The 53650-nt window shown below is 64.1% G+C and carries 59 protein-coding genes (2 of these 59 only partly in view); 23 read left to right on the forward strand and 36 right to left on the reverse strand.

The genetic code is table 11. The features are described from left to right. The 9 genes from ACN9MY_RS28150 to ACN9MY_RS28190 all read right to left on the reverse strand — a co-directional run. On the reverse strand, positions 1–111 hold the start of the coding sequence (locus tag ACN9MY_RS28150; RefSeq protein ID WP_426319333.1) for a MarR family winged helix-turn-helix transcriptional regulator. Its footprint begins 309 nt before the window's first position; 111 of the gene's 420 nt are visible here — the first part of the coding sequence; the start codon lies at positions 109–111; its stop codon lies off the left edge, out of view. A gap of 44 nt (positions 112–155) precedes the next feature. Beyond that, positions 156–911 (reverse strand): alpha/beta fold hydrolase, encoded by a 756-nt coding sequence (locus ACN9MY_RS28155; RefSeq protein ID WP_426336455.1) that lies wholly within the window; start codon positions 909–911, stop codon positions 156–158. A gap of 140 nt (positions 912–1051) precedes the next feature. Next, complete coding sequence (locus ACN9MY_RS28160; protein ID WP_426319335.1) at positions 1052–1318, reverse strand: DUF5985 family protein; 267 nt, start codon at positions 1316–1318, stop codon at positions 1052–1054. Next, on the reverse strand, positions 1318–1575 hold the full coding sequence (locus ACN9MY_RS28165) for a DUF5985 family protein (protein WP_426165118.1): 258 nt from the start codon (positions 1573–1575) through the stop codon (positions 1318–1320). Before ACN9MY_RS28165 ends, ACN9MY_RS28160 begins: the two co-directional genes overlap by 1 nt. After that, positions 1576–2019, reverse strand: coding sequence for a hypothetical protein (locus ACN9MY_RS28170; RefSeq protein ID WP_426319336.1), 444 nt, complete (start codon positions 2017–2019; stop codon positions 1576–1578). It lies immediately after the preceding gene. Between the two features lie 85 nt (positions 2020–2104). Further along, positions 2105–4315, reverse strand: coding sequence for a xanthine dehydrogenase family protein molybdopterin-binding subunit (locus ACN9MY_RS28175; RefSeq protein ID WP_426319337.1), 2211 nt, complete (start codon positions 4313–4315; stop codon positions 2105–2107). Then, the gene (locus ACN9MY_RS28180) at positions 4312–5298 is read right to left on the reverse strand and encodes an FAD binding domain-containing protein (protein WP_426319338.1); all 987 of its coding nucleotides are present in this window, start codon (positions 5296–5298) and stop codon (positions 4312–4314) included. The genes ACN9MY_RS28175 and ACN9MY_RS28180 overlap by 4 nt, the downstream gene beginning before the upstream one ends. Before the next feature lie 11 nt (positions 5299–5309). Continuing rightward, positions 5310–5900: a (2Fe-2S)-binding protein gene (locus tag ACN9MY_RS28185; RefSeq protein ID WP_426165126.1), complete on the reverse strand. Its 591-nt coding sequence runs from the start codon at positions 5898–5900 to the stop codon at positions 5310–5312. Between the two features lie 80 nt (positions 5901–5980). Further along, complete coding sequence (locus tag ACN9MY_RS28190) at positions 5981–6535, reverse strand: carboxymuconolactone decarboxylase family protein (RefSeq protein WP_426319339.1); 555 nt, start codon at positions 6533–6535, stop codon at positions 5981–5983. Between the two features lie 96 nt (positions 6536–6631). On the opposite strand from ACN9MY_RS28190, the gene ACN9MY_RS28195 reads away from it, so the two are divergent. Further along, positions 6632–7969 (forward strand): aspartate aminotransferase family protein, encoded by a 1338-nt coding sequence (locus ACN9MY_RS28195; protein ID WP_426165130.1) that lies wholly within the window; start codon positions 6632–6634, stop codon positions 7967–7969. Positions 7970–8035: 66 nt separating this feature from the next. Here the strand turns inward: ACN9MY_RS28195 and ACN9MY_RS28200 are convergent, their stop codons facing one another. The 3 genes from ACN9MY_RS28200 to ACN9MY_RS28210 are packed head-to-tail and all read right to left on the reverse strand — an operon-like array spanning position 8036 to position 11622. Continuing rightward, positions 8036–8881 (reverse strand): fumarylacetoacetate hydrolase family protein, encoded by an 846-nt coding sequence (locus ACN9MY_RS28200; protein ID WP_426319341.1) that lies wholly within the window; start codon positions 8879–8881, stop codon positions 8036–8038. Between the two features lie 29 nt (positions 8882–8910). Continuing rightward, positions 8911–10236, reverse strand: a complete 1326-nt coding sequence (locus ACN9MY_RS28205; protein ID WP_426319342.1) for an MFS transporter — start codon at positions 10234–10236, stop codon at positions 8911–8913. A 9-nt stretch (positions 10237–10245) separates the two neighbouring features. After that, positions 10246–11622, reverse strand: coding sequence for a KamA family radical SAM protein (locus tag ACN9MY_RS28210; RefSeq protein WP_426336456.1), 1377 nt, complete (start codon positions 11620–11622; stop codon positions 10246–10248). 171 nt (positions 11623–11793) lie between these two features. Here ACN9MY_RS28210 and ACN9MY_RS28215 point away from each other — a divergent pair, with 171 nt between their 5' ends. Beyond that, positions 11794–12243 carry a cache domain-containing protein gene (locus tag ACN9MY_RS28215; RefSeq protein WP_426319344.1) on the forward strand — a complete coding sequence of 150 codons (450 nt, stop codon included), beginning with the start codon at positions 11794–11796 and terminating at the stop codon, positions 12241–12243. 9 nt (positions 12244–12252) lie between these two features. Further along, entirely contained in the window at positions 12253–14025 is a 1773-nt protein-coding gene (locus tag ACN9MY_RS28220; RefSeq protein ID WP_426336457.1) for a methyl-accepting chemotaxis protein, read from the forward strand. On the opposite strand, the gene ACN9MY_RS28225 is transcribed toward ACN9MY_RS28220, so the two are convergent. Continuing rightward, entirely contained in the window at positions 13954–14523 is a 570-nt protein-coding gene (locus tag ACN9MY_RS28225) for a DNA-3-methyladenine glycosylase (RefSeq protein WP_426336458.1), read from the reverse strand. The two genes, ACN9MY_RS28220 and ACN9MY_RS28225, sit on opposite strands and share 72 nt — an antisense overlap. Positions 14524–14644: 121 nt before the next feature. On the opposite strand from ACN9MY_RS28225, the gene ACN9MY_RS28230 reads away from it, so the two are divergent. From ACN9MY_RS28230 to ACN9MY_RS28245, 4 genes are all read left to right on the forward strand, one after another. Then, a complete protein-coding gene (locus ACN9MY_RS28230) occupies positions 14645–15511 on the forward strand; it encodes an HDOD domain-containing protein (protein WP_426165144.1) in 867 nt (288 codons plus the stop codon). Between the two features lie 5 nt (positions 15512–15516). Beyond that, complete coding sequence (locus tag ACN9MY_RS28235; RefSeq protein ID WP_426165146.1) at positions 15517–16632, forward strand: hypothetical protein; 1116 nt, start codon at positions 15517–15519, stop codon at positions 16630–16632. A 42-nt stretch (positions 16633–16674) separates the two neighbouring features. Then, positions 16675–17853 (forward strand): tetratricopeptide repeat protein, encoded by a 1179-nt coding sequence (locus ACN9MY_RS28240; protein ID WP_426319346.1) that lies wholly within the window; start codon positions 16675–16677, stop codon positions 17851–17853. A 68-nt stretch (positions 17854–17921) separates the two neighbouring features. Continuing rightward, on the forward strand, positions 17922–19838 hold the full coding sequence (locus tag ACN9MY_RS28245) for a CocE/NonD family hydrolase (protein WP_426319347.1): 1917 nt from the start codon (positions 17922–17924) through the stop codon (positions 19836–19838). Positions 19839–19845: 7 nt separating this feature from the next. Here the strand turns inward: ACN9MY_RS28245 and ACN9MY_RS28250 are convergent, their stop codons facing one another. After that, positions 19846–20445, reverse strand: coding sequence for a YdeI/OmpD-associated family protein (locus tag ACN9MY_RS28250; protein WP_426319348.1), 600 nt, complete (start codon positions 20443–20445; stop codon positions 19846–19848). A gap of 87 nt (positions 20446–20532) precedes the next feature. On the opposite strand from ACN9MY_RS28250, the gene ACN9MY_RS28255 reads away from it, so the two are divergent. After that, positions 20533–21369 (forward strand): alpha/beta hydrolase, encoded by an 837-nt coding sequence (locus tag ACN9MY_RS28255; RefSeq protein WP_426336459.1) that lies wholly within the window; start codon positions 20533–20535, stop codon positions 21367–21369. Here ACN9MY_RS28255 and ACN9MY_RS28260 read toward each other — a convergent pair. After that, positions 21353–22204 (reverse strand): alpha/beta hydrolase, encoded by an 852-nt coding sequence (locus tag ACN9MY_RS28260; protein ID WP_426336460.1) that lies wholly within the window; start codon positions 22202–22204, stop codon positions 21353–21355. The genes ACN9MY_RS28255 and ACN9MY_RS28260 overlap by 17 nt on opposite strands. Before the next feature lie 11 nt (positions 22205–22215). After that, entirely contained in the window at positions 22216–22872 is a 657-nt protein-coding gene (locus ACN9MY_RS28265; protein WP_426336461.1) for a TetR/AcrR family transcriptional regulator, read from the reverse strand. Between the two features lie 74 nt (positions 22873–22946). On the opposite strand from ACN9MY_RS28265, the gene ACN9MY_RS28270 reads away from it, so the two are divergent. Continuing rightward, the gene (locus ACN9MY_RS28270) at positions 22947–24551 is read left to right on the forward strand and encodes an acyl-CoA dehydrogenase family protein (RefSeq protein WP_426319350.1); all 1605 of its coding nucleotides are present in this window, start codon (positions 22947–22949) and stop codon (positions 24549–24551) included. Positions 24552–24589: 38 nt separating this feature from the next. Continuing rightward, positions 24590–24835, forward strand: coding sequence for a DUF3297 family protein (locus tag ACN9MY_RS28275; protein WP_130310317.1), 246 nt, complete (start codon positions 24590–24592; stop codon positions 24833–24835). Here ACN9MY_RS28275 and ACN9MY_RS28280 read toward each other — a convergent pair. Together ACN9MY_RS28280 and ACN9MY_RS28285 are read right to left on the reverse strand one after the other, a co-directional pair. Continuing rightward, on the reverse strand, positions 24826–26166 hold the full coding sequence (locus ACN9MY_RS28280; RefSeq protein WP_426336462.1) for a glycosyltransferase: 1341 nt from the start codon (positions 26164–26166) through the stop codon (positions 24826–24828). The two genes, ACN9MY_RS28275 and ACN9MY_RS28280, sit on opposite strands and share 10 nt — an antisense overlap. After that, positions 26163–27101, reverse strand: a complete 939-nt coding sequence (locus tag ACN9MY_RS28285) for an NUDIX domain-containing protein (RefSeq protein WP_426336463.1) — start codon at positions 27099–27101, stop codon at positions 26163–26165. The genes ACN9MY_RS28280 and ACN9MY_RS28285 overlap by 4 nt, the downstream gene beginning before the upstream one ends. Positions 27102–27165: 64 nt before the next feature. Between ACN9MY_RS28285 and ACN9MY_RS28290 the strand changes: the two genes are divergently transcribed. Together ACN9MY_RS28290 and ACN9MY_RS28295 are read left to right on the forward strand one after the other, a co-directional pair. Continuing rightward, positions 27166–27975 (forward strand): DeoR/GlpR family DNA-binding transcription regulator, encoded by an 810-nt coding sequence (locus ACN9MY_RS28290; RefSeq protein WP_426336464.1) that lies wholly within the window; start codon positions 27166–27168, stop codon positions 27973–27975. Between the two features lie 68 nt (positions 27976–28043). Next, on the forward strand, positions 28044–28178 hold the full coding sequence (locus ACN9MY_RS28295; protein ID WP_426336465.1) for a hypothetical protein: 135 nt from the start codon (positions 28044–28046) through the stop codon (positions 28176–28178). A gap of 490 nt (positions 28179–28668) precedes the next feature. Here the strand turns inward: ACN9MY_RS28295 and ACN9MY_RS28300 are convergent, their stop codons facing one another. Continuing rightward, positions 28669–28857 carry a hypothetical protein gene (locus ACN9MY_RS28300; RefSeq protein WP_426336466.1) on the reverse strand — a complete coding sequence of 63 codons (189 nt, stop codon included), beginning with the start codon at positions 28855–28857 and terminating at the stop codon, positions 28669–28671. Positions 28858–28956: 99 nt separating this feature from the next. Between ACN9MY_RS28300 and ACN9MY_RS28305 the strand changes: the two genes are divergently transcribed. Further along, positions 28957–29298, forward strand: coding sequence for a type II toxin-antitoxin system RelE/ParE family toxin (locus tag ACN9MY_RS28305; RefSeq protein ID WP_426336467.1), 342 nt, complete (start codon positions 28957–28959; stop codon positions 29296–29298). Next, positions 29273–29584: a DNA-binding protein gene (locus tag ACN9MY_RS28310; protein WP_426336468.1), complete on the forward strand. Its 312-nt coding sequence runs from the start codon at positions 29273–29275 to the stop codon at positions 29582–29584. The genes ACN9MY_RS28305 and ACN9MY_RS28310 overlap by 26 nt, the downstream gene beginning before the upstream one ends. A gap of 65 nt (positions 29585–29649) precedes the next feature. On the opposite strand, the gene ACN9MY_RS28315 is transcribed toward ACN9MY_RS28310, so the two are convergent. Continuing rightward, positions 29650–29910 (reverse strand): TfoX/Sxy family protein, encoded by a 261-nt coding sequence (locus tag ACN9MY_RS28315; RefSeq protein ID WP_426336469.1) that lies wholly within the window; start codon positions 29908–29910, stop codon positions 29650–29652. A 152-nt stretch (positions 29911–30062) separates the two neighbouring features. Between ACN9MY_RS28315 and ACN9MY_RS28320 the strand changes: the two genes are divergently transcribed. Beyond that, the gene (locus ACN9MY_RS28320; protein ID WP_426336470.1) at positions 30063–30233 is read left to right on the forward strand and encodes a hypothetical protein; all 171 of its coding nucleotides are present in this window, start codon (positions 30063–30065) and stop codon (positions 30231–30233) included. Between the two features lie 30 nt (positions 30234–30263). Here ACN9MY_RS28320 and ACN9MY_RS28325 read toward each other — a convergent pair. From ACN9MY_RS28325 to ACN9MY_RS28345, 5 genes are all read right to left on the reverse strand, one after another. Next, a protein-coding gene (locus tag ACN9MY_RS28325; protein ID WP_426317910.1) for an IS3 family transposase occupies positions 30264–31432 on the reverse strand; the annotation gives its coding sequence in 2 pieces (ribosomal slippage) (positions 30264–31165 and positions 31165–31432; 1170 coding nt in all). Between the two features lie 165 nt (positions 31433–31597). Further along, positions 31598–32095, reverse strand: a complete 498-nt coding sequence (locus tag ACN9MY_RS28330; protein ID WP_426336471.1) for a hypothetical protein — start codon at positions 32093–32095, stop codon at positions 31598–31600. Between the two features lie 55 nt (positions 32096–32150). Next, positions 32151–32678: a hypothetical protein gene (locus ACN9MY_RS28335; RefSeq protein WP_426336472.1), complete on the reverse strand. Its 528-nt coding sequence runs from the start codon at positions 32676–32678 to the stop codon at positions 32151–32153. Between the two features lie 101 nt (positions 32679–32779). Then, positions 32780–33295, reverse strand: coding sequence for a DNA-deoxyinosine glycosylase (locus ACN9MY_RS28340; protein ID WP_426336473.1), 516 nt, complete (start codon positions 33293–33295; stop codon positions 32780–32782). A 41-nt stretch (positions 33296–33336) separates the two neighbouring features. Next, positions 33337–33891 carry a PEP-CTERM sorting domain-containing protein gene (locus tag ACN9MY_RS28345; RefSeq protein ID WP_426336474.1) on the reverse strand — a complete coding sequence of 185 codons (555 nt, stop codon included), beginning with the start codon at positions 33889–33891 and terminating at the stop codon, positions 33337–33339. A gap of 203 nt (positions 33892–34094) precedes the next feature. On the opposite strand from ACN9MY_RS28345, the gene ACN9MY_RS28350 reads away from it, so the two are divergent. The 4 genes from ACN9MY_RS28350 (at position 34095) to ACN9MY_RS28365 (ending at position 36418) form a co-directional block, all read left to right on the forward strand. Continuing rightward, positions 34095–34532, forward strand: coding sequence for a DUF962 domain-containing protein (locus ACN9MY_RS28350; RefSeq protein WP_426165188.1), 438 nt, complete (start codon positions 34095–34097; stop codon positions 34530–34532). A gap of 85 nt (positions 34533–34617) precedes the next feature. Then, complete coding sequence (locus ACN9MY_RS28355) at positions 34618–35559, forward strand: DMT family transporter (protein WP_426165190.1); 942 nt, start codon at positions 34618–34620, stop codon at positions 35557–35559. Next, positions 35556–36038: a GNAT family N-acetyltransferase gene (locus ACN9MY_RS28360; protein WP_426165192.1), complete on the forward strand. Its 483-nt coding sequence runs from the start codon at positions 35556–35558 to the stop codon at positions 36036–36038. Before ACN9MY_RS28355 ends, ACN9MY_RS28360 begins: the two co-directional genes overlap by 4 nt. Before the next feature lie 221 nt (positions 36039–36259). Further along, complete coding sequence (locus ACN9MY_RS28365; protein WP_426165194.1) at positions 36260–36418, forward strand: hypothetical protein; 159 nt, start codon at positions 36260–36262, stop codon at positions 36416–36418. Here ACN9MY_RS28365 and ACN9MY_RS28370 read toward each other — a convergent pair. The 7 genes from ACN9MY_RS28370 to hutU all read right to left on the reverse strand — a co-directional run bounded on the left by ACN9MY_RS28370 (position 36372) and on the right by hutU (position 45335). Then, entirely contained in the window at positions 36372–37964 is a 1593-nt protein-coding gene (locus ACN9MY_RS28370; protein WP_426319356.1) for a glycine betaine ABC transporter substrate-binding protein, read from the reverse strand. The two genes, ACN9MY_RS28365 and ACN9MY_RS28370, sit on opposite strands and share 47 nt — an antisense overlap. Positions 37965–37966: 2 nt before the next feature. After that, the gene (gene hutI, locus ACN9MY_RS28375; RefSeq protein ID WP_426336475.1) at positions 37967–39223 is read right to left on the reverse strand and encodes an imidazolonepropionase; all 1257 of its coding nucleotides are present in this window, start codon (positions 39221–39223) and stop codon (positions 37967–37969) included. A gap of 6 nt (positions 39224–39229) precedes the next feature. Continuing rightward, entirely contained in the window at positions 39230–39814 is a 585-nt protein-coding gene (locus ACN9MY_RS28380) for a HutD/Ves family protein (RefSeq protein WP_426336476.1), read from the reverse strand. Continuing rightward, entirely contained in the window at positions 39811–41178 is a 1368-nt protein-coding gene (locus tag ACN9MY_RS28385) for a formimidoylglutamate deiminase (protein WP_426336477.1), read from the reverse strand. The genes ACN9MY_RS28380 and ACN9MY_RS28385 overlap by 4 nt, the downstream gene beginning before the upstream one ends. Continuing rightward, positions 41175–41972, reverse strand: a complete 798-nt coding sequence (gene hutG, locus ACN9MY_RS28390; RefSeq protein WP_426165204.1) for an N-formylglutamate deformylase — start codon at positions 41970–41972, stop codon at positions 41175–41177. Before hutG ends, ACN9MY_RS28385 begins: the two co-directional genes overlap by 4 nt. 9 nt (positions 41973–41981) lie before the next feature. Continuing rightward, positions 41982–43523, reverse strand: a complete 1542-nt coding sequence (gene hutH, locus ACN9MY_RS28395) for a histidine ammonia-lyase (RefSeq protein ID WP_426319359.1) — start codon at positions 43521–43523, stop codon at positions 41982–41984. Between the two features lie 108 nt (positions 43524–43631). Continuing rightward, positions 43632–45335 carry a urocanate hydratase gene (gene hutU / locus ACN9MY_RS28400; protein WP_426165208.1) on the reverse strand — a complete coding sequence of 568 codons (1704 nt, stop codon included), beginning with the start codon at positions 45333–45335 and terminating at the stop codon, positions 43632–43634. 137 nt (positions 45336–45472) lie between these two features. Here hutU and ACN9MY_RS28405 point away from each other — a divergent pair, with 137 nt between their 5' ends. Then, positions 45473–47122, forward strand: a complete 1650-nt coding sequence (locus ACN9MY_RS28405; protein WP_426336478.1) for a hypothetical protein — start codon at positions 45473–45475, stop codon at positions 47120–47122. 12 nt (positions 47123–47134) lie between these two features. Next, a complete protein-coding gene (locus ACN9MY_RS28410; RefSeq protein WP_426336479.1) occupies positions 47135–48310 on the forward strand; it encodes a hypothetical protein in 1176 nt (391 codons plus the stop codon). Between the two features lie 15 nt (positions 48311–48325). Here ACN9MY_RS28410 and ACN9MY_RS28415 read toward each other — a convergent pair whose 3' ends face one another. Next, positions 48326–49987, reverse strand: a complete 1662-nt coding sequence (locus tag ACN9MY_RS28415) for an amidohydrolase (protein WP_426336480.1) — start codon at positions 49985–49987, stop codon at positions 48326–48328. Between the two features lie 137 nt (positions 49988–50124). Between ACN9MY_RS28415 and ACN9MY_RS28420 the strand changes: the two genes are divergently transcribed. Continuing rightward, entirely contained in the window at positions 50125–50763 is a 639-nt protein-coding gene (locus ACN9MY_RS28420; RefSeq protein ID WP_426336481.1) for a glutathione S-transferase family protein, read from the forward strand. Positions 50764–50860: 97 nt separating this feature from the next. On the opposite strand, the gene ACN9MY_RS28425 is transcribed toward ACN9MY_RS28420, so the two are convergent. The 3 genes from ACN9MY_RS28425 to ada form a co-directional block, all read right to left on the reverse strand. Further along, positions 50861–51445, reverse strand: a complete 585-nt coding sequence (locus ACN9MY_RS28425) for a hypothetical protein (RefSeq protein WP_426336482.1) — start codon at positions 51443–51445, stop codon at positions 50861–50863. A 145-nt stretch (positions 51446–51590) separates the two neighbouring features. Beyond that, entirely contained in the window at positions 51591–52328 is a 738-nt protein-coding gene (locus ACN9MY_RS28430) for a 2OG-Fe(II) oxygenase (RefSeq protein WP_426336483.1), read from the reverse strand. Beyond that, complete coding sequence (ada, locus tag ACN9MY_RS28435) at positions 52325–53413, reverse strand: bifunctional DNA-binding transcriptional regulator/O6-methylguanine-DNA methyltransferase Ada (protein ID WP_426319367.1); 1089 nt, start codon at positions 53411–53413, stop codon at positions 52325–52327. Before ada ends, ACN9MY_RS28430 begins: the two co-directional genes overlap by 4 nt. A gap of 117 nt (positions 53414–53530) precedes the next feature. On the opposite strand from ada, the gene hutC reads away from it, so the two are divergent. Next, positions 53531–53650, forward strand: partial view of a histidine utilization repressor gene (hutC, locus tag ACN9MY_RS28440; RefSeq protein ID WP_426319368.1) — the start only. It continues 600 nt past the right edge of the window; only the first 120 of its 720 coding nucleotides appear in the window; it begins with the start codon at positions 53531–53533; its stop codon lies beyond the right edge, outside the window.

Genomic DNA, 53650 nt, shown 5'->3' on the forward strand with positions numbered 1-53650 from the left:
TTGGGGATAGGTCAGGTTGAGCGGCGCGAGGATGGGCTTGTAAAGCTGGGTCAGCTTCAGCGAAGTCGAATACAGCTTGAAGCAGAGGTGCTGGTCCAGCGTAGGGGGCATGCGGTTTTCCATGGCGCGTACTGTAGCACAGCCCCCTGTCGGGATTAACGTTTGACCGCGGCCAGGATCACCTTGGCCACAGCTTCCGGTTGCGACGCCATCGGCACGTGGCTGCTTGGCAGCGTGGTGGTGGTCGCGTTGATCTTGGCAGCGAAGGACTTCTGCAGGCCCGGATCGATCATGCGGTCCTTGGAAGCGACGATGTAGTAGCTGGGCTTGGTCTTCCACGCAGCCACGTCCACCTTGTCGCCAAAGGCGCTGGCCTTGATCGGGCCCTGGGTCGCGGTCATCAGGCGATGCTCGGCAGGAGTCAGGTCCTGGGCGAAGTTGACTGCCATCGATTCGGCCGACAGGTAGATAAAGCCGTTGTTGTCGGGCTTCAGCGATGCGATGCCAGGTGGCAGCGGGAAATCCTTGCCCAGTTCACCCACCACTTCGCCCTCCGACGGCGCGAAAGCAGCCACGTAGACCAGGGATTTCACTTTGTCGCTGGCGCCGGCCTGGGTGATCACCGCGCCGCCCCAGGAATGGCCCACCAACACCACCTTGCCGCTCTGCGCATCGATCACGCGCTGGGCAAAGGCCACGTCGTCCGCCAGCGAGGTCAGAGGGTTCTGCACCGACACCACTTTCACGCCCTGCTTCTGCAGGATCGGGATCACCTTGTTCCAGGCGGAGCCGTCGGCGAAGGCGCCGTGTACCAGCACGACGGTGGTGTCTTCGGCAGCGTGGACAGGAACCAGGGCAGCGCCGGCAACCAGGGAAGCAGCAAACAGGGCGGATTTGATGGACGATTTCATGGCAAAACTCCTATAAATAGTGTGTTAATGATTAGCGCGCTCAACGCATGAGTGAAACTATAGCGCACAAATAATTAGTGCGCAAACTATTTTTTCAGCACGGTCGTTCGCCTGCCAGGATTGCAGGCGTGGCGCACCACTCACGGTTCCCCGGAGCGCCGGTTCTTCCTGACGATCGCCACCAGGATCAAGCCGTACTCGACCAGGCGCAACAAATAGGATGGCGGCGCATCAGGGCCGTCGGCCGGCCAGGCTTGCAAAAGCCGATGCACGCCTTCGAGCACAAATGCGATTGCAAAGTAGATGAAGAGGCTGTCGCGCGATTGCCGCCAGTAGCGGACAAAAAACAGGGCGATCACCATCGCCGCCATGAAGATTGCCCCATTCAGCCAGGAGTTGATTTGCATCACTCGCCCTCCCATACCAGGCCATACAGCAGCGGAAGCAAAGCGACCAGGCCGGCCACCAGGCGTACTGTGGATAAATCGGTGTCCGGGAGGATCAGGCGGTCAATGATCAGGAGCACGTTGGAAAGAAACATACCGCCAAAACACAGGCCGCTCCAGAAAAGCAGGCGATGCCGTGTCGTCCGATAGCTCCGCAGCACGAGGATGGCGCATGCCAGGGCGGTCGCCGCACACATCAGGTATATGACACTTGCCATCTACTTACCCTTTCGCCAGACAAACGCATCGGCCAGCATCTGTGCTTTGCCGCCTGGTTTGGTATGAATGAGCGTACTGACTTCGATCAAATGGTGCGCATACACTACCGCCAGCCTGGTCCACAGTTCGTCCAGGTCCGCGGAGGCCGGGCTATAGCGCAGGCCGCCGGCATCGCCGGCAATGATGCCATCGGCCTGCATCCTGGCCAACAGGCGCTGCGTGTCATCCTCGCTGAGGTAAAGGCGGCGCGCAAGGGCATCCGGCTGCCACGCATGCCTGCCTTCACGCATCAGCAGTACCGCTTCGATATAGGGTACGGACGGCACGCACTGCACCAGGTAACGCCGGATGTCATCCGGAATCGGTGGAGAAACCATGGTCAGGCGACCGCCCTTGATCGGAGAGAACAGGATGTTATGCGCATGGAATTTATATTGCACCATCCATATTTCGCTTGCAAGAATACAGCCCCAACCGTGCGCGACGCGCGGCGCCCGACAGTCAGTCACAACAGGCGGAACCAGAAAATCACACCAGCTTGTCGAGAGTAATCGGCAGGTCGCGCACGCGCTTGCCGGTGGCGTGGTAGACCGCGTTCGCCACTGCGGCGGCCACGCCGACGATCCCGATCTCGCCGATGCCGCGCGCGCCCAGTTCATTGAAGCGGGTGTCATTGCCCGGCAGCGCCACCACGTCGATGTCGCCCACATCGGCGTTCACCGGCACGTGGTAGTCGGCCAGGTTGGCATTGGCAGCACGGCCGTAGCGCCAGTCCATCTCGGTCTTTTCCATCAGGGCCATGCCCAGGCCCCACACGATGCCGCCGATGAACTGGCTGCGCGCGGTCTTCGCATTCAGCACAGTGCCCACGTCGTAGCAGGCCACGATGCGCGGCACACGCACTGTGCCAAGGTCAGGATCCACCTGTACTTCAACAAACACCGCGCCGAAGGAATGCATGGAATATTGCTTCTTTTCCTCGCCCGGCATGGCTTCCGCGTCGCCGGTAACGGCTTGCCCGCCGTTGCGCGCGATCACTGCCGCCATCGGTTCGCCGCGCTCCGGCGTGACGCGCAGCCGCAGCCAGCCGCCTGCCGTCTCCACTTCGGCCGCATTGAAGCCATGCATCGGCGATGCCTTGTCGGCCACCGCCATCGTCACCAGCTTGTCGCGTGCGGCCGTGCAGGCGCGATGCACGGCCGGTCCTATGCTGGCCGCCGTCATCGAGCCGCCCGATACCGGCGCTTCCGGCATTTCCGTGTCGCCCAGCTCGAAGCGTACTTTCTCCAGCGGCAGGCCAAGCGCGTCTGCCGCCACCTGGGTCATGATGGTGTAGGTGCCGGTACCTATATCCTGTGAGCCGCAGCGCACCAGCGCCGTACCGTCGGGCGCAATGCTGGCCCAGGCCTTAGCCGGCATGCGGTTGGCCGGATAGGTGGCCGTGGCCATGCCCCAGCCGACCAGCGTGCGGCCGGCTTTCATCGAACGCGGCGCGGAGGTTCGCCTGGCCCAGCCGAAACGTTCCGCTGCAACCTTGTAGCACTCGCGCAGCTGCTTGGCCGAGAAGGGGATGTTCTTCTCCGGATCTTGATCGGCGTAGTTCTGCAGCCGCAGCGCGACCGGGTCCATGTTGAGCGCATAGGCCATTTCGTCGATGGCGCATTCAAGGGCAAAGCTGCCCGTCGCCTCGCCTGGCGCGCGCATATAGGTCGGCACGCCAACGTTCAGCGTCGCCAGTTGCTGCGTGGTTTGCAGGCTGTCGCTGGCGTACAGGACGCGGGTTGGCGAACTGCATGGCTCCGTAAAGTCGTCCTGCACGGACGTGTGCGAGATCGTGTCGTGCACGACCGCGAGCAGGCGCCCATCGGGGTTGGCGCCAATGCGCAAGCGCTGTTCCGTCATCGGCCGGGCCCCGACCGGTGCGAACATCTGTATCCGCTCCAGCGCAAGCTTGACAGGACGTCCCACCATGCGCGCGGCCATTGCGGCCAGCACCACGTGCGACCACATATTGCCTTTGCAGCCAAAGCCGCCGCCAACGTAGGGCGACACCACCCTCACCTTTTCCGGCGGGATGCCGAGCGCACGGGCGCAATTCTTTTTCACGCCCGAAATGTACTGCGTGGCGTCGTACAGCGTGAGGTGGTCTCCCTCCCAGGCAGCGATGGTGGCATGCGGTTCCATCGGGTTGTGGTTCTCGACCGGCGTCGTGTACAGCACGTCGATGCGCTGGGCGGCTTGCGCCAGGCTGGCCTGCACATTGCCCCGCTGCGTCTGCATCGGCCGGTCCGGCTGCTCCTTGGGCTTGCGCAGCTTGCGCTTGGCGGCCTGGAAGTCCAGCAGCGCCGGCTGAGGCGCATAGCGCACCTTGATCGCGCGTGCCGCATCCTGCGCCTGCTCCAGCGTTTCCGCTACCACCACCGCAATCGGCTGGCCGTTGTACCTGATCTCGTCGTCCTGCAGGAGGTTCAGCTTGGGCGGCGGTGGTTTCTGCTCCTCGCCGCCCGGCTTTTCGCGCGGCAGGCGCGGGGCATTCTTGTGCGACATGACGGCCAGCACGCCGCGCATGCCGCTTGCCCGTGCCGTATCGATCGCATTGACGCGGCCCTTGGCGATGGTGCTGAGCACCAGCACGGCGTGCGCCACGCGCGGCAGGGCATGCTCGGCAGAAAAGGGGGCGGCGCCCATGACCTTCAGGCGCCCATCGGTGCGCGGGATGGCTTGTCCGACCTGTTTCATACGCCCTCCCCTGCGATGCGTAGCGCGCGCACGATGGCGCGCTGCGCGAGGTCAACCTTGAAGCGGTTGCCTTCCAGCGGTTGCGCCCCTTCGAGCAGGCGCTGGGCGGCGGCGCGGCACTGCGCCTCGTCGAGCGGGCGGTCCCGCAACAGGGCTTCGGCTTCAGGGCGGCGCCATGGCTTGTGTGCCACGCCGCCCAGTGCAATGCGCGCTTCGCGCACCGTGCCACCGTCCATCGCCAGCGCGACCGCCACCGACACCAGCGCGAAGGCATAACTGGCCCGGTCGCGCAGCTTGAGATAGTGGCTGTGGCGCGCCATGCGCGATGGCGGCAGGTCGATGGCGACGATCAGCTCGCCGGGCTGCAATACCGTGTCCCGCTGCGGCGCATCGCCCGGCAGGCGGTGGAAGTCGCCCAGCGCAACTTCGCGATCGCCTTGCGAGCCGCGCAGCAATACCACGGCATCCAGCGCCGCCAGCGCGACGCTCATGTCGGAAGGATTGACTGCCACGCAGGATGGGCTGGCGCCCAGGATCGCATGCATGCGCTGGTAGCCTTCGCGGGCATCGCAGCCCGAGCCGGGCTGGCGTTTGTTGCAATGGCTGAAGGCCGTATCAGTAAAGTAAGGGCAGCGGGTGCGCTGCATCAGGTTGCCGCCCATGGTTGCCATGTTGCGCAACTGCGCCGAGGCGCCGGACAGCATGGCTTGCGCCAGCAAAGGATAGCGCTCGCGCACCACGGCATGGCGTGCCGCATCGGCATTGCGGACACTGGCGCCGATGCGCAGGCCGCCGCCGGGCAATTCCTCGATCCGGTCCAGGCCCGCGCGGCTGATGTCGACCAGCCGCAGCGGGTGCTCGACGTCGCCCTTCATCAGGTCCAGCAGGTTGGTTCCGCCGGCGATGAAGCGCGCACCGTCCTGCTGCGCCAGGCGCAAGGCGTCCGCCGCATCGCGGGCACGTTCATAGTAGATGGATTGCATGGCGCGCTCGCTCAGCTGCGCCGCAGCGCCACCTCGCGGATGGCGGCGACGATATTGGGATAGGCGCCGCAGCGGCAGATATTGCCGCTCATGCGCTCTCGGATTTCATCATCGGTGAAACCTGCCCCGTCGGCGCGCACCTCCTCCAGCAAGGCCGTGGCGGAGCAAATCTGGCCCGGCGTGCAGTAGCCGCACTGGAAGGCGTCGTGCTCGAGGAACGCTTGCTGCAGCGGCGACAGCGCGTCGCCCTGCGCCAGCCCTTCGATCGTGGTGATGCGCTGGCCTTCATGCATGACGGCCAGCGTCAGGCAGGCGTTGATGCGGCGGCCGTCGACCAGGACCGTGCAGGCGCCGCATTGGCCGCGGTCGCAGCCCTTCTTGGTGCCGCCCAGGCCGATATGCTCGCGCAACGCATCGAGCAGCGTCACGCGCGGCTCAAGCGAAAGGCTGTAATCTCGGCCATTGATGTTCAGGTGGACCGGCCGCGGTGGCGCAGCGGGTGCCGCCGCGGCGGTGGGCGGCGCTGCGCTCGTCGCGGCCGGCACTTGTGTGGCGCCGACGACGGCCAGCGCGGATTGCAGGAAACTTCGGCGGTCAGGCATCGTTCGCTCCCCGGAAAAAGCAGCGCTATCGATGGTGCCGCGCCAGGCGCCGGGCTTCCGTTAGCCCGCGCACACAAAGGCTATATTGCGAGGGGAGTTGCGGTCGACGGCGGCGCTGCCGAGCGCGCGCCATTCATCACCATGGCCAGCAAGGTGTAGTAGCCGTTGATGCCCATCAGGTCCGTCACGCCCTTTTCGCCGAATTGCAGCATGGCCGCCGCCCAAGTGGCGTCGCTGACTTGCCTGGTGCTGTGAAGTTCATGGCAGAAATCATAGACCGCCTGCTCGTCCGGCTGCAAGCCGGCCGGCGCCTGACGTGCTGCGATGGCGTTGATCACGGCTTGCGGAATCCCTGCCTGCGCGGCAATCGGCGCGTGGATCGCCCATTCCACCTGCTGGTCCCACTGGCGCGAAGTGACCAGGATGGCCAGCTCGGTCAGGCGGGTGCCGATCGCGCTGCGGTAGCGCAGGTACTCGCCGAGCCGCTGGGTGCAAGCCATCAGTTCGGGACTGTGCAGCAGCGGCACGAAGGGGCCATACAACGCGCCGCGCGGGCCATCGATGACTGCCTGCGCGGCGGCGCGCTGCTCGGCTGTCATCTCCGATGGGGGAATAGGTCCTAGTCGTTCACTCATAGCCACAAATGGTCGCACAGGACAGGAGAAAAATCAAAACACGGCCGCGGCACGCGCGCTAATGTCCTTGGACGACCAATCCTGCGAGGAGCCGCCATGACCCACCTGATCCACCGCGACCTGCGCCGCACGCCGCCCGTAGCCGTCTGCGCTTTCGGAATGCAAGTGCGCGACAGCGAGGGCAAGACCTATCTCGATGCCAGCGGCGGCGCCGCTGTCTCCTCGCTGGGGCATAGCCATCCGGACGTGCTGGCGGCCATGCAGTCGCAGCTCAAGGTGGCAGCCTATGCGCATACCTCTTTCTTCACTACCGAGGTGGCGGAAGAACTGGGCGAGCGGCTGGCGCAGGATGCGCCCGGCGACTTGAATTATGCCTATCTGGTATCGGGCGGATCGGAAGCCATCGAGGCAGCGCTGAAACTGGCGCGCCAGTATTTCGTCGAGCATGGCCAAACGGAGCGGCGCGTGTTCATCGCCCGCCGCCAGAGCTATCACGGCAACACGCTGGGCGCGCTGGCCCTGGGCGGCAACGAGTATCGCCGGCGCCATTTCGAGCCGATGCTGATGGACGTGGCGCGCGTATCGCCCTGCTTTGAATACCGCGAGCGCCGCGCCGGGCAGGATGTGCACGAGTACACGGCCAACCTGCTGCAGGAGCTGGAGGCCAAGATTCTCGACCTGGGGCCGCAACACGTAATCGGCTTCTGCGCGGAGACGGTGGTGGGCGCAACCAGCGGCGCGGTGCCGCCGACGCCGGGCTATTTCAAGGGCGTGCGCGCGCTGTGCGACAAGTATGGCATCCTGATGATCGCCGATGAAGTCATGTGCGGCATGGGACGCACCGGGACCTTGTATGCCATCGAGCAGGAAGGCGTGGTGCCCGATATCGTGGCGCTGGGCAAGGGGCTGGGCGCGGGCTACCAGCCGATCGGTGCGGTGGTTGCGCGTGACCATATCGTGCAGCGCCTTCGCTCAGGCAGCGGCGTGTTCCAGCATGGGCATACTTATGTGGGACATCCGGTGGCGGCAGCGGCGGCGCTGGCGGTGCAGAAGGTGATCCGGCGCGATTCGCTGCTGGGGGCGGTGACTGTGCGCGGAGCGTCGTTCAAGCGCATGCTGCGCGATGCGTTCTCGTTGCATCCGAACGTGGGGGACATCAGGGGGCGCGGCATGCTGCTGGCCCTGGAGCTGGTGCAGGATCGGGAGGGCAAGCGGCCGTTCGATCCGGACTTGCGGCTGCATGCCGCGGTGAAGGATGCCTGCATGGAGTGCGGGTTGATGGTGTATCCGATGGGGGGCACCATCGACGGCCGGCGGGGGGATCATGTGCTGCTGGCGCCGCCGTTCATTGCGACAGAGGCGGATTTGCAGCAGATTGTGGCGCGCTTGAGCGATGGGCTGGAGCGGGCCTTGCTTCGCGTGCGGCCGGCTTAAAACCCGCAAGACGGTGCCTGACCCGCAGGGTCAGACACCGATTCGCGGCCGTCGCAGGCCAAGTCTTTAGAACTCCTGGTAACCGATGACGTCCTGCTGCTGCTCGCCAAGGCCTGCAATTCCAAGGCGCACGAAGTCGCCCTTCTTCAGGAAGCGCTTGCGCGCCAGCCCAACGCCGGGCGGGGTGCCGGTCGCGATGATGTCGCCCGGCTCCAGCGTCATGAAGCGCGAGATATAGGCCACCAGCTGCGGCACCTTGAAAATCATGGTCTCCGTGCAGCCGGTCTGCATGCGCTTGTCGTTCACCTCGAGATAGAGGTCCAGCTTGTCCAGGTCCCACACCTCATCGCGCGTCACCAGCCACGGGCCGACCGGGCCGAAGGTATCGCAGCCTTTGCCCTTGTCCCAGGTGCCGCCGCTCTCGAGCTGGAACTCGCGCTCGGACACGTCATTCACCACGCAATAGCCGGCGATATGCTTCTCGGCGTCTTCCTCGCTGACATTGCGCGCACGGGTGCCGATCACCACGCCCAGTTCCACTTCCCAGTCGGTCTTCTTCGAACCTTTCGGCAGCATGATCGGATCGTCCGGGCCGGACAGGCAGGTAATCGCCTTCATGAAAATAATCGGTTCGCTCGGAATCGGCAGGCCGGCTTCCTTCGCGTGGTCGGCGTAGTTCAAGCCAACGCCGATGAACTTGCCCACTTTGGCAACGGGCACGCCAAAGCGCGGATTGCCGCGCACCACCGGCAGCGTTTCGGGATCGATCCTGGCCAGCTTGCGCAGTACCTTGTCGGACAGGTTGGCGCCGGCGAAATCGCTGATCTCGCCGGACAGGTCTCGCAGTTTGCCGAATTCATCGATCAGGCCAGGTTTTTCTTTGCCTATACGGCCGTAACGAACCAGTTTCATAAATCTTCCTTCGTGTTGAAGGCGACATTCTACCGGAAGCGTCGGAGCAGGTAGCGGCACAGGCCCGGCAACTGGATCAGCACCAGCAAAGCGAAAGCGCATTGATAGGCCAGGGCCGGGTAATTCCCCAGCGGCGATGGCCGCCACAAGCCGATCACCTGGCCGAAGCCGGCCTGCACGATGAAGGCGCCGATGAAGATCAGCAGGTTGAGGCAGGTCGAGGCGCGCCCCGTCAATGCTGGCGGCATCGCTTGCGCCACGATGGAATATTCCATTCCGGTGACGCAGCCGACCAGCATGAACAACACCGGCAGCACCTGCTGCGCCGGGCGCCAGCCTGATGCGAAAGCACATTGCAACAGCACGAAGACCAGTATTCCCGCAGCCGCAATATCGAGCGTGCGCCAGCCTCGCTTTGCCGCCCATTCGGTCAGCATGCCGACCGCGATCGAGCCGAAGATCACCGCCGCCATCCCAAGGTAGAGCAGCCAGGCGATAGCTTGCTCGCCGTAGCGGGGCACATCGGCCAGCCAGCGCGCTATCCACAATCCCTGCACGCCAAAGAAGACCGTGTGCGGCAGCAGCACCAGCATCGCGGTCTCGCGGAATACCGGGTGGGTGAAGGTTTCCACCAGTGCGCTGCGGGTGAACGGGCGCGGTGGCGCGGCCGGCGGGGTCGGAGCGAGAAACAGGATCAACAAAGCGACCGCGATGCAGGCACCGGCCAGCGCGATCATCAGCCATTGCCAGCTCATATGGTGCAAGGCCAAGCGCACGGGCAAAGTGGCCGTTGCCGCGCCCAGGCCGCCGGCAGCGATCAGGTAGCCTTGCACAGAAGGCAGCTTGTGCGCCGGCAGCCAGGTGTTAAGCGCCTTGATGGCCGACATGAAACAGGCCGCCAGTCCAAACCCCATGAGCGCGCGTGCAATCGCAAGGCCGGCGAAATCCCTGCCGCCCGCAAAAGCCAGCGTGCCGATGGCTGCGATCAGCAGCAGCACGAACTGCACGCGGCGCGGCCCGTAGCGGTCCAGCGCAATGCCGATCGGAAGCTGGGCGAACGCGAAGGCGAGGAAGTAGGTACTGGTCAACATGCCAAGCTGCGACGGCGTCAGGTTTGCCTGCGCCACGAGCTGCGGCGCCAGCATGGCGTTCACGCTGCGCAGCAGCCAGGAGATATAGTGTCCCAGCGCGAAGGGAATGAACACCAGGAACAGCGTGGCGGGACCGGACAAGGTGCCCGGCACCCGCTCGCGCCCGCACCACCAGCGCGCAGGCGCTCTCGCCCATCGCCTGCGCCAATCACCGGGAAGCGGCGCTGCCGCTTGCGCATCGCGAGTGGCGGCGGGCGCGCGCATCGCATGCTCCTATGCGACCAGCGGAATCACCCGGCGCGGCAGCACCGGCACCGTTGCCACACCCGGTACATGCCCGGCTCCCTGCTCGCCCTCCTCGAAGAAGAACTTGTCGCGTCCGAACGCCGGCCGGAGCTGGTCGAACCAGGTCGCGGTCGGGTCGTACTTGGCGTAGAAGGGCTTGCGTACCCAGTCCGCATTGCGCGCCTGCAGGAACTGCAGGGCAAACACCTTCTCGCCGCCGACCTGGGCCACGCCGTCGATCACCACCTTGCCGGGAAATGCACTCATGGAGGGGCCGCGCACCGTGCGCGCCAGTCCGGACACCATCTGGTAAGCCTGCTGGAACACCTCGTGCGCACGCGCCAGCGGCAACTGGAAATACTCGCGCGGCCCCGTATCGCGCTCGACGAACATGTAATACGGGATCGCTCCCAGCCTCACGCCGGTGCGCCACAGCTCCGCCCAACTGGCCGGGTCTTCGTTGATATGCCTGATCAAGGGCCCTTGCATGCGCAAGGTGGCGCCGGTGCCGACAATCCTCTTGACCGCCTGCTGCGCTACTTCCTGCCGCAACTCCACCGCGTGGTTGTAGTGCCCCATGATCGCCATGTTCTTGCCCGCTGCGACAACGCGCTCGAACAGGCGCAGCAGGTCGTCGGCATCGCGGTCGCTGACATAGCGCTGCGGCCAGTACGACACGGACTTGGTGCCGACGCGGATGTTCTGGATATGCTCCAGGCCGGGCGCGAGCAGGGGGGCGATGATCTCCTCCATCGAGCGCGTGTTCATGATCATCGGATCGCCGCCCGTGATCAGCACGTCCGTCACGTCCTTGTGCATCTTCAGGTACTCCACCAGCTGCGTGGTTTCGCGCGCGTCGAACTTCATGTCGTCCATGCCGACGAACTGCGGCCAGCGGAAGCAGAAAGTGCAGTAGGCGTGGCAGGTCTGGCCCGCGCTGGGGAAGAACAGCACCGTCTCCTTGTACTTGTGCTGCAGGCCGCGCAAGGGGGCATCGTTCACGCGCGGCACGTTGTGCGTCATCTGCCCTGCCGGGTGCGGGTTCATGCGCAGGCGGATCTGCCGCACCAGCTGTTGCGCGGCTGCGTCATCCTGCCTGACCAGGACCAGGTCGCGCAGCTGCCAGTATTCGTGCGCGGGCAGCATGTCGCGGTGCGGGAACACCAGGCGGTAGATCGTATCGTCCGGGATATTGTCCCAGTCGATCAACTGGTCCAGCACGTACTGGTTGGTGCGAAACGGCAGCACATGCGAGATGACCTGCACCGCTTCCTGCTGCTCGGGCGTCAGCAGTTCCCACTGCGGCGCCTGGCGGATGGTTTGGCGGGTGTATGGCTTGAACTTGGGCAGGGCATCGGCGGTCATGGCGTACTCCTGGGTGGGTGGGCTAGGACTTCATGATGGTCCGATTAAGAAACGGCCTATTGCCGTAGCTCAATGCCCAGCCGGAAAAATCCTACGAGCTTGCGTTTGCGCAATTGCCGACCAGGTGTGCAGACGTACAGTTGGGCTTCCATCCCAGCCAAGGAGACCGGCATGAAACACATCCTGCTAGCACCACTGCTCTTCCTCGCCATGGCGGCGCCCCAAGCCAGCGAGCCGACCGAAAAGGACGCCATCGCCATGGTGGAAAAAGGCGCGGCCTTCATCAAGCAGCATGGCAAGGACAAGTTCATCGAGAAGATCTCCGCCAAGGATCCTGAATTCATCCAGGGCGCGCTGTACGTCGATATCCGCGACCTGCAGTCGGGCATCGTGCTGGCGCACCCGGTCAATCCCACCATCGTCGGCAAGGATCTGACCGATGTGCCCGATGCCAGCGGCAAGAAGTACCGGCGCGAGATCATCGAACTGGCTGCCCGCAAGGGCAAGGGCTGGGTCGACTACATGTACAAAAACCCCACCACCGGCAAGATCGAGCCGAAGACCACCTACATCCAGCGCGTCGGCGATGCGGTGCTGGAAGCAGGCATTTACAAAAAGTAGGAGGCGGCCATGCTGAACCGACTGCGGATTGGACCCAAGCTGTTGTTGGCGCCGGGCGTGGTACTGGCGCTGCTGCTGGCGACAGCGGCATGCGCCTGGTTCGGCATGGTAAGGCAGAACGCATCGATGGAAAACCTGGTGCAGCTGCGCGCGGCGCGGCTGCAGGCGGTGGCCGACGTGGCGGGCGAGGCGCGCATGGCGCATGCCAATATCTACCAGCTCCTGGCCTGGATCAACGGCAGCTTTGCGCAGGCGCGGCTGGACGCACTGACGGCGCAGCTGCGCAACCGGCATGCTGCAGTCGGCACGCGGCTGGAGCAGCTGGGGCGCGAGGCGGCGCCCGACGAGCGCGGCTTGCTGGCAGGCTCGCAGCAGGCACTGGCGAGCTATCGCAAGGCGGTGCAGGAGACCATCGAACTGGCGCAGGTGGACCAGTCGATCGCGACCAATGCCATGGCCAAGGCGGAACGCCAGTTTGCGGCGCTGGACCTGCAGCTGTCGCAACTGGCTGCGCTGGAAAAAGCCCTCAGCGAGGCTGCCTATGTCGGCGCGCGCCAGGAGTTCCGCCTGCTGGGCATGGCGATGGCCGGCTTGCTGCTGCTGTCGGTGGCGCTATCGCTGGCGGTGTCGATGCTGGTGCGGCGCGCGCTGTTGCGGGACATCCATGCCATCGGCGATGGCGTGCGCAGCCTGGCGTCGGGCCGGCTGGTCGCGCGCCCGCCGGCGCGCGGTCGCGATGAAATTGCCGATACGGCGCGGGCGCTGGACGGAAGCGTGGCGCAACTGAACGGCACCATCCGCGCCATCCGCGGCGCGGTGCAGCAGATCGACCTGGCGTCGCGCGAGATCGCGACCGGGAATATGGACCTGTCGGCACGCACCGAGCTGCAGGCCAGCTCATTGGAGGAAACGGCCAGCGCCGTCGACAGCCTGGCGGCGGCGGTGCGCAGCAATGCCGACCATGCGCGCGAGGCTTGCCAGGTGGCCGCCAATGCCAACGAACTGGCGGCGCGCGGCGGCGCGGCAGTGTCGGATGCGGTGCAGACCATGGAGGCGATTCGCTCTTCTTCCCGCAAGATTGTCGAGATCATCGGCGTGATCGACGGGATTGCGTTCCAGACCAACATCCTGGCGCTGAACGCTGCAGTGGAGGCGGCGCGGGCGGGCGAGCAGGGTCGCGGGTTTGCGGTCGTTGCGGCGGAGGTGCGCACGCTGGCGCAGCGCAGCGCCACGGCGGCGCACGAGATCAAGGCGCTGATCAACGCTTCGGTGGCGACCATCGACCGCGGCGCGGAATCGGTGGGCGTTGCCGGGGGCAGCATGGGGGATATCGTGGCCTCGGTACGGCAGGTTGGCAGCATTATCCAGCGCATCAGCGATGCCAGCGCGGAGCAGGCGCGCGGGATCACCGAGGTCAACCAGGCGGTGGGGCAGATTGATGACGTCACCCAGCAGAATGCGGCCCTGGTCGAACAGGCGGCTGCCGCCGCCGCCAGCCTGCAGGAACAGGCGGCCGGGCTGGCGCAGGCGGTCGCCGTGTTTGAACTGGGCGACGAGATGGCGCCCGGCTGGGGCGAAGCGCACGGCAGCGAAGGCGCCGCAGCGGGCAGTGGCGGCGGTGCGGAAGCGATCGGCTTGGACGACTGGCGCGACGTGGCGCATGGCGGCGAGCGCCGCGCGGCGGGCAGCCCGATGCGCGCGCGGCAGGGCTTAGCGGAATGGGCGGCTGACAAACGGCGAACCAGCCAGGCCGAAACGCCAGGGAACATCCACCGCCTTTGAAATGCCGATGCGCGGCCCGACCACGACCTGCACCCGCCCCTTGCGCGGCAGCAGTTCGAACGGCGCCGCGCCAAGCGACTTGGCATTCAGTTCGCGCGTCACGCCCATCGCCTGCGCCAGCCGGCCCGGCCCGGAGCACAGCAGCCGCACGTCGTCCATGCCGCGCCGCGCCTGCATCTGCCGGATGCCCTGCAGCGGCTCGATGGCGCGGATCAGCACCCCGGCGCCGTGCCCCTCTTCCCGGCACACAAAATTCATGCACCAGTGGATGCCATGCGAGAGGTAGACATAAGCATGGGCAGGGGGACCGAACATGGCGAAATTGCGCGCCGTTTCGCCGACAAAGGCGTGTGACGCCGGATCTTCCCGGTCATACGCCTCCACCTCGACAATACGTCCCCCAACGCCATTGACGAGCACCGTCACGCCGATCAGGCGGCGCGCCACTTGCTGTGCGGGAGCGCTGAAATCAATACCAGCCAAAATGTGAGAAGACATGCTATCGATTGTAGCAATCCTGTTATTTATGCATGAAAAAAAACTCATTCGTGCCCCGGGTTGCAGGCAAAAAACAGGCGATAATGACGGGGCCCGCCAGCAGAACAACATTCGAAGCAAAATGACAACAGCAGCAGCCCGGCTCCCGGCCCACAATACGACCGCAGAAGACGCGCTGTTGCGCTCCATCCGCATCCCGCCGCGTCCCAGCCTGCTGGTCGACCTGCAGCGCGAACTGGCGCAGGACGACCCGTCGCCGCGCGCCATCGCCCGCATCATCGGCAACGACGTCGGCATGTCGGGCGCCCTGCTGAAACTGGCCAACTCGCCGTTCTATGGCGCCACGCGCAAGGCCAAGTCGGTCGAGCAAGCCATCAACTTCCTCGGCATCAACCAGTGCGCTGCCATGTTGACCGGCATCCTGGCGCGCGAAGCGGTCGGCGCCAACAACCCGGCCCTGAACCAGTTCTGGGAAGTGTCGTCCTGCCGCGCCCAGGCCCTGGTCTTCATTTCCCGCAAGCTGCGCCTGGCGCCGCCCGATATCGCCCATACCTTCGGCCTGTTCTGCGACATCGGCATCCCGATCCTGATGGCGCGCTTTGAAGACTACGGGCAGACGCTGGACATCTGCAACGGCGCCGCCAGCCGCAAGTTCACCGAGATCGAAGATGCCCGCCACACGACCAACCACGCCGCCATCGGCTGCCTGCTGGCGCGCAACTGGGGCCTGTCGCCGGACGTGTCCTGGGCCATCCTGCACCACCACGACTACGAAGTGCTGTGCGACGACGCCACCGACGACGCGATCCGCTCCCTGGTCGCCGGCGCGGTGCTGGCCGAACGCGCCATCCAGCGCTATCACGGCAACAGCGCGTCGCTGGAATGGGAAAAAGGCGGCGAGGCCGCCTGCCGCCACCTCGGCATGAACGAGGACGAAACAGCCGACCTGCTGGACGAATTGCACGAAACCTTCCACATTGAACACTGAGCCGCATGCAAAAGACAAAGAACAAGCGCCCAGCACCACGCAAGCCCAATACACCTCCAGCCGACAAAGATGAAACCCTGAGCCAGGAACTGTTCAGCCTCGCGCTGGCACAGGAAGATGACCTGCGCCACGCCGTGCGGCGCTACCTGCGCCAGGGCAAGGACGCCATCCTGTATGGTGCCATCGAACTGGCGCGTGGCGAGGATGTCGCTGCCTATCGCACGCTGAAGGAGGCGATCGAAGAAGACGCCGGCACCGTCCTGCTGCGCAAGGGCGATGGTCCGGAAATGGAAATCAACGCCTTTGCCATCCCCGTCTTCGTGCACAGCCAGGGTGGCTTGCGCGAAGCGGAAGGCTTCCTGGACGAAGCGGCGTATGCTGCCCTGCTGGACAGCTTTACCGGCGCCGGCCTGGAAAGCCCGAAAGCCAGGGTGGTGCTGGTGCAGCACGCCTACGACCTGGCCGAAATGGAACGCATCAGCGCCAGCCAGCTGAACGCCATGGTGCACGAAGCGGCAGCGGCCATGATGGACAAGAAAGTCGCCGAAGCCCCGGCCCTGCTGCGCAGCATCGCCGGCTGGCAGCCGGCCGCGTTCGGCGCCGACGACGAAGCTGTCGAGCTGCGCTTCCTGCTCGGCTTCGCCCTGAAGCGTGCCGACGACCCGTTCTACGCCATGCCGGCAGCCGGCAAAAAGCAGGACGCCTGGTTCGAAGCGCGCATGCAGCGCTACCAGGACTGGACCGTTTCCGCCGCGCCGCTGGTGCAGCGCTGCCTGGCCGGCGCCGGACGCGCCGGCGAACTGCGCCTGAACTTCCTCTACCAGGACCTGTTCCATGGCGCCCTGCAGCAAGGCAAATCCGAACACTGGATGCTGGCCATGATGGCCGAATTCGGCGCCGCGCTGGACGGCCAGGGCCCGGCCCGCGCCATCATCACGCTGGTGGAGACCGAGGACGATGCGGCCCTCGGCGTGCAACTGATCGGCGCGGCCGGCGAGCTGGCGCACGCAGACCGCCGCCTGGACGTGGGCGACGAGGTGGAAGCGGAGATCGACGACCTGCGCGACGCCCTGGCGACCCTCGGGATCGACGACATTACCGTCGAATTGACAGCCCCCTGAGACGCGCACATACTTGTTTCATAGAGGTGAGGAGACGCCACCATGAAACTACTGTCAACATTGATTTTCGCTGCATTGCTGGCCGGCTGCGCAAGCGGTCCGCCGGCAGTTTCAACGCCTGAACGCGCGCTCTTCACCGACGCAGCCTTCCGCAAGCCGGCCGACATGATCACGCCGGAGCAAGTCTTTGAACTGTCGCCGGAAATGAAGGCCTATGCGAATAGGCTGCGTTCATCGCTAAGCGGCAAGTCGAAGCACCAGGCTCTGTATGAAGCGCTGTACCAGCGCGACCAGCTTCGCCTCGAATACGACTCCGAAACAACGCGCACGGCCGCCGAGGCCTTTGCAGCGCGCGCCGGCAATTGCATGTCGCTGGTGATCATGACGGCCGCCTTCGCCCAGGAACTGGGGCTGGAGGTGCAATTCCAGCGCATCACCAGTGAAGACACCTGGAGCCGTTCCGGTTCGCTGTACTTCAGCAGCGGCCACGTCAACCTGGTATTGAGCAAGCCAAATCCTGTATCGGAGCGTACCTACGATACCATGCGCTCGATTGTCATCGACTTCCTGCCGCCGCCGGATGCCGAGCTGATGCCGACCGAAATCATTTCGCAGCGCACCGTGGTGGCCATGTACATGAACAACCGCGCCGCCGAGACGCTGGTACAGGGCAAGCTGGACGAGGCTTACTGGTGGGCCCGCGCCGCCATCGAATACGAGCCCAACTTCCTGATGGGGTACAACACCCTGTCCACCGTCTACCAGCGCCACGGCGACATGCAGATGGCCGAAACGACGCTGCGCTTCGCCCACCAGCATGATCCTCTGAATACGGTGATCCTGTTCAACCTGTCCGAAGTCGCCAATGCGCTGGGCAAGAAGGACGAAGCGGCCAAATACAAGGCCGAGCTGGCACGGCTGGAACCCTACCCGCCCTTCTACTTCTTCCACATCGGACAGAAAGCAATGGCCGAAGGGGACTACCAGAAAGCGCGCTCGATGTTCGTGCGCGAAGTACAGCGTGCTCCGTATTACCACGAGTTCCACTTCTGGCTGGCCAAGGCATCTTTCGCACTGGGCAACCTGAAGGAAGCCGACAAGCATATGTCGCTGGCAGTAATGAACAGCACCACGCGCGGCGACAGCGCCATCTACGCCGGCAAACTGGCCGCCCTGCGCCTGTACGAATCGCGAGCCCGTCTTCGACCGGGAGAAATCTAAGTAACCCCGGTGCCAGCTCCTGACACGCGCAGCGTGTTGGGCCCTGGCACCGGCATAATAAAGGAATCATGCTTTCCAAACTCAGCCCCCTCGCCCTTTCCCTTGCACTGGCCTTCGCAGGCGCCGCCCACGCGGCGCCTGATGAAAAGCCGGACCTGCGCTCCTCCTACACCAAGTACGAATTCCGCATCCCCATGCGCGACGGCGTGCGCCTGTTCACGGCCGTCTACGTGCCGAAGGATGCCGGCAAGTCCTATCCCTTCCTGATCGAACGCACGCCCTACAGCGCGGGCGTGAATGTCGACGGCCAGCTCCAGTACGGACCTGACTTTTTCCCGCGCCGCCTCGGCCCTTCGGCCGATTTCAGCGACGCCGGCTACATCTTCGTCAAGCAGGACGTGCGCGGCCGCTACATGTCCGAAGGCAAGTGGCAGGAAATGACGCCGCATGCCAAGACCGCGCTGGAGCCGGGCGAAGGCAATGAAAGCCGCGACATGCACGACACGGTCGACTGGCTGCTCAAGCATGTGGCCAACAACAACGGCAAGGTCGGCATCTACGGCATCAGCTATCCCGGCTTCTACACAGCAGCCAGCATCATCGACTCGCACCCGGCGATCCGGGCCGCCTCGCCGCAGGCGCCGGTCACCGACCTGTTCATGGGCGACGATTCCTACCATGGCGGCGCCTTCATGCTGGCGGCTAACTTCGACTTTTACGCCGCCTTCACGGAAGAAAAGAACCCATCACCCCTGCCCAAGAGCTGGAGCGATTTCGATTACGGCACCACCAGCGGCTACGACTACTTCCTGCAGCGCCTGACCATGTCGAACATCCTGGCCGGCATGCAGCCCAAGCAGCTGGCCTACCTGAAGCCGACCATCGACCACGACACCTACGACGAATTCTGGAAGTCGCGCAACCTGGCGCCGCACATGAAGAACGTCAAGGCCGCCGTGATGACCGTCGGCGGCTGGTTCGATGCGGAAGACCCGGCAGGACCGTTCTCGATCTACCGCGCCGTCGGCAAGAACAACCCGGGCATCTACAACGGCCTGGTAATCGGCCCATGGTCGCACGGCGGCTGGGCCAGCGGCGAAGGCAAGCGCCTGGGCCACGTGAAATTCGACAGCAAGACCAGCGAGTATTTCAACAAGAAGCTCTTGTTCCCCTTCTTCGAGGAGCAGTTGAAGGGCGTCAAGCCGGCGCAGCCGATTGCCGCCGTCAACACCTTCGAGACCGGTACCAACGTCTGGCGCCAGTACAGCGCATGGCCGCCGGTGCAGGCCAAGGCGAAGATGTTGTACCTGGGCCCGAACGGCACCCTTGGCTGGACCCAGCCTGCTGCCGGCGGCGGCTTCGACGAATACATCAGCGACCCGCGCAGGCCGGTGCCTTATATCGGCTATCCGGCGACCGGCGTGCCACGCGAGTACATGGTTTCCGACCAGCGCTTTGCTTCGACGCGCCCCGACGTGCTGGTGTACCAGAGCGAAGTGCTGGAAGAAGACGTGACCATCGCCGGCCCGGTGACGCCCAAACTGTTCGTCTCCACCACCGGCACCGACAGCGATTTCGTGGTCAAGCTGATCGACGTCTACCCGAACGACTATCCGCAGGACAAGGAAGAAGAAAAGCACACGGACGTGGCGCCGCCGTCAGTGAAGATGGGCGGCTACCAGCAACTGGTGCGTGGCAATCCGCTTCGCGGCAAGTTCCGTAACAGCTTCGAAAAGCCCGAGCCTTTCGTGCCGGGCAAGGTGGAGCCGCTCAGCTACCAGTTGGGCGACGTGCAGCACACTTTCCGCCGCGGCCACCGCATCATGGTGCATGTGCAGAGCAGCTGGTTCCCGCTGGTCGACCTGAACCCGCAGACCTTCGCCAACATCCCGAACGCGAAGCCGGAAGACTTCGTGAAGGCCACCCAGCGCGTCTACCATGCGCCGGGCACGGCGTCGGGCCTGCAGCTGATGGTGATGCCTTGAGCGGTGCCTAGCAGTTCTCGTACTTCCAATGCCGCTTCTTGCCCTCGGCAATCCACTCGACCGCCTGGGCCATGCGCTTGTCGCGCGTGGCCTCGGTCTTTGCTTCGGTCAGCCAGTCGCAGTAATCGCGCTTGGCGCTGGTTGAAAACTCGTTAAAGACCTCATATGCAGCCGGATTGGCTTCCAGCGCGGCGATGAAATAATCCGGCACCACCAGTTCGCGCGGCGCTGCCTTCGGACGCGCGACCTTGGTCCCCTGTTCGTTGAGCTTCATGGCCTTCTTGATGTAGGCCGTGAGCTCTTTCTTCGGCGGCAAGTCCTTGATCGAGGTAATGCGGCCAAACTGGCCCATGGCTTCCTTGCCCTTGTCATTCTCGGCCGCAATCAGCAATTCAGCCTTCCAGAAGTTCAGGGCGCAATGCTGCTTGAAGGCGGCAAAGCTGCAGATGATTCCGTGGTAGTCGAAGTTCGGCATGCTCCACTTGATGGTTTCCTTCACCTCGGGACAAGCCGCGTGGATCACTTCCCGCAGGTGGGTCAGGATGGGCTGGGCGAATTCGGCCGACTTGGCGATGTACTCGTCGACGCGCGGATCAATGGTGGGCATGGTCATCCTATCAAGTGTGTTGCCGCAATCTGACATCGGTGCGTTGCTTAACGCAGTTTGCTCAGCATTAGGAGCATACTAAGACACATGAACAATTCACGCAAAGTGGCCGCCGCCGCTGGCGCCGTGGGTTTTGTCTGGGCCGGATTGACGGCCCTCCTCATGGCCGGCCAGCGCAAGCTGCTGTTCAATCCCACCGTCAAGCGCGAGGTGCAAAGCCCGCGCAGCAGCGGCCACCGCACACGTGCAATCGTGTTGCGCGGCGACGACGGAACGCGCCTGGCGGGCTGGCTGATGACGCCGCGCGAACCGGGCGTGCGGCCTGCCGTGGTGTATTTCGGCGGGCGCTCGGAAGAAGTGTCCTGGCTGGTGCGCGATGCCGGCAACCTGTTCCCCGGCATGACGGTGTTGACCCTGAATTACCGCGGCTATGGCGATTCGCACGGCGAGCCCGGCGAAGAAATGCTGGTTGCCGACGCCTGCATGCAGCTCGACTGGCTGTGCAAGCACCACAAGGTCGACCCGACCCGCATTGCGGTGGTGGGGCGTAGCCTTGGTTCCGGCGTGGCAGTGCAGCTGGCGATGCAGCGGCGGGTGCAGGCCACGGTGCTGATCACGCCGTACGACTCCATCCTGGCGCTGGCGCAGCGTAAATTCCCTGCGCTGCCGGTGTCGATGCTGCTGCAGCATCGCTTCGAATCGGTCAAGCATGCGACGCAACTGGCGGCGCCGACCTACGTGCTGCGCGCGGCAAGCGACGATATCGTGCCGCATTCGCACACCAATGAGCTGGTCAGCAAGCTGACCTGCCTGCACCACGACGAAATCATTCCCGATTCCGATCACCTGAACATCCCTTACCTGCCGACTACCCAGCAGAAGATCGCCTGCTTCCTGCAGGCGCAGTTCACGCAGCCGGCTTGAATACCGAGCGGAAGGCGCGCATCGCGCCCGGGTGGCCGATCGTCATATGCGTTTCTTCCAGCATTGGCGCCATTTGCCAGTGCAGGCCGTCGAGCTGCACGCTGCCCAGCGCCTGCTCCAGCTGTTTCGCCAATTCCGGCTGGCCTTTCTCGCCACTGGTGGCGATGAACAGGGTCTTGTCCAGGCGCTTGCGGGCGCGCAGCGCGCCGGCGGCGGTTTTCAGGATCTGGCGGTTGTTCCACCATAGCGTCGGGTCAATGGCGATAAAGGTGTCGAACATCTCCGGCGCCTGCAGGAAGGTTTCCAGCACGAACATGCCAGCCAGCGATTCGCCTATCAGCGCGGTCTCTCCAGTGGTGTTGTAGCGTGCTGTCACCTGCGGCATCAGTTCTTCGCGGATGAAGCGGCGGAACGCGGCAGAGCCGCCGACCACGGGGGCAATCTTCCTGTCTTCCGGGTTTTCGGTAGGAGCGGTCATGTCGCGGCGCCGCTGCGTATTCTCGATCCCCACCAGCATGAAGGAGCGCATCACCAGGCTGGCCACCGATACTTGCAGCAGGCCTGCCGTGTGCACGAAGTCTTCCGCCACGCCGCCGTCCAGCATGAACAGCACCGGCAGCGGCGCATCCGGCTTCACGTTCCAGGCCCGCGCCGAGTAGACGTTGATGCGGCGCATTTCGCCGAGGATTCTGGACTCCATCGTGAACGTTTCGCCAATCGCCAGCGGTGCAGCAAGCGCGGCGCCAGCCGCCCCAGCTTCCGCCGCCCCCGCCCGCGCCACCGCGGACGCCAGCACGCCCGCTGCCACGCCCAACACCTGCCTCCTGCTTGCCATGCTTTCTCCTCTCAAAACACCAGACAGCCCCGGTACGCGCGCGGCGCGACCACGGACAGATAACCATGCACCGCCTGCCGCACCAGGGCCCGCAGCGCAGCCGCATCGGGCCGCTCGCTGCGCGCCATCAAGGTCTGCGACACCAGGCTGTAAGCGATGGCATGCGCGGCAAAGGCGGCATCCGCCAACGTTGCGCCGGCCGGCCAGTCGGCGCCCGCGCCCAGGCCGCGCTCCCACGTGGCTACGAACTCCCGGTAAAGCTCACGGAACGCCTGCGGCTTTGAAATCTGGCGCTCCAGATGAAACAAGGCCGCCCACTGTTCGGGTTCCGCCAGCGGCGCCTGTAATTGCGCTTCCAGCAGCGCGTCTACCCGTTCCGGCAGCGGCAGGCCGGCCGCCGCCTGCGCCGACTGCTGCAACGCATCGGCAATGGCCCGCACCCGCTGGCGGATGCTGACTGCGGCCAGCGCTTCCTTGCTGGCGAAGTACTCGTAAAAGCTGCCGGCGCCAACGCCAGCCAGCGCCAGCACCTGTCGGATGCTGACCTGCGCATAGCCTTTCTCGACGAGCAGTTGCACGAAAGCCTGCTCGATGGCCTGCGCCGTGGCGCGGGCGCGCGACTGTGTCGGTTTTCGCCGCTTCGGCGCGACGGGAAGTGGTGCATGCATGGTCGGAATCCGAACACCCGGGAAAGCGCCGAGCATTACACTTTCTTGCACATTAATCAAGGAGCTGCGCCGCAATGGACAACCTGCCCCACGAATTGCAAGGCTATAACCTGTACACCAGCGACCTCGCGCTGCAGGAAGGCATCTGCCGCGCCGGCGCCGGCGCCCATGAAGCCGAACTGGAAGCCTATGGCGCGCTGCTGGGCAGCGCGGCCACGATCCGGATGGCCGAAGACGCCAACCATTTCAAACCCGAACTGCAAACCTTCGACCGGCAGGGCCGCCGCATCGACCGTATCGAGTTCCATCCGGCCTGGCACGGCATGATGCGCATGGCGCGCGAGCAAGGCATGATCACCCAGCCCTTCTCGGACCCGCGGCCCGGCGCCTGGGCGGCTTACGCGGCCGCTTTCTCGATGCACCACCAGATCGAGTCCGGCAGCCAATGCCCGCACTCGATGACGCTGGCCTGCGTGCCCGTATTGCGCCAGGAGCCGGAACTGTTCGAAGCGCTGGCGCCGAAACTGTTCTCGCGCACTTACGACCCGCGCGACATCCCGCTCGAGGAAAAGGATTCGATCCTGGTCGGCATGGGCATGACGGAGAAACAGGGCGGCTCGGACCTGCGCACCAACACCACGCGCGCCGAAGCCGTTGCCGGCGGCTACGAGCTGACCGGACACAAATGGTTTTTCTCCGCGCCAATGTGCGATGCGCACCTGGTGCTGGCCCGCACCGAAGGCGGACTGTCCTGCTTCTTCGTGCCGCGCTACCGGCCGGATGGCAGCAAGAATGCGGTGCAGGTGCAGCGCCTGAAGGAAAAGGTCGGCAACCGCTCGAATGCCAGCAGCGAAGTGGAATTCCATGGCGCCTGGGGCCGCATGGTGGGCAAGGAAGGACGCGGCATCCCGACCATCATCGAGATGGCCAATATCACGCGGCTGAACTGCGTGATGGGCGCAGCGAGCCTGATGCGCCAATGCGTGGTGCAGGCCATCCACCATTCGCGCCAGCGGTACGCCTTCGGCAAACGGCTGGTCGAACAGCCACTGATGCAGAACGTGCTGGCAGACATGGCGCTGGAAAGCGAGGCTGCCACGCAGCTGATGATGCGCATGGCCGAAGCCTTCGACCGCGACGACAGCCCGCTGGAGCGCGCTTACCAGCGCATCGTCACCCCGGCAGGCAAGCTGTGGACCACCAAGCGCTCGATCGAACTGTCGGCGGAAGCGATGGAAGTCTTCGGCGGCAACGGCTATATGGACGAAGGGCCGATGGGACGCCTGTACCGCGAAACACCGGTACTGTCGATCTGGGAAGGTTCCGGCAACGTGATGGCGCTCGACCTGCTGCGCGCCATCGGCCGCGAGCCGGAAGCCATGGCCGCACTGCTGGCCGACCTGCAGGATGGCTGCCACGCCGACGCCGTGCTGCGCCCCCATCTCGCAGCGCTGGCCGGCCTGTTCGACGGCGGGCCAGCGCAGGAGGCGCCGGCCCGCCGCAACGCGCAAGCGCTGGTCCTGCTGATCCAGGCCCGGCTGCTGCGCGAACGCGCCCCGGCCGCAATCGCCGACGCCTTCATCGCCAGCCGCTTCGACAGCGCGCACGGCCGCATCTACGGCACCCTGCCGGACGCCCGCGCCCTGCCCGCCATCATCGACCGCGCCTGGCCGGTGTAACGCGAATCGCGGTCCGGCTTCCGGTATAATCCTGCCCCATGAACGATACTACCCGCCCAGAACTCCCGGACCACCTGTCGATCGACCCGCGCAGCCCGCACCACGTAGCTGCCGTGTTCGAGCACGACATTGGCATCAAATTCAACGACAAAGAGCGCTTTGACGTTGAGGAATACTGCATCAGCGAAGGCTGGATCAAAGTCCAGCACGCCACGGCCAAGGACCGCCGCGGCCAGCCGATGCTGATCAAGCTGAAAGGCAAGGTAGACGCCTTCTACCGCTGATATTCCTCCCCGGGCCAGCTTTCGCTGGCCTTTTTTCCGGCCAGCGCAGTCGAATCAAGGCGTCGGCTGCGAAGTTCGATTTGCCGCACCGCTTCCGCGACGCCATTCTCCTGCCGCATTCCTTCGCCAATCCGGCGTGCCCGCTCGCCCATCTCAGGATTTTCGCGCACATGGCGAATCTGCGCGGCGATGCCGGCTGCTGTCGCATTGCGGCGTTTGACGGTCTTGCCTGCGACGCCGATGCGTTTCAGCTCACGGCCCCAATGCTCCTGCTCACTGAGATTGGCGACCACGATCGAAGGCTTGCCCGCCAGCGTAGCCGACTGCGTCGTCCCGGCGCCTCCGTGGTGAACAATCGCCATGCAATGGGGGAAAATCCGGTGGTGCGGCGCCGCCGCGACGTACAAGATACGGTCGTCAGAGCTGAAGCCGCATGCATTCCAGTCGCTGCACTGGATGATCGCACGGCAGTTTGCCTCGCGCGCAGCATCGGTCAGCAAACGCAGGGCCGCCGTTTGCCCCTTGAGATCCTTGGGCATCCAGCTGCCAAAGGTCATGTACACCGGCGCTTCCCCAGCCGCAAGGAAGCCAGACAAGGAGGGCGGCAAAACTCCTTCCAGTTCACAGTTCGGCCGGTCAAGGAAACCGCAGACCTGGATCGAGTCGGGCCAGTCGGGTTGACGCGGGCAGATTTGCGGGCTGACGGCCACCAGCGCCAGGTAGCGCGATACCCAGACGTCCGACACGATGTCGCGCATCGGCGCCATGCCCAATTGCTTGCGCAGCCGGTCCGGGTAGTGGCGCACAGTGCGATTCAGGAGGGTGCGGGTCAGCCACCATAACAGGCGATTACCGTGCCTGCGGACCATCGGCAAGCCGAGAGGATTGACATGATCGCTTGGCACGCCGCCATGCGACAAGAGCACGCTAACGTAGGGCAGCCCCGCATGTTCCGCCGCAATCTGCAACGGGTGCATGAAGTAATGCCCAACCAGCAGGTCCGACTCCGCGCTCAGGCGCCGGGCCGCCTCGAACATGGCGTCCTCCGCCGGCGCAAACGCCAGGCGCAAGATCTCGGCCATCTGCTTCAGCGGATCACGGATGCGATAGGCAGCCTGGCCGACGGCTTCGGCCTGCTCGGCGTTGAAGGTGAGCGGTGTCAAGACGGTGATTTTCGCCCCGGCAGCGGAACGCACCTTGTCGTACGTTTCGGCTTCGAGGCTGGTAATCACCAGGTGGACTTCATGGCCGGCGGACTGCAAGCCATCGGCAAGCGCAAGAAAGGGACGGATATCACCGTGGCTGCCCCAGGTCAGCATTCCAATTTTCATCGTGCCTCCGGAATCTCCGTCAGGTCGTGGTACACCAGCTTGCCGAGTTTGCGCGCCGCGGCCACCATGGCATCCACCCCGGCGGAGGCGCCGCCGATGCGCAAGACGGCGTTGCAGTGGGAAAGTAAGCGCTCACAATGTGGATGGAAAATCTCTTTATAGACAGTATCACCGACGGATGTCGAGCCAGCGGCATGCAGCACAGGCAGCGCCAGCCACTCGCCCAATACCGGCGTGTGGCCCTTGCGATACAGCGGCAGAACATAGGCCGCCATGGCGGCCATGTTCGCTGCCATGCGCTCCGGATCATCGCCCGTACCCGAACGGTATGGACCTGCGACCAGGATCATCATGCTACGCGGCGGCAGCAAGTGCAGATGCAGGTACTGCAGCAGCATGACGGTCTTGGCGTCCTTGATCTCGCCGCTGGCCGTCATTGCCAGCGCCTGGTCGGCATCGAGTTCGAGGACCTCAATGTCTTCGCCCTCTTCCTCCAGCCCGCCGCCGCTGCCGATCTTCGACTGTGCGTCATATTCGCCGACGAAGAAGTGCAGGCGCTCGGTGACGGAGCCGGGGCTCATGAAGACATCGAACACCGGCCGCAGCTTGTCCACCTTGTAGCCGGTTTCCTCTTCCAGCTCGGCATGCATGCGCTGTTCCGGATGCGCTTCATCCAGCAGGCCGGCCGGGGCTTCGATCAGGTAGCCGTCATGCTGGTTGACGTAGGCGGGAAAGCGGAACTGGCGCGTCAACAGCACCGTGCGGCGCTCCAGGTTATACAGAAGGGCAACGGCGCCATTGCCGCGGTCGTAAGTTTCCCTGCTCATGGTCTGCCAGCGGCCGTCGCGGCGTTTCAGATCGAAGGTGGTGGTCTTGAGGACGTACCAGTTATCCGACAACAGCTGGACCGACTTGATGCGGACATACTCGTGCATGATTTTCTCCACCCGGTTTTCAATTCATGCATAATCATGCAAGATCAATTAAAAACATGCAAGCATGCTGACCTCCCAACGCAAACTCCTCCTGCTGGAGATGCTGAACCGCGAGGGCAAGATCGTCGCCACCGGCGCCGCCCAGGCCCTTGCCGTTTCGGAAGACACCATCCGCCGCGACTTGCGCGAACTGGCGCGCGAAGGCCGCCTGCAGCGCGTGCACGGCGGCGCCTTGCCGGCGTCGCCTGCGATGGGTGACTTCGCCGCCCGCCAACAGATAGCACCCGACGACAAGAGCGCGATCGGCCGCGCCGCCGCCGCCATGGTGCAGCCGGGGCAGGTCGTGTTCATCGACGGCGGAACGACCTCGGCCCAACTGGTGCGCCAGCTTCCGCCTGGGCTGCAAGCTACCGTGGTCACGCACAGCCCATCCATCGCGCTGGAACTGGTGTCGCATCCGACGATCGAGGTGATCATGCTGGGCGGGCGCCTGTTCAGGCATTCGGTGGTGAACGTAGGCGCCACGACTGTCGACGCGATCCGGCAATTCCGGGCCGACCTGTATTTCATGGGCGTCTGCAGCGTGCACCCCGAGGCCGGCTTATCGACCGGGGATTTCGAGGAGGCTGGCGTCAAGCGAGCCCTGAGCGCAGCGGCCGCCGAAACCATCGTCCTCGCTTCGCCAGAGAAGCTGATGACGGCCTCACCATACCAGGTGATTCCGCTAAGCGAGCTATCTGCCCTGGTAACGGTTGCCAGCGTGCCGGAAGAAACGCTGTCGCCCTACCGCCAGCGCGGCATCACGGTCCACCTGGCGTCGCGCATCCCCAGCCACAGAACGCCTGCAACTGATGAATATCATCAGATGATATAGTGGTCTAATGAAGGCGGCGTCCTGCCATGGACACGCTGCTGGACCCGATGGACTGACGGTAAAAAGTGATGAAACCAATTTTTATTGGCATCATGCTTCAAGAGCGAATTCGCGAACGCGTGCTGGCGATCGCTCGTGGCGACTACGCCTCCAAGTCAACTGAACCGAATATTTGGTTTGCGTCGATGAAATCGCTCGCATAGGTCCTGAGTGATGACAACCGCGCCCTTCTACATGTCATCATGGACATGAAGCCGGAATCTATTTCAGCGTTGGCAGAGGCTACCGGCCGCAAACCTAGCAAGCTATTACGGACCTTAAAGACCATGTCCAACTATGGCATCGTGGAATTGAAGCGAGAGCGAAATTATGTGCGTCCGATTGCAAACGCTGCAGAGTTCCATATTGTCGCGGGATAGCTTTGCGTCAAGGCGCTGACGCCTAATCCAAGCCAACAGCTTCATTGGCAACAGCCCGAGATTACAATTCTGCCAAGGGGCCATAAGGCCAGCCACTGCCTCACTTTATCTGCATACGACAAAATATAAGCGGGGTCTCGATGGCAGGGTCAAGACCTGGTACAAGTCCCCTCGCATGCCCAGCACTTTGTCGCCCAACTTACCCGTGCCACAGTTGAACACAATCGCCTTGATGTTTGGGAAGCGTTCAAGCAAGCCAAGCAGATCGTTGCCGTTACGGTTGCGGATGACTGTCGAGGCTTCCCTTGCGATGTGCCTCCGAAACGACGTCCCACAAGCCGATGTCAGGCTCGAGCAAGTTAGCCAGGTGGGCGTCGTAAGACATGGAGCGCAAGTCGGCCTCGATCACTGCGCCGAGCAACTCCGAGAATTTGTTGATGTTTTGGTCAATTTGACACCACATGAATCGCTTCAGACTCCGACATTGGTCAATTCCATGTTCAGGTACTCGTGCAATGCTTGTTTGCTCAGTTCCCTTGCGACGTTTCGCTTATAAGCTAAAATGTACACTATCCTTCATTATCTGGATGCTCGTGGCAAGGACTACTTCCAAGAATGGCTGGATGCCCTGGGTGATCGGAATGCAAAGTTAGCAATCATTCGGCGAGTGGCACGATTGGCCGCTGGCTTAGCAGGTGACCACCAGTCGCTCCGCGAGGGAGTTCAAGAGCTTCGAATCGATATCGGTCCCGGATACAGGGTGTACTTTGCATTTGTTGGCAAGGCGGTCGTCCTTTTGACGTGCGGCGGCAGCAAACGAACACAAGACCGAGATATTGCATCCGCAATAGAAATGCTACGAGATTGGAAGAACAGAAATGACAAAATCCCACCGCTCACATGATGATGCCACTGTCGAGATGTTTCGGAAGGATCCAACTCTGGCCGCGGACTATCTTAACGACGTTCTCGCAACCGGTGATGAAGTGGATCTGATGATGGCGCTTAGGTATTTGAGCACGGCCTTCGGCGGCGTGCAGGAAATTGCTCGCCGGGCGGACGCCAATCCAAACACGATGTACCGCACGCTGTCTGAACATGGCAACCCGTCGTTAAGGACTTTGCGAGCCATTCTGAGCTCCATGGGATTGCGCCTAGCAGTTCGGCCTATCTCTGCGGGAGAAGCATAGTCTTTCGCTAGGCTTTGCCTGCCGACTGCTTCCGCCCCTTTGCGGACATTCGGTCAGCAGATCAGCTACCTCGTTTGTTCAAGATGATCAAGCGCCAATAGCAGACGGGTTCTATCACTTCTCGCAACATCTTGCCAATGTCGACCAGTAAGGGCGCCTTCTAGAGCCCATAAAAGATTCAGGCTGACAGGCTCGCCAGAGAGCTTCACGATTACAAACACTTGGACTGAACCCAGAGTGCGCAAATTCTCCGCCGTGGCAATGCCGGCACGTGTGAGCATCTCAGCCGTTTTGGGGCCTAATCCTTCTAAATCTTCTATTCGCATAGGTCAGTAACTCACTTCAAAAATCACTTCGCTTGTTTTACCTGAGAACGGCTACTCCGGCCGTTTTCGTCAGGCTTACAGGCGGATTGGGCGGCCGGTCGTTTTAGGGAGTCCTAAACGGCGCGCAGCTTCATCATTTCCATGAAGCGTTGATGGCTTTCGTGAAATTGATCATCGCTCACGTATTTGGCAAAGTACGCAGCTTGCAAACTAGCCTGAGCGGCGGCGTCATCCTCTCCTGGACACGTAATTCCAAGCTCACCGGCCATCCAATTATAGACATCAGCAGTATCGCCGCCATACCTGCCGGCACCATAGATTGAGGTGTACTGTCAATAGTGGACACTCTCGTCTCAAGCTGCCAGCACTTCCTTGTTGAAGTCTGCCGCAAAGCGTGCCGGCGATTTGTAGCCAAGGCGCGAATGACGCCGTTGGCGGTTGTAGAAGATCTCGATGTACTCCGTAATGGCCGCCTGCGCTTCAGACCTGCATGCAAAGCGACGATGATGAACCAGCTCATTTTTCAAGCTGCCCCAGAAGCTCTCCATCGGCGCGTTGTCGAAGCAGTTTCCCTTGCGCGACATCGAAGTCTTCATTCCGAATTGGTTCTGCAGTTTCCTGTATTTCTCGGCGCAGTATTGACTGCCGCGATCAGAATGATGGATCAATCCCGCCGCCGGTCTTTTGTTGCGCACAGCCCGCCACAAGGCTTGCGCCGTCAAGTCCTGCGTCATGCGTGGCCCCATCGCATACCCCACCAGCTCGCAGGTGAAAACGTCCTTCACGCCGGCCAGATAGAGCCAGCCTTCCTCAGTCGCGATGTAGGTAATGTCTGCCACCCAGGCTTCGTTTGGCCGCGTCGGCAGGAACGTTTGGTTCAACAAGTTCGGCGCGACCGGCATGTCATGCCCGGAATTGGTGGTGGCCTTGAACTTGCGCTTTTGTCTGCAGCGCAGACCAAGTTCTGTCCGCAACCTGGCGACGCGATCACGCCCGGCCTCAAATCCTTGCTCCTGGAGTTCAGGATGAACGCGCAGCGTGCCATAGGTTTCGCGCGATTGCTGATGCACGGCCTGAATCGCCACCTTCAGCTTGGCGTCCTCCTGAGCGCGGCGCGACGGCTTGCGCCCCTGCCATGCGTAAAAGCCGCTGCGAGAGACATTGAAGACCCTGCAAAGCAAATCCGTCGGGTATCCGTCGAGTCGCACCGACTTCATGAACGCGTACCTGGCAGCGACTCCCTTGCAAAGTACGCCGTTGCTTTTTTTAGCACTTCCTTCTCCATGCGTTCAACGGCCAATTCTTTGCGCAGCCTAGCCACTTCCGCTTCAAGCTCCGCCACGCTGCGACTACCGGGAGCAGCCCCAGTATCATTGCTTCGCTTTGCAGCGTTAACCCAAGTCCCCAGTGTTCCCTTAGGAATGTCAAGCCGCTGCGCGGCTTCCTCCAGTGTCAGTCCCTGTGCGAGGACTAGTTTGACCGCCTCTGCCCGGAACTCCGGTGTGTATGTCTTCGATTTCATAAATGCTTCTCCCGTTGCTAAGTTTAACAAACGAGAGTGTCCGAAAAAGTCAGGTTACCTCAGATGAATCTCCCAATCCTTTCGTATTTAACTTCTGGCGTCATAGACTTTTCCCTTCAGAGGAGTTCATTTGATGTCGGCTAGTGGCCGAATACGGCATTACGGCTACGCATCCGCCGATTTGATTGGGAGCGAAGGTTCTAGTTCTCGAAGACGTACACCAACTGACAACCAAGGGCGTAAGTCAAACCTCTCACTCAGTTTTTGCAAAGCAGCGCTAGGTTCTTGCGCAGCCGCAATGGCTTCGACAGTGCGCTCCCAGTTATATGCAAGCTGCTCAAGACTAAAATAGCCGTACGCACTGCCTAACGACAAGAACTCCTTGATATCCGATCCCACAACGAAATTCGGATTATCGAAGGCCATAGGCACGGTCATTATCACTGGTCCAGCGGCTCCATCAGGAACACTGAAGTGAACTCCATCTCCCCCGGTTGATGCAAATGCAAGGTACCCCTTCGGCGAAGAATCGTACCCGCCTGGCATGGGGGATTCATCGACTCGAAGTCCTTCGTCGTAAAGTTCTTCCCGGTCTTCTGCGACCAGATGCTTCACGTAATGAATCAGATCATCAACACTCATATCGCTATTTGTTGCTTTCATTGTCGGAACTCTTAATCCTCCGTCCGTTCTTGGCCGACTACGGAACTAAGTAATTTCAAGCTTTGGCCCATATTAGCCCCTTGGTGAAGTGATTAGCCTCAGTCGGTGGGCTATCACATTCAGTGAAGCTAATGTTAGCGGAATCTGGCTCAAGCTGGTTTACAAGCTCAAACAGTGGTAGCGATTTGAGTTCATCAATAAAAATCTCGACATCAATCTTATTCCAGCAATCGACAACCGACTTAGGAGCATTGAGTTGAAAGAACTCAAGGGGCGGCTTGTAAGAAATCGACAGGCGGAGCTTATAGCCAGGCACCCACTCCCAGAAATTTGCACCGTCGATTGGCGGGAAGCGCAGAATACGATTAATTCCGAACTCTAGGGCTGCCCCACGTCCCCTATTCACCAGCTCAAAATAGCCTACCAAGCCGTCACCCTGCGTTGGTCTTAAGCCATCGACTTCGGTTGACTGCCAATGCTCAGTAGCAAAGCGCAATACATCCGGTGCGTGAAAATCTTTCAGCTGCCGACCTGCGGAGCGCAACGACTGGCGCAGTGACTTTTCTAACTCAGTGGCAAGCATCCCCAGCCAATCCTAAAATTTGAAATATTTATCTAGTTTCCCAGCATGCGCAACGGCTGCTCTTGGCCGATTGCGGCCTGCGTCTAATAATCATCGAACCGTCACATTATCGGCTGTAATGCTAGCCACAGTTTAGCTTTACCTGCGTAAGGCAAAGTGTAGGCCGGGCTACTCGAGGGCAAAGTCAAGATTTGATACGCAACAGCTCGGGAACCAAGCGCTTTGATGCCTAATTTCGCTGCCGTGCCGCCGTTGAACGCGATCGTTTTGATCGTCGGGAAGCGTCCGAGCAATCCGAGAAGGTCATTCTCGTTGCGGTTGCGAATTGCGCTATCCAGGCTTCCTCGGCGATGTGCTTCGGCGACGACGTCCCACAAGCCGATACCGTGTTCGCGCAGCGTTGCGAGTCGTGCGTGGTAGGTCATAGCGCGCAGGTCGACGTTGATCACCTGCCCCACCAGCTCCCAGAACTTGTTCTGAGGATTGCCGTAATACTCCTGCACCGCCAGCGATTTATCGCCCGGCAGGCTGCCCAGCACCAGCAAGCGGGTGCGATGGTCAACCACCGGGTCAAAGCAGCGCTTGCGCGCATCCTGGCATGTGTCGAGGTTCGTCATGCCAGCCATTCTATCAAGCGGGCCGGGCCCGCTTCCAGGCTTCAGGCCTTGCGGCGGCGTACCAGGCCGAAAGCCCCCAGGCCCAGGCCGAACAGTGCCAGCGAAGCCGGCTCAGGGACGTCGGCAGCGGCGTTACGGCCTTCCACGGTGAAGGACACGAAGTCGGCGCCGCCGACCGCGTACGAGTCCACCATCGAAGTGTTTTGCCAGCGCACATTCAGTACATTGTCGGCTGCAAACTGCGCCCACTGTGCTGCGGTCAGGGCGATGGTGCCGGTGATGGTGTAGTCGTAGTCAGCCACGTTGGTCACGACATTGGAAGGGCCGCCGTTGGTGCTGCTCCAGTGGGTCAGTTGCACATTATCGAGGAAGAAGTTCAGGTATTCGTCGAAACCAGCATAGTTGGTGCCGTAGTCGCCCTTGGCGGTGATCGACAGGATGACGTCGCTTTGTGCAGGGCCGCTCAGGTTGAATGCATTGGTATAGCTTTGGCCAGTCGTCGTAATTGCAGTGGTGTTGCTAGCGATTACACCGGCGAAAGCGCTGGTGCTGGATGCGGCGGCGATCAGGGCTGCAGCGATCAGTTTCTTCGACATCAGTCTTACTCCATAGTGGTAAATAATAAACAGAACTGCTCATTAAGCAATATTGATGCCAGAGTGCATGTTTTGTTTCCAATCAATAAGTTAGGTTGAAAGCGAAACAAGAGGTGTAAAAAAATCCGACACCAAATGCCGATTCCTCAGGTGTAGAATCGAACGGTAGTGCTAAACAAACAACCACACTGGAGACCGCAACCATGAGCGAGCAGCGCGCCATCGTCACCCTGCTGTTGAAGTACAGCGAGAGTCACCTGAACCCCACGAATGAAGCGATCCACTGCGTGTGCGTGCCGCTGATCGTCTTCAGCCTGCTGGGACTGATCTGGTCCATTCACCCCTTGCTGGCGGTGGCGCTGGCGGCGGCATCGATGGTGTATTACTTCAAGTTGTCGCGCAATTTCGCGCTCGGCATGCTGCTGATGGCGGGCTTCATGCTGGCGGTGCTGAGCGCGCTGCCGCCGGCTGCGGTCCTGCCACTGAGCGGCTTGATCTTCGTCCTGGCATGGATCGGCCAGTTCATCGGCCACAAGATCGAGGGCAAGAAACCGTCGTTCTTCGACGACTTGCGCTTCCTGCTGATCGGGCCCCTGTTCGTCCTGGGCGTGCTGTATCGCCGCCTGAATCTCGCCTACTAAACCAGGGCGGCGCTGCCATGGCCGGGACTTGCGCGTCGCCGGCCGGCGCACTGCGCCGCTTCGAAGAAACACTTATACTGGCGGGATGCCTTCATCGATACTCTTCATTCTCGCCTGCCTTATCTGGGGTTCCACCTTCTTCGCGATTACCCTGCAACTGGGCGACATCGCTCCCGCCGTTTCCATCGTCTACCGCTTTGCACTGGCCTCGAGCGTTCTGTTCGCCTGGTGCCTGCTGCGCGGCGACAAGCTGAAGCTGTCGTGGAAGGCGCAGCGCTGGACTATCCTGCAGGGTTGCTGCAGCTTTGGCTTGAGCTATATCGGCACCTATAACGCGGAACAGTACGTCGTTTCGGCGCTGGTGGCGGTGCTGTTTGCGCTGATGGTGTTCTGGAATCCGATCCTGAACCGCATTGCCTTTGGCACGCCGCTGACCTGGCGCACCTGGGCTGCCGGCAGCGCGGCAGTCGGGGGCGTGGTGCTGCTGTTCTATCATGCGATTTCCGAGTCGCTGCGCGACGTGATGGCGGGCGGCCAGGGGCATTTCATCCTGGGCCTGGCCCTGGCGCTGGGCGCGACCATTGCGAGCTCGGTCGGCAATACGCTGGTGGTCAAGGTGCGCCAGCATGAATCGAATGTGCTGCTGACCATGGCCTGGGGCATGTTGTGGGGCACCCTGCTGGTGGCCCTGTGGGCGCTGGTGCGCGGCGATGCCTTTGTCATGCCGGCCACGGCTTCATACTGGGGCGGCTTGCTGTACCTGTCGCTGCTGGGTTCCGTGATCGCGTTCGCCTGCTACTTCACGCTGATCGACCGCATCGGCACGCAGAAGGCGGTGTATATCGGCGTAGTGACGCCGGTGATTTCCGTCTTGCTGAGCATTCGCCTTGAACATTACCGGCCGGGTTGGATGGAAGTCCTGGGCATGGTGGTGTGTATCGCCAGCGTGGCCTGGGCGCTCAAGGCGCCGTCGATGCCGGCCAGCCGCATTCCTGTTGACCTTAAACCTTTGAAGAAAGCTTCATGAGCAATTTGACTATCCGCCCTGCCCGTCCGGAAGACGTGGCGTCCATCATGGCCATGATCCGCGAACTGGCTGTTTTCGAAAAACTGGAACACCTGGTGGTGGCTGACGAGGCCATGCTGCATGAGGAAATGTTCGGCGCCAAGCCAGGCGTGGAGGGCATCGTCGGCGAGGAGTCGGGTGAAGTGGTGACTTATGCCCTGTTCTTCCACAATTTCTCGACCTTCCTGTGCAAGAAGGGGCTGTACCTGGAAGACCTGTACGTGAAGCAGAACCGCCGCGGCGCGGGCTATGGCAAGCAGATGCTGGCGGCGCTGGCACGGATCGCGGTCGAGCGCCAGTGCGGACGCTTTGAATGGTCGGTACTGGACTGGAATGTCAATGCAATCAAGTTCTACGAACAGATGGGCGCCGACGTGCTGCCAGACTGGCGCGTTTGCCGCGTTACCGGGCCGGCGCTGCAATCGCTGGCCAAGGCCTGAGACAAAAAAAATCCCTCGCGGCTCGTGTGTGGTCGGGCGAGGGATACTAAACCCAGGTGTCAGTTGGGAGGGGAGATGAATCGACGGTTTCAATATAGTCGCCCTGCCCCGACCGTGCCTCGTCACTTACAAATTCTTACCTGGCTTACATTTGATCTAGCTCAATACATTCTTCGGAGAAACTCCCAGAATGGATAGTCCCGCCTCGGTGGAGACTGACGATGTTCAAAGCTGTTTATCGGGTTTATCTGCGCCTTTTGCTGGACCGCTACACGCGGGAATTGCAGGTGCTGGCGGCGCAGCGGGCCAATGATGCATTAGCAGAGCAAGTACTCACGCACGAAGCCGAGCAGGTGCGCGCGCGGCTGCTGATGCTTTGAATCCCCTTTCCATCCATTCGAACAGCCCCTGCGTGAGCAGGGCCAGGAGGGCTGCCGGCAGCGCGCCGGCCAGCATCAGGGTGTTGTCGTTCAGGGCCAGGCCGGTGGTGATGCGTTCGCCGTAGCCGCCCGCGCCGATGAAGGCGGCAATGGTGGCGGTGCCCACGCTCATCACGGCTGCGGTTTTCACGCCGGCCAGGATGACTGGCGCAGCCAGCGGGAGTTCGACTTCTTTCAGGCGCTGCGTGCTGCGCAGGCCTAGCGCTGCGGCGGCTTGCTTCAGGCCTTGCGGTACGCCGCTGATGCCGGTGCAGGTGTTGCGGATGATCGGCAGCAGCGCGTAGACGAACAGCGCACACAGGGCTGGCATGGTGCCGATGGTGCCCAGCAGCGGAATCAGCATGGCCAGCAGGGCCAGCGAAGGGATGGTTTGCAGGGTTCCTGCGACGGCCATCACTGGTTCGCGCAGCCTTGGGCGGTAGGCGGCGAGGATGCCAAGCGGGATGCCGATGGCGCTGGCCATTGCGACCGACAGTGCGACCAGGAGGATGTGCTGGCGGGTCAGGGGCCAGAAATCGTCAGCAAAAAGGCGTCGCCAGAATGTCGGGACGCTGGCTGGCGCGCCCGGGGCCGGGGCCGCGGCGGCGTGCGATGCGCCGGCCGCGCTAATGGAGGCCGGGTGGCGCCCGAGCCAGTCGCTGGCGATGGCGGCGAACGGCTGGCCGTGCAGTTCGGCGGCGGCGTTCATGGCGATCATGTCGGTGGCGCTGATGCGGCCTTCGAGCGCGCGCAATGCCTTCCAGGCGGCAGGGAAGCGCTGGGCAGCGTCGAGGCGGTACAGCAGGACGGCGTCGTAGCGCGGGAAGTAGCCGCGGTCGTCCTCCAGCACGCGCAGGCCGTATTGGCTGATCTTGGCATCGGTGGAGTAGATGTCGATGACGTCGACTTGCTTCTGCGCCAGCGCTTCATAGGCGATGCCGTGGTCAAGCCCGCGCGGCGCGGCGCCAATGCCGTACTGCCTGGCGAGACCCGGCCAGCCGTCTGCGCGGCCGATGAATTCATGCGACAGGCCGTAACGCAGGCCGCGCCGTGCTGCCAGTTCGCTCAATTTGCGCGGGCTGCCCGCGTCGCCGCGCACCGCCAGGGCGTATGTGTTGTTGAAGCCAAGCGGGATGGCCACGCCCAGGCCTTGCGCGGCCAGTTCGCGCTGCATCTGCTCCAGCGTGGCGGGCTGAGTGTGTTTCAGGATTTCCAGGCTGATCGTGCCGGTGTACTCGGGATAGACGTCGATGCTGCCGGACTTCAGCGCGGCCAGCACGATCGCTGTGTTGCCAAGGCCTTGCCTGTGCTCGACCCGCGCCTGCGCCGCAGCGGTTTGCGCCAGCAACTCGCCAAGGATGTAGGACTCGGTGAAGCGCTTGGAGCCGATGCGCAGCGTGGCGCCGGTGGCGTCGGCGGCGCCGGTGTTCGCGGCGCCCGCTGCGCTGCAGGCAACGAGGGCGGCGGTCGCCAGGGCCGGCAGGACTGTGGCGGCGCGGCGCAGCAAGGTCAGGCGCCTGCGGCGGCAGCAATGGCTGGAATGCCGACCACGGGGTCGCGCCAGACGCCTCGGTTGACCACGGCGACGCAGGGGTTGAAACCGAAGGCGTAGCACAAGTCGGCCGGGCGGGCGATCTGCCACAGCGCGAAGTCGGCGCGCTTGCCCACTTCCAGTGTGCCGACCTCGCCATCCAGGCCCAGCGCGCGGGCGGCATGGATGGTGCAGCCGGCCAGCGCTTCGAGCGGCGTCAGGCGCCACAGCGTGCACACCATATTCATTGCCAGCAGCAGGGACGTCATCGGCGAGGTGCCGGGATTGTTGTCGGTCGCGACTGCCATCGGTACGCCGGCAGCGCGCAAGGCGGCGACCGGCGGCGGCGTCGTGTCACGCAGGAAGTAGTAGGCGCCCGGCAGCAGCACGGCCACGGTGCCGGCGGCTTCCATGGCGGCGATGCCGGCAGCCGACAGGTGCTCCAGGTGGTCCGCCGACAGGCCGCCAAAGCGCGCCACCAGGGCCGCCCCGCCCTGGTCGGACAACTGTTCGGCATGCAGCTTGACCGGCAAGCCATGCTCGCGCGCGGCGGCGAAAATGCGCTCGGTCTGGGCGGCAGTGAAGCCGATGCGCTCGCAGAAGGCGTCCACCGCATCGGCCAGGCCTTCGTCCGCCAGGGCGGGAAGCATGCCGATCACGGCGTCGACGTAGTCGTCGGGCCTGTCCTTGAATTCGGGCGGCAGCGCGTGCGCGCCGAGGAAGGTGGTGCGCACCGACACCGGCATGACCTGCTCCACGCGGCGCGCCACGCGCAGCATCTTGCTTTCGGAGGCGAGGTCCAGGCCGTAGCCGGACTTGATTTCCAGCGTGGTCACGCCTTCGGCCAGCAGCGCGGCGATGCGCGGCAGGGACTGGCGCAGCAATTCTTCATCGGAAGCGGCGCGGGTGGCGCGCACGGTGGACATGATGCCGCCGCCGGCACGGGCGATATCCTCGTAGCTGGCGCCGTTCAGGCGCGCCTCGAATTCGTCGCTGCGGTTGCCGGCGTGGACGATGTGGGTGTGGCAGTCGATCAGGCCCGGCGTCAGCCAGCAGCCGCCGGCATCGTGCTCCAGCTCCGCGCTGCCCGCCGCGGCCGCATCCTGGCGGCGGCCGATCCAGGCGATGCGGCCGTTATCGACCGCAATCGCGGCATCGCGGATTTCGCCATAGCCCTCGCCCGCCATGGTGGCCAGGTGCACGTTGGTGATCAACAGGTCCCACTCTACTGCCATGTGTTTTTACTCTTCGTTCGGGAAAATATCGACAATGAACACGGTGGCGTGGCCCGCCTCCAGCGTCCACACGTCATCCTTGTCCAGCACCACCGCATCATAGCGCACCAGCGAGATGCGCTCGCTGGTGCTGGCCAGGTTCAGGCTCTCTCCTTCGGCCAGGAACACCACGGTGGTCGGGCTGCGCCGCTCCAGCGTGGAGAAGTCGCGGATGGTGCGCCGTTCCAGCTGGTGGTTGCAGACCGAGCGCCGCGTCATGACGTTGAAATCGGTGGTCGGCGCGCCTTCCACGGTGGCAGTGACGGCGTTCTCGCCCGGGAAGGCGATCACCGGCTCGCGCTCGGACAGCGCCACGCGCCGCTCGTTGCCCACGTCCAGCACCACGCCGCCGCCCTCGACCAGGGTCAGGGTGCGGTCGATGCCGGGAAACACGGAGAACGGTCCGCTCTGCGCGATGGTGGCCAGCGACAGGCGCCATTCGAACTCGTCGAAGCCGGCGCCCGGCGGCATCACGCACAGTTCCGTGGTGCTGCCGCCGCCGTTTTTCCAGGGCGTGGCGTGCAGGCTTGCATACTGGATGATTTGAGTCATGCTCGTAGCTCGCGCAGTTCGGCCAGCGTCTTTTTGAAGCGCGTGGTGATGGCCGGTTGCGCCACGTGCTCCCGGTTGCGCACCACCCAGTGGCCGCCAACCATCACATCCCTGACAAGATTATCATTTCCGCTGAAAACCAAGCATCCCAGAATGTCGGCTGCGTCGATTCCGTCAAGATTCGGGTGGTCGTCGTCCAACACTATCAGGTCGGCACGCTTGCCGGCCGAGAGCGCGCCCACCGGGCGGCCCGCCGCCTGGGCCCCGCCGCGCAAGGCAGCTTGCCACAGGAAGTCGCCGACGCGGCGCTCGCTTCCGGACACCGCGATATTGCGGCGCTGCTGCGCCAGGCGCTGGCCGTATTCGAGCCAGCGCAGTTCTTCCACCGCGCTTTGCGAGACGTGGCTGTCGCTGCCGACGCCGAAACGGCCACCCTGCGCCAGGAAGCTTTCAAGCGGGAACAGGCCGTCGCCCAGGTTGGCTTCCGTGGTCGGGCACAGGCCCGCCACGGCGCCGCTTTGCGCGATGGCCGTCACTTCGTCGTCGCTCAGGTGGGTGGCGTGCACCAGGCACCAGCGCGCGTCGACCGCCAGGTTGTCGACCAGGTACTGCACCGGGCGCTTGCCCGTGTAGTCCAGCGACTGCTGCACCTCGCCCTGCTGCTCGGCGATGTGGATGTGCACCGGGCGCGCCTTCGGCAGGTGGTCCAGCACTTCGCGGATCTGCGCCACCGAGGCGGCGCGCAGCGAATGCGGCGCCACCCCCACTTCCACCTGCGCGTCGCGCAGCGGCTCCAGCTCGCCGATGATCTTCAGCACGTCGCGCGCATCGGTGCGGAAGCGCGCCTGCTCCGGCTTCAGGGGCTGTTCGCCGAAGCCGGCATACGAATACAGCACCGGCAGCATGGTGATGCCGATGCCGGCCTGGCGCGCGGCGGCAATCACGCGCTGCGCCGTTTCCGACGCCTGCGGGTACAGGCTGCCGTCCGGCGCGCGCTGCACGTAGTGGAATTCGCACATCGAGGTATAGCCGTGGCGCAGGCATTCGGAGTACAGGTGGGCGGCGATGGCCTCCATCTGCTCCGGCGTGATGTTGCGCGCGAAGCGGTACATCAGGTCGCGCCAGGTCCAGAAGCTGTCCTGCGCATCGCCCGCGACTTCGGTCAGGCCGCCCAGCGCGCGCTGGAAGGCGTGCGAGTGCAGGTTGACCATGCCCGGCATGACCAGGCGCGCGCCCGGGATGCCGGGCGCCGCCACGGCGTCGGGCTGCACGGCGGTGAAATTGCCGCGCTCGTCCCACTGCAGCAGGACGTTCTTGCGCCAGCCGTCGGCCAGCAGCGCGTGGTGCGCGAACAGGGCTTTCATGGGCGCACCCCGCGCACCCAGTCCGCGGCGGTTTGCACCAGCCGGCGCAGCAGCGGCTCGATCTCGGCAGCACGGTCGGCGCGGTAGCCGAACGGCGCTGCTTCGTCCATATAGGTGGACTGGCACATCTCGAGCTGGATCGCGTGCACGCCCTGCTCCGGCTTGCCGTAAAAGCGCGTGATGTGGCCGCCCTTGAAGCGGCCGTTGACGGCCACGGTGTAGCGCTCGTCGCGGCGCGCCACGCCGGCGATGGCCTCGGTCAGGGCGGCATCGCAGCTGGCGCCGTCGGCGCTGCCGAAATTCAGGTCCGGCAGCTTGCCTTCGAAGAAGCGCGGCACCACGGAAGCGATCGAGTGGGCGTCCCACAGCACCACCTTGCCGTGCATCGCCAGCAGGCGCTCCAGCTCCGCGCGCAACTGGGTGTGGTAGGGCTGCCAGTAGGCGGCCAGGCGGCGCTCGACCTCGGCCTGCGAGGGCTGCTGGCCTTCCAGGTAGAGCGGCTCGCGGTGGAAGGTGTCGACCGGGCACAGGCCGGTGGTGTCCTGGCCGGGATACAGGTTGGTGTTTTCCGGCGGGCGGTTCAGGTCGATCACATAGCGCGACCAGCGCGCCGACAGGGTGGACGCGCCCAGCGCGCCCAGGAAGTCGTACAGCTGCACCAGGTGCCAGTCGGTGTCGGCCTTGCCGCTCGCCGCTGGCGTCATCGCCGCGGCGATATCGTCAGGGATGTCGGTGCCCACGTGGGGCATCGACACCAGCAAGGGAATACTGCCTGCTTGGAAGCGGTAATCCATGGAACCTCCTTACGGATGCAGGGCGCTGAACAGGCTCTTGCAAGTTGCGCTCAGGTCGCCGTTCACCACCATCTGCTTGGCTGCCTCGATGTCCGGCGCGAAGAAGCGGTCGGCGTCGAAGAATGGTACCTTGGAACGCAGCTGGGCGTGTACATGTTCCAGTTGCGCCGAGGTTTTCAGCGGACGGTGGAAGTCGATGCCCTGCGCCGCAGCCAGCAGCTCGATGCCGAGGATGGTCGCGGTATTGTGCGCCATATCGTGCAGGCGGCGCGCGCCGTAGGTGGCCATCGACACGTGGTCTTCCTGGTTGGCGGAAGTCGGGATGGTGTCGACCGAGGCCGGATGCGCGATCGACTTGTTTTCCGAGGCCAGCGCGGCGGCGGTCACGTGGGCGATCATGAAGCCGGAGTTCACGCCCGGGTCGCGCACCAGGAACGGCGGCAGGCCGGACAGGGTGGCGTCGATCAGCAGCGAGACGCGGCGCTCGGAAATCGAGCCGATTTCCGCGATGGCCAGCGCCAGCGTGTCGGCGGCGAAGGCCACCGGTTCGGCGTGGAAGTTGCCGCCCGAGACCACTACCGGGCCGTCGTCGTTCTGGAAAATCAGCGGGTTGTCGGTCACGGCATTGGCTTCGATCAGGAGGGTGCGGCCGGCGTTGGCGATCAGGTCCCAGCAGGCGCCCATCACTTGCGGCTGGCAGCGCAGGCAGTACGGGTCCTGCACGCGCTCGTCGCCCACCAGGTGCGAGGCGCGGATGGCGCTGCCGGAGACCAGCTCGCGGTAGATGCCGGCGGCGGCGATCTGGCCCGGCTGGCCGCGCACTTCGTGGATGCGGGCGTCGAACGGCGAGTCGGAACCCTTGGCGGCGTCCAGCGACATGGAGCCGGTCACCATGCCCGCTTCGAGCAGGCGTTCGGCCATGAACAGGCCGTGCAGCGCCAGCGCGGTGGAGGCCTGGGTGCCGTTGATCAGGGCCAGGCCTTCTTTCGCGGCCAAGACCACGGGGGCGATGCCGGCGGCTTTCAAGGCGTCGGCCGCCTGCACCAGCTCGCCCTTCACGCGCACTTCGCCCACGCCGAGGATGGCCAGGGTCATGTGCGACAGCGGGGCCAGGTCGCCGGAGGCGCCGACCGAGCCCTTGGCCGGGATGGCGGGCATGATGCCCTTGTTGTACAGGGCGATCAGGGTGTCGATCACGATCGGGCGGATGCCGGAGAAGCCGCGCGACAGGCTGCTGATCTTGGTCAGCATCAAGAGGCGCACCACTTCGTCGGACATCAGCTCGCCGGTGCCGACCGAGTGCGACAGGATCAGGTTGCGCTGCAGCTGTTCCAGCTTGTCATCGGGGATGCGGGTTTTCGCCAGCAGGCCGAAGCCGGTGTTGATGCCGTAGGCGGCGTCGCCTTTCGCGACGATGTCCTGTACGGCTTTGCAGGAGGCGTCGATGGCGCTGTAGGCTTCTTGCGCCAGGGCGATCGGGGTGGGGGCGCTCCAGACGGTGCGCAGGTCGGACAGGGTCAGTTTGCCGGGATTCAGGGTCAGGTGGGTCATGGTTTTGTGTCTCGTGTTCGTTTGCTCTTCAACCGGTAAACCGGTGTCTGACCCGCAGGGTCAGACACCCGATACGCGGCGGTCGCGTGGCAAGGTGCCTTACCGGTCTTACTTGATCATCGGCAGGTTCAGTTTATTACGCTTGGCGCATGCGATGGCGGACTCGTAGCCGGCGTCGGCGTGGCGCATCACGCCCGAGCCGCAGTCGTTGACCAGCACGCGGCCCAGGCGCTTGGCGGCGGCTTCCGTGCCGTCGGCCACGATCACCACGCCGGAGTGCTGCGAGTAGCCCATGCCGACGCCGCCGCCGTGGTGCAGCGAGACCCAGGTGGCGCCGCCGGCGGTGTTGAGCATGGCGTTCAAGAGCGGCCAGTCGGACACGGCATCGGTGCCGTCGCGCATGCCTTCGGTTTCGCGGTTGGGCGAGGCGACCGAGCCGGTGTCGAGGTGGTCGCGGCCGATCACGATCGGCGCCTTCAGTTCGCCGTTCTTCACCATTTCATTGAAAGCCAGGCCGGCGATGTGGCGCTCGCCCAGGCCCAGCCAGCAGATGCGCGCCGGCAGGCCCTGGAAGGCGATGCGTTCGCGCGCCATGTCCAGCCAGCGGTGCACGTTGGCGTGGTGCGGGAACAGTTCCTTGATCTTGGCGTCGGTCTTGTAGATGTCTTCCGGATCGCCGGACAGGGCCACCCAGCGGAACGGGCCGCGCCCTTCGCAGAACTGCGGGCGGATGTAGGCCGGCACGAAGCCGGGGAAGTCGAAGGCGTTCCTGACGCCCTTGTCCAGCGCCACCTGGCGGATGTTGTTGCCGTAGTCGACCACCTTGGCGCCCAGCGCCTGGAAGTCCAGCATGGCCTGCACGTGCACGGCGCAGGAAGCGGCTGCCGCGTCGACCAGGCGCGCATGCTGCGCCGCGTCGGCCTGAGCCGCCTTCCACTGCGCGACGCTCCAGCCTTGCGGCAGGTAGCCGTTGACCAGGTCGTGGGCCGAAGTCTGGTCGGTCACCAGGTCCGGCACCAGGCCGCCGGCCTTGGCGCGGCGCACCAGTTCCGGCAGCACGTCGGCCGCGTTGCCCAAGAGGCCGATGGAAATGGCGTCGCCGTTGGCCTGGTGCTGCTTGATCATCTCGATCGCTGCATCGATGCTGGCGGCCTGCTTGTCCAGGTAGCGGGTGCGCAGGCGGAAATCGATGGAGGACTGCTGGCATTCGATGTTGAGCGAGACGGCGCCGGCAAAGGTGGCGGCCAGCGGCTGCGCGCCGCCCATGCCGCCCAGGCCGGCGGTCAGCACCCAGCGCCCTTTCAGGTCGCCGCCGAAGTGCTGGCGGCCCGCTTCGGCGAAGGTTTCGTAGGTGCCCTGCACGATGCCCTGGGTGCCGATATAGATCCAGGAACCGGCCGTCATCTGGCCGTACATGAACAGGCCCTGGCGGTCGAGCTCGTTGAAATGCTCCCAGTTGGCCCATTTCGGCACCAGGTTGGAATTGGCCAGCAGCACGCGCGGCGCGTCTTCGTGGGTCTGGAACACGCCGACCGGCTTGCCGGACTGGATCAAGAGGGTTTCATTGGCTTCCAGCTTTTTCAGGGAAGCGAGGATCTGGTCGAAGCACGCCCAGTTGCGGGCCGCGCGGCCGATGCCGCCGTACACCACCAGGTGTTGCGGGTTCTCCGCCACTTCCTTGTCCAGGTTGTTCTGCAGCATGCGGTAGGCCGCTTCCGCGCCCCAGGTTTTGCAAGTCATTTCCGGGCCGCGCGGGGCGCGGATGTCGCGGGTGGCGTCGTAGCGGGGATCGTTGGCAAGGCTGGTAGGCATGGCGGCTCCTTGAATGGTTGATGGCGCCACTCTAAGTTGTATATACAAGCCAGTCAACTGATTTTTAGCGGCTTGCAGAGTCAATAGTTAGTAAGTACACTACTTTTCTTTCACGTTTACAATTCCCGCCTGGCGCCATGCTTCTCGACCACCCCGACTTCCCTTTGATCGACCTGGCGGGTGAAGCTGCGGCGCAGGCCTACCAGCTGATCCTGGCCGGCCAGCCCCTGCCCTTCACGCTATACCAGCGCGACCACGTTGGCCAGGCGCGCAGCACGCAGCCGCGCGGGGCGCTGGCCGAAGTGCGCGCCCAGCTGCATGGCGCCGGCGCCACCGGCCAGGTGCTGCTGTTCGAGATGAATGCCCGCTTCGACGATTGCCCGGCCGAGCGCGCCCTGTTCGTGGAATTCGGCGCCGCCAGCGGGCTGATGCACGGCCTGGTGCTGGCCCTGCCCTATACCAGCAACCCCCAGCGGCGCTGCATTCCGGGCATGATCCAGCTGCAGCGCTGCCCGGCAGGCCTGCGCCACCTGGCCGACGACCTGCTGCCGCGCTTCACGCGCGCCCTGCGCAAGAGCCCCAGCGGCAGCGCCTGGCAGCAGGCGCGCGAATACGACCGCCTGGCAGCGCCGTCGCTGGAAGCCTTCGAGGCCACCCGGCGCGCGGTCGACGCCTTTTGTCCCGCGCTGCGCGCCGACGACCCGGCCGGCGACAGCAATGTGCTGGCCAACCGCCACGTCGACGCCCTGATCGAACGCTACCCCTTCGAGCACGGCATCGCCTACCGCAAGGCGCTGTACCAGCTCGGGCTGGACCTGTCGGCGGCCAGCCTGCTGCGCATCGACAACCTGCTCGAGCAACTGCAGCCCAGGCTGGAGGTCAGCGATGCGCAATTCCTGGCGCATCCGGCCAAGCGCAATTTCCTGCACGTGCTGGCGTTCTACATCGGCACCGTGGTGGCGCAGGAGTCGGGCGCGCGCATCGACTGGTTCACGGCGCGGCAGTTGCAGCAGGCCCACGCGATCGCGGTCGACGCCGTCGGCCAGCCGCGCCTGGCGCTGGCCGGACTGCTCAACAAGAGCGAGGTCTACTTCCCGCTGCACATGCTGCTGGACCGCCTGTTCGGGCCGTGCAGCGGCGCCCAGTTCCGCGCCACGCTGAAAGAGCTGGGGCGCATGGCCGCCGCCTCGCGCGCGCCGCGCCTGCAGGACGATATGGAGCATGTGCAGCGCCGCATCGACCTGGCGCGCAGCACCGATCCCGGCTACCTGGTGCCGGCGCGCCCGTCCTGGGTCGACGGCGACAGCATTGACCTGTGGTTCCAGAACGTCGGCGCCCTGTTCCTCGGCGGGCGCCTGGTATGGGGGCAAATCACCCAGGCCAATAGCCTGATGTGGCAGGAAGGCGACGCCAACTGCCCGGGCGAGGTGCTGTACGACCTGCGCGGCATCCCGACCGGCGAAGAACTGGGGCCGATCGCCACCACCATCTTCGACTACAAGGGCACGCGCCCGCTGGACCACCGCCTGGCCTTCCTGTCCGACCACCTGATGCACGAGAGGACGCGCAGCTTCGGCCTGCCGCTGCCCTTGCGCCTGTCAAGCTCGGACTTGCGCCTGACCACCATCTTCTTCGACCGCAAGCACCTGCCCGGCGGCTACCTGCAAAGCGGCCTGGTGCCGCTGCTGATCCACGACGCATATCCCGGCATCGTGACGGTGCTGCCGGAGCGTTTCTGGACGGTCGAAGTCCAAGCCCATGCCCGCCGCAATGGCTGGCCGGTATAAGGCAAGCTCACCATGACCATCTGGCACACCCTCGGCATCGCGCCGACCAGCGACACGCGCGCCATCAAGCTGGCCTACGCGGCCCGCCTCAAGCAGATCGACCCGGAGCAAGACCTGGCCGGCTTCCAGGCCTTGCGCGAAGCGTACGAGCAGGCGCTGGCCACGCCGCAGGCGCCGGCGCCGGCGCCGGCGGCCGGCGATTTTCCGGCACTGCTGGCATTCGATAGCATCGGCGCGGCCCCAGTGCCACTGGTGCCGCCCCTGCCGCCGCCGCGGCCGCGGCGCCAGCCGCCGGCAGCGGCCCGCACGCCGTTCTCCAGCCTGCCGGCCCTGCCCGAACTGCCGCTGGACGCGCCGCTGGCGCAGCCGCTGGTGCTCGACCTGGAGCCGGAGAGCGAGGCCGCGCTGGCGCAGCAGCACAGCCAGCGCTGGCTGCCCGGCCCGCGTCCCCAATCGTATGCCACGGCGCGCCCGCAACTGCGCCCCGGCCCCCAACCGCCGGCGCCGCAGGCGGCAGCGGCCATGCTGTGCCAGGCGCTGGAGCACTTGCCGGCGGAGCAGCGCGGGGCCGAACTGGCGCGCCGCTACCGGCAGCCGGGCTGGGGCAACGGCGCTTTCCGCGCGGGCCTGGAAACGGCCATCGTGCGCGCGCTGGAAGAAGATTTCGAACAGCGCTGGCAGCTGGTGCCGGCCTTCTCCGGCGCCCTGGCCTGGACTTCGCGCGGGGGCGAGGACTTGCCCGACCAGGCGGCCATCCAGCGCCTGCTCAATCGCTACGCCGCGCGCAAATGGCGGCGCCAGTTCGACCAGTGGTCGCAGGAAGACCCGATGGTGCGGGCCTTGCTGCTGGTGTCCGGTCCGGTCGACGAGGCGCGCTTCACCACGTTTGCCCGCCACCGCAGCCACGTGGAGGGCATGCAGGAAGTATTGCGGCACCTGGCGAAAACCCCGTTCCTGGCGGACTACGAATTCAACGCCGCTGCCGTCCAGTGGTGGACGGACTACTGCCGCAATGCGCCGCCGGCGGCCGCGCCCGCAACAGCCAGGGCCAGGCCGGCCGCCGCGCGCGATGCCTGGCAGCCGCGCCAACGCTGGTACACCGGCCTGTCGTTCACCAAGGTGCTGCTGGTACTGCTTGTGCTGCTGTTCTGGATCGCCAGGCTCGCCGACTACGTCCGTACGAGCTGAGCGCGGCCGGCGCGCTTACTTGCGGAACACCTGCTTGCCGCCGACCCAGGTTTGCAGCACGCCGACCTTGCCGATGTCTTCGGCCGGCACCTGGAACAGGTCGCGGTCGGTGACGATGAAGTCGGCCCACTTGCCCCGCTCCAGCGAACCGACCGACTGCTCCTGGTGCGCCGCCCAGGCCGCGTCCAGCGTGAAGCAGCGCAAGGCTTCGGCCAGCGTCATGGCCTGCTCCTTGTGCCAGCCGCCGTTCGGCATGCCTTGCATGTCCTGGCGCGTGACGGCAGCGTGGATGCCTTGCAGCGGATTGGGCGACTCGATCGGGAAATCGGAACCGCAGGCGATGCGGCTGCCCTGCTTGAGGAAGGTGCGCCAGGCATAGGCGCCCTTGATGCGCTCAGGACCGACGCGCTGCTCCGCCATGTTCTGGTCGGAGGTGGCGTGGGTCGGCTGCATCGACGGCACGATGGCCAGCTGCTTGAAGCGCGGGATGTCGGCCGGCTGCACCACCTGCGCGTGCTCGATGCGGTGCCGTTTGGCCGCCAGCGGGTACTGCTTGCCCAGTTGCGCGAAGCTGTCGAGGATCTGCTTGTTGCCAGCGTCGCCGATGGCGTGCACATTGACCTGGTAGCCGGCCTTCATGGCCTTTTCCATCTTGGCGCGGATGGCGGCGTCGCTGTTGAACAGCAGGCCGCGCGTGTAAGGTGCGTCGCTGTAGGGGTGGACCAGGGCTGCGCCGCGGCTGCCCAGCGCACCGTCCGAATACAGCTTGACGGCTGCCAGCGCGTAATGGCCGTCGGCGTATGAAGGCAGCGGGCCGTTCTTCGACAATTGCTCGAAGTCGGGGCCCACGTCGCCGATCATGGCGTACACGCGGGTGGTCAGCTTGCCCTGGTCGGCGTACTCGCGGAACAGGCGGTCGGCGCCCGCGTCGATGCCGGCATCGTGCACGCTGGTCAGGCCGACGCTGGAGAGGATGCCCAGCGCGCCATCGAGCATGGCGCGCGCTTCGGCCTCGCTTGGTTTCGGCAGCACCTTGTAGACGAATTCCATCGCCGTGTCGACCAGGATGCCGCTGGCATTGCCGTTGGCGTCGCGCTCGATCTTGCCGCCTTCGGGATCTTTCGTGTCTTTCGTAATGCCGGCCGCTTCCAGCGCTTTGCTGTTGACCCACATGGCGTGGCCGTCGATACGTTCCATGGCGGCGGGACGGTCGCTGACCACTGCATCGAGTTCGGCGACATTCGGGAAGCGGCCCAGCTTCCAGGTCTCCTGGTTCCAGCCCTTGCCGATCACCCATTTGCGCTGCGGGTTCGCTTGCGCGAACCTGGCGACGGAAGCTTGCGCAGCCTGCAGCGAAGGGGGGCTGTACAAGTCGGCACTGGTGGCGACTTCACCCAGGCCGAACACGTGGCCATGGGCGTCGATCAGGCCTGGCAGCACGGTCTTGCCTTGCAGGTCGATGCGCTTGAAACCCTTGGCCTTCGCCGCTACTTCGTGCTTACTGCCGACCGCCACCAGCTTGCCGCTGTCGTCGAAGGCCAGCGCCTGGAACCGCAGCAGCTTGCCTTTGGCGTTCAGCGTGTAGCCGTTGGCATTCTCGATCATGGTGCCGGCGCTGGCGGCAGTGGCGGCCAGCAGCGCGGCGGCCAGCAGGGTGCGGCGGAAGTGCATGGGCATGTCCTTTCGAATTTGAAAGCAAGATTTTTTCCGTAGCAGAGTGTACCCGCAGACTCGCTTGCATTAAAGAGCAAGATTCGGGGTGTGGCGGGAACCGGCTGCTGGTCCAATGTGGCTTTTCCTGTTGGAGTTCCGCCATGCTGACGCTTTACGATTACCTGCCTTCACAAAACGCTTACAAAGTCCGCTTGCTGCTGTCGCATCTTGGCTTGCCTTATCGTACCGAGATGGTCAGCATCTTCGAAGGCGCCGGGCAGGATCCTTCCTACCTTGCGCTTAATCCGACCGGTGCGGTGCCTGCTTTGCGCCTCGATGATGGACGGGTGCTGGCGGAGTCGAATGCCATCCTCACCTATCTGGCTTCCGGCACGCGTTACCTGCCTGCCGATGCTTTTGCGGCGGCCAAGGTGCAGCAGTGGATGTCGTTTGAACAGGACTACGTGCTGAGTATCGCTTCCCTGCGCCATTGGACCATGACGGGCAAGCTGGCGCGCCGGCCTGCCGCGCTGGTCGAGATGCGGCGAGCGGGTGGCTTGCGCGCACTGCAAATCCTTGAGCGCGAGCTGGCGCTGCGGCCTTTCATCACTGGCGACACCTATACCATTGCGGATATTTCGCTGTTTGCCTATACCCACCGGGCCGAAGAAGCGGGCCTGCCTTTGCGTGAGTTCCCCCATGTTTGCGCCTGGATAGGGCGCGTGCGGGCGCAGCCGGGTTTCCTCGACGAGCATTACCCGTATTCCATCGATCCGCATTCCTCTGGCGAACTGCCTTGAGCGCATTCGGAAAGGGTTTTCGATTCAGGGGTCAAAACAAATTGTCTGAAACCGTGTCTGAAACTGTCTGAAACCGTTCTGAAATTGTCTGAAATGCCTAATCGTCAGGCAGGATGTCAGTCCGCCGTTCCAACTTGCCTTGGCGGCGGCTGGCTGCCTTCTCGATCAAGGCGAGGGCATTGCGCAGGCTCTGCGCCATGACGGCTGGGGCGGCAACCGCGTCGTGAGGCCGGAATGCCGGGGCCGGTTCCGGGCGCGGGCCCCGCAGTTGATCACTACGAATAAAGGCCGCATTCTTCCAATAGCGCTGGCCCGGCAAACGCAACCATAGGTCGCGCCAGGCGTTGCGGGCCGTGCCCGCCACTTCGGCTGCAAATTGGTTCGGACTCATGGGCCTGCCATCGTATAACACCGCATCGCCGACAACCTTGGCAAAAGCATAGTGACCACGGTATTGCATTTTCAGTTCCGTGCCTTCAGGCAGAAACAGCTGCTTCCACTGGAAACCTGGCGCTGGGCCATCGCCAGCGCTCGTCTCGCCGCGAGCGACCGCAAGCCAGGAAGCCAGAGCGCCCTCGACTACTTCAGCCGGATCGCGCTCGTCACCGAACTCCTGCAGATAGTTCGCCAATTCGAGGAACAGTTCACTCGAGATTTGAACAGAAACAAGTTTACGGCCCATGATTTCCTCCCGCTTGTTCAAGTACGTCTTTGACAAGCGAGAGAAACCTAAGTTCAGACAATTTCAGAACGGTTTCAGACAGTTTCAGACACGATTTCAGACAATTTGTTTTGGCCACCAAATCGACAACCCGTTCCGGATGTCCTCAATCAGCATCATGGAAAATGATCCCGAGCGCATGGCGATGGCCGCTGCGCAGGCGGCTGACGCCATGGCGCATGTTGACGCGATAGGTGCCGCGCGTTCCCGCCAGCGGCCGGTGGAAGACCGGGAAGATCACGCAGTCACCTTGCTGCAAGGGCACCACCTCCACGCGCGACTGCATGCGCGGACGCTGTTCAGTCAGCACGAATTCACCGCCCTCGAAATCGCGGCCCGGCTGCGACAGCAGGAAGGCCGCTTGCAGCGGAAACACATGCTCGCCATACAAATCCTGGTGCAGGCAGTTGTAATCGCCCGCACCGTACTGCAACAACAAGGGTGTCGGCCGCAGTTGCCCGGCCGCATGGCAGCGCGCGACAAAGTCCGCATGTTCAGCAGGAAAGCGCGGTGCCAGCCCCATCGCCGCATACCAGCGATTGGCGATGGTCGCCAGCGGCGGATACATGGAACAGCGCAATTCCGCGACCAGATCAGGCAAGGGATAGCGGAAGTACTGGTATTCCCCCTTGCCGAACCCATGCCGCTGCATGACGACCCGGCTGCGATAGAGCTCCGGCCGGCAATAGCCCGCCACCAGCCCCGCGCACTCGCCAGGCGACAAGACACCCCGCACCAGCGCACAGCCGAATTCATCCAGGTCGCCGGCAATGCGCGGCCAATCGAAAGCCGCGCGCGCCCCGGCCGCCGCAGCCAGCGGCGGCGCAAACAGGTCGCCCATCATGCCGCAGCCTCGGTGGCCGCCTCCGCCTCGCGTTCCAGCAAGGCCGCCTTGCGCTCCACGCCCCAGCGATAGCCCGAGATCGAACCATCGTTGCGCACCACCCGGTGGCAGGGAATCGCCACCGCAATCGCGTTGGCCGCGCAAGCGCCCGCCACCGCCCGCGCCCCGTTCGGCGCGCCCACGCGCTCGGCCAGTTCGGCATAGCTGACCGTCGCGCCGGCCGGAATTTCGCGCAAGGCTTGCCAGACGCGCTGCTGGAAGGCCGTGCCACGCACATCAAGCGGCAGGTCGAGCCCGATCCGCGGCGCCTCGACGAAGGCAATCACACGCGCCACCACCTGCTCGTAATCTGCCTCCGCGCCGCGCAACTCGGCCTGCGGGAAGCGGTCCTGCAGGTCGTGCGCCAGCGCCTGCGGATCGTCGCCCAGCAGGATGCAGCAGATGCCCCGTTCGGTGCTGGCCACCAGGATCGCCCCCAGCGAGCACTGGGCGATGGCAAAGCGGATCACCGCCCCGCGCCCGCCCGCGCGCCAGGCCGACGGCGTCATGCCCAGCGCGCCTGGCGTGGCGGCGTAGAAGCGCCCGCTGGAATTGAAGCCGGCGGCGTAGATGGCATCGGTCACGGAAGCCTGGTCGGCCAGCCCCTGCTGCATGCGCCGCGCGCGCGCCGCCGCGGCATAGGCTTTCGGCGTCAGTCCGGTCTGGGCCTTGAACACGCGGTGGAAGTGGAAGCGGCTCATGCCGCCGGCAGCAGCCAGCGCGTCAAGGTCGGGCGCCACTTCCGAAGCATCGATCAGGCGGCACACCTCGGCCACCATGGCCGCGTGGCGCTCGGCCAGCGGCGGCTGGTCCGGCTTGCAACGCTTGCAGGGGCGGAAGCCGGCCGCCTCGGCCGCCGCGATGGAGGCATGGAAGGCCACGTTCTCGCGCAGGGCCGGCCGGGCGCCGCAGGAAGGGCGGCAGAACACGCCGGTGGTGCGCACGGAATAGTAGAACTGGCCGTCGGCCGCGCTGTCGCGCGCCTGCACGGCGGCCCAGCGCTCGTTGTCGGTCAGGAAACGGGAAATCGGCTTCATCGGGTTCATCGCAAGCTCCAGTCGGTAGTATGCCACCATGGTAGGCAGCCGTCCGGCCGGCGGCACTCCGCCGCTTGCTATTGAATTCCCGAATGCTACAATCGGCGCACTCATCCGGAGGACGGCTTGGAAGAACACCAACAACACGACACCCCCATCTTTCAACGCATCAAGGACTTCCTGCTGGCGCAAATTGCCGCCGGCGCCTGGAAGGAAGGCGCCGTCATCCCTTCCGAGCAAGCCCTG

Source organism: Pseudoduganella sp. R-31, from assembly GCF_049913235.1.
Classification (GTDB): domain Bacteria; phylum Pseudomonadota; class Gammaproteobacteria; order Burkholderiales; family Burkholderiaceae_D; genus Rugamonas.

Excerpts from the sequence above, each read along its gene's own strand:
- ACN9MY_RS28155 (WP_426336455.1), bottom strand. The coding sequence starts at position 911 with ATGAAATCGTCCATCAAATCCGCCCTGTTTGCTGCTTCCCTGGTTGCC.
- ACN9MY_RS28160 (WP_426319335.1), bottom strand. The coding sequence starts at position 1,318 with ATGCAAATCAACTCCTGGCTGAATGGGGCAATCTTCATGGCGGCGATG.
- ACN9MY_RS28165 (WP_426165118.1), bottom strand. The coding sequence starts at position 1,575 with ATGGCAAGTGTCATATACCTGATGTGTGCGGCGACCGCCCTGGCATGC.
- ACN9MY_RS28170 (WP_426319336.1), bottom strand. The coding sequence starts at position 2,019 with ATGGTGCAATATAAATTCCATGCGCATAACATCCTGTTCTCTCCGATC.
- ACN9MY_RS28175 (WP_426319337.1), bottom strand. The coding sequence starts at position 4,315 with ATGAAACAGGTCGGACAAGCCATCCCGCGCACCGATGGGCGCCTGAAG.
- ACN9MY_RS28180 (WP_426319338.1), bottom strand. The coding sequence starts at position 5,298 with ATGCAATCCATCTACTATGAACGTGCCCGCGATGCGGCGGACGCCTTG.
- ACN9MY_RS28185 (WP_426165126.1), bottom strand. The coding sequence starts at position 5,900 with ATGCCTGACCGCCGAAGTTTCCTGCAATCCGCGCTGGCCGTCGTCGGC.
- ACN9MY_RS28190 (WP_426319339.1), bottom strand. The coding sequence starts at position 6,535 with ATGAGTGAACGACTAGGACCTATTCCCCCATCGGAGATGACAGCCGAG.
- ACN9MY_RS28195 (WP_426165130.1), top strand. The coding sequence starts at position 6,632 with ATGACCCACCTGATCCACCGCGACCTGCGCCGCACGCCGCCCGTAGCC.
- ACN9MY_RS28200 (WP_426319341.1), bottom strand. The coding sequence starts at position 8,881 with ATGAAACTGGTTCGTTACGGCCGTATAGGCAAAGAAAAACCTGGCCTG.
- ACN9MY_RS28205 (WP_426319342.1), bottom strand. The coding sequence starts at position 10,236 with ATGCGCGCGCCCGCCGCCACTCGCGATGCGCAAGCGGCAGCGCCGCTT.
- ACN9MY_RS28210 (WP_426336456.1), bottom strand. The coding sequence starts at position 11,622 with ATGACCGCCGATGCCCTGCCCAAGTTCAAGCCATACACCCGCCAAACC.
- ACN9MY_RS28215 (WP_426319344.1), top strand. The coding sequence starts at position 11,794 with ATGAAACACATCCTGCTAGCACCACTGCTCTTCCTCGCCATGGCGGCG.
- ACN9MY_RS28220 (WP_426336457.1), top strand. The coding sequence starts at position 12,253 with ATGCTGAACCGACTGCGGATTGGACCCAAGCTGTTGTTGGCGCCGGGC.
- ACN9MY_RS28225 (WP_426336458.1), bottom strand. The coding sequence starts at position 14,523 with ATGTCTTCTCACATTTTGGCTGGTATTGATTTCAGCGCTCCCGCACAG.
- ACN9MY_RS28230 (WP_426165144.1), top strand. The coding sequence starts at position 14,645 with ATGACAACAGCAGCAGCCCGGCTCCCGGCCCACAATACGACCGCAGAA.
- ACN9MY_RS28235 (WP_426165146.1), top strand. The coding sequence starts at position 15,517 with ATGCAAAAGACAAAGAACAAGCGCCCAGCACCACGCAAGCCCAATACA.
- ACN9MY_RS28240 (WP_426319346.1), top strand. The coding sequence starts at position 16,675 with ATGAAACTACTGTCAACATTGATTTTCGCTGCATTGCTGGCCGGCTGC.
- ACN9MY_RS28245 (WP_426319347.1), top strand. The coding sequence starts at position 17,922 with ATGCTTTCCAAACTCAGCCCCCTCGCCCTTTCCCTTGCACTGGCCTTC.
- ACN9MY_RS28250 (WP_426319348.1), bottom strand. The coding sequence starts at position 20,445 with ATGCCCACCATTGATCCGCGCGTCGACGAGTACATCGCCAAGTCGGCC.
- ACN9MY_RS28255 (WP_426336459.1), top strand. The coding sequence starts at position 20,533 with ATGAACAATTCACGCAAAGTGGCCGCCGCCGCTGGCGCCGTGGGTTTT.
- ACN9MY_RS28260 (WP_426336460.1), bottom strand. The coding sequence starts at position 22,204 with ATGGCAAGCAGGAGGCAGGTGTTGGGCGTGGCAGCGGGCGTGCTGGCG.
- ACN9MY_RS28265 (WP_426336461.1), bottom strand. The coding sequence starts at position 22,872 with ATGCATGCACCACTTCCCGTCGCGCCGAAGCGGCGAAAACCGACACAG.
- ACN9MY_RS28270 (WP_426319350.1), top strand. The coding sequence starts at position 22,947 with ATGGACAACCTGCCCCACGAATTGCAAGGCTATAACCTGTACACCAGC.
- ACN9MY_RS28275 (WP_130310317.1), top strand. The coding sequence starts at position 24,590 with ATGAACGATACTACCCGCCCAGAACTCCCGGACCACCTGTCGATCGAC.
- ACN9MY_RS28280 (WP_426336462.1), bottom strand. The coding sequence starts at position 26,166 with ATGAAAATTGGAATGCTGACCTGGGGCAGCCACGGTGATATCCGTCCC.
- ACN9MY_RS28285 (WP_426336463.1), bottom strand. The coding sequence starts at position 27,101 with ATGCACGAGTATGTCCGCATCAAGTCGGTCCAGCTGTTGTCGGATAAC.
- ACN9MY_RS28290 (WP_426336464.1), top strand. The coding sequence starts at position 27,166 with ATGCTGACCTCCCAACGCAAACTCCTCCTGCTGGAGATGCTGAACCGC.
- ACN9MY_RS28295 (WP_426336465.1), top strand. The coding sequence starts at position 28,044 with ATGAAACCAATTTTTATTGGCATCATGCTTCAAGAGCGAATTCGCGAA.
- ACN9MY_RS28300 (WP_426336466.1), bottom strand. The coding sequence starts at position 28,857 with ATGTGGTGTCAAATTGACCAAAACATCAACAAATTCTCGGAGTTGCTC.
- ACN9MY_RS28305 (WP_426336467.1), top strand. The coding sequence starts at position 28,957 with ATGTACACTATCCTTCATTATCTGGATGCTCGTGGCAAGGACTACTTC.
- ACN9MY_RS28310 (WP_426336468.1), top strand. The coding sequence starts at position 29,273 with ATGACAAAATCCCACCGCTCACATGATGATGCCACTGTCGAGATGTTT.
- ACN9MY_RS28315 (WP_426336469.1), bottom strand. The coding sequence starts at position 29,910 with ATGCGAATAGAAGATTTAGAAGGATTAGGCCCCAAAACGGCTGAGATG.
- ACN9MY_RS28320 (WP_426336470.1), top strand. The coding sequence starts at position 30,063 with ATGGCTTTCGTGAAATTGATCATCGCTCACGTATTTGGCAAAGTACGC.
- ACN9MY_RS28330 (WP_426336471.1), bottom strand. The coding sequence starts at position 32,095 with ATGAAAGCAACAAATAGCGATATGAGTGTTGATGATCTGATTCATTAC.
- ACN9MY_RS28335 (WP_426336472.1), bottom strand. The coding sequence starts at position 32,678 with ATGCTTGCCACTGAGTTAGAAAAGTCACTGCGCCAGTCGTTGCGCTCC.
- ACN9MY_RS28340 (WP_426336473.1), bottom strand. The coding sequence starts at position 33,295 with ATGACGAACCTCGACACATGCCAGGATGCGCGCAAGCGCTGCTTTGAC.
- ACN9MY_RS28345 (WP_426336474.1), bottom strand. The coding sequence starts at position 33,891 with ATGTCGAAGAAACTGATCGCTGCAGCCCTGATCGCCGCCGCATCCAGC.
- ACN9MY_RS28350 (WP_426165188.1), top strand. The coding sequence starts at position 34,095 with ATGAGCGAGCAGCGCGCCATCGTCACCCTGCTGTTGAAGTACAGCGAG.
- ACN9MY_RS28355 (WP_426165190.1), top strand. The coding sequence starts at position 34,618 with ATGCCTTCATCGATACTCTTCATTCTCGCCTGCCTTATCTGGGGTTCC.
- ACN9MY_RS28360 (WP_426165192.1), top strand. The coding sequence starts at position 35,556 with ATGAGCAATTTGACTATCCGCCCTGCCCGTCCGGAAGACGTGGCGTCC.
- ACN9MY_RS28365 (WP_426165194.1), top strand. The coding sequence starts at position 36,260 with ATGTTCAAAGCTGTTTATCGGGTTTATCTGCGCCTTTTGCTGGACCGC.
- hutI (WP_426336475.1), bottom strand. The coding sequence starts at position 39,223 with ATGGCAGTAGAGTGGGACCTGTTGATCACCAACGTGCACCTGGCCACC.
- ACN9MY_RS28380 (WP_426336476.1), bottom strand. The coding sequence starts at position 39,814 with ATGACTCAAATCATCCAGTATGCAAGCCTGCACGCCACGCCCTGGAAA.
- ACN9MY_RS28385 (WP_426336477.1), bottom strand. The coding sequence starts at position 41,178 with ATGAAAGCCCTGTTCGCGCACCACGCGCTGCTGGCCGACGGCTGGCGC.
- hutG (WP_426165204.1), bottom strand. The coding sequence starts at position 41,972 with ATGGATTACCGCTTCCAAGCAGGCAGTATTCCCTTGCTGGTGTCGATG.
- hutH (WP_426319359.1), bottom strand. The coding sequence starts at position 43,523 with ATGACCCACCTGACCCTGAATCCCGGCAAACTGACCCTGTCCGACCTG.
- hutU (WP_426165208.1), bottom strand. The coding sequence starts at position 45,335 with ATGCCTACCAGCCTTGCCAACGATCCCCGCTACGACGCCACCCGCGAC.
- ACN9MY_RS28405 (WP_426336478.1), top strand. The coding sequence starts at position 45,473 with ATGCTTCTCGACCACCCCGACTTCCCTTTGATCGACCTGGCGGGTGAA.
- ACN9MY_RS28410 (WP_426336479.1), top strand. The coding sequence starts at position 47,135 with ATGACCATCTGGCACACCCTCGGCATCGCGCCGACCAGCGACACGCGC.
- ACN9MY_RS28415 (WP_426336480.1), bottom strand. The coding sequence starts at position 49,987 with ATGCCCATGCACTTCCGCCGCACCCTGCTGGCCGCCGCGCTGCTGGCC.
- ACN9MY_RS28420 (WP_426336481.1), top strand. The coding sequence starts at position 50,125 with ATGCTGACGCTTTACGATTACCTGCCTTCACAAAACGCTTACAAAGTC.
- ACN9MY_RS28425 (WP_426336482.1), bottom strand. The coding sequence starts at position 51,445 with ATGGGCCGTAAACTTGTTTCTGTTCAAATCTCGAGTGAACTGTTCCTC.
- ACN9MY_RS28430 (WP_426336483.1), bottom strand. The coding sequence starts at position 52,328 with ATGATGGGCGACCTGTTTGCGCCGCCGCTGGCTGCGGCGGCCGGGGCG.
- ada (WP_426319367.1), bottom strand. The coding sequence starts at position 53,413 with ATGAACCCGATGAAGCCGATTTCCCGTTTCCTGACCGACAACGAGCGC.